The sequence below is a fragment of the Vibrio sp. B7 genome (assembly GCF_963888765.1).
Lineage (GTDB): Bacteria > Pseudomonadota > Gammaproteobacteria > Enterobacterales > Vibrionaceae > Vibrio > Vibrio anguillarum.
On the sequence record NZ_CAWPKR010000022.1, the window covers coordinates 173,015 to 230,685 of the forward strand.

General features: G+C 44.6%; 42 protein-coding genes, 1 pseudogene and 1 riboswitch (2 of these 44 running past the window's edge). Of the genes and pseudogenes, 11 read left to right on the forward strand and 32 right to left on the reverse strand.

Annotated elements, in window-relative coordinates; all coding sequences use genetic code 11:
* From glgB to AACV32_RS08720, 3 genes are all read right to left on the reverse strand, one after another.
* On the reverse strand, window positions 1-1,836 hold the 5' portion of the coding sequence (glgB, locus tag AACV32_RS08710) for a 1,4-alpha-glucan branching protein GlgB (RefSeq protein WP_170894918.1). 354 nt of this gene lie to the left of the window's left edge; 1,836 of the gene's 2,190 nt are visible here — the first part of the coding sequence; it begins with the start codon at window positions 1,834-1,836; its stop codon lies off the left edge, out of view.
* Window positions 1,837-2,017: 181 nt separating this feature from the next.
* Window positions 2,018-4,195, reverse strand: a complete 2,178-nt coding sequence (malQ, locus tag AACV32_RS08715) for a 4-alpha-glucanotransferase (RefSeq protein ID WP_170894919.1) — start codon at window positions 4,193-4,195, stop codon at window positions 2,018-2,020.
* Window positions 4,196-4,296: 101 nt separating this feature from the next.
* Window positions 4,297-6,750, reverse strand: coding sequence for a glycogen/starch/alpha-glucan phosphorylase (locus tag AACV32_RS08720; protein ID WP_170894920.1), 2,454 nt, complete (start codon window positions 6,748-6,750; stop codon window positions 4,297-4,299).
* A gap of 586 nt (window positions 6,751-7,336) precedes the next feature.
* Here AACV32_RS08720 and malT point away from each other — a divergent pair.
* A complete protein-coding gene (gene malT / locus AACV32_RS08725; protein ID WP_017049366.1) occupies window positions 7,337-10,045 on the forward strand; it encodes an HTH-type transcriptional regulator MalT in 2,709 nt (902 codons plus the stop codon).
* Between the two features lie 62 nt (window positions 10,046-10,107).
* Here malT and AACV32_RS08730 read toward each other — a convergent pair whose 3' ends face one another.
* Window positions 10,108-10,464, reverse strand: a complete 357-nt coding sequence (locus tag AACV32_RS08730; RefSeq protein ID WP_026027197.1) for a YibL family ribosome-associated protein — start codon at window positions 10,462-10,464, stop codon at window positions 10,108-10,110.
* Window positions 10,465-10,754: 290 nt separating this feature from the next.
* On the opposite strand from AACV32_RS08730, the gene AACV32_RS08735 reads away from it, so the two are divergent.
* Window positions 10,755-12,416 carry a methyl-accepting chemotaxis protein gene (locus AACV32_RS08735; protein WP_017049364.1) on the forward strand — a complete coding sequence of 554 codons (1,662 nt, stop codon included), beginning with the start codon at window positions 10,755-10,757 and terminating at the stop codon, window positions 12,414-12,416.
* 129 nt (window positions 12,417-12,545) lie between these two features.
* Here the strand turns inward: AACV32_RS08735 and AACV32_RS08740 are convergent, their stop codons facing one another.
* The 5 genes and pseudogenes from AACV32_RS08740 to AACV32_RS08755 all read right to left on the reverse strand — a co-directional run bounded on the left by AACV32_RS08740 (window position 12,546) and on the right by AACV32_RS08755 (window position 15,606).
* Complete coding sequence (locus AACV32_RS08740) at window positions 12,546-13,028, reverse strand: YehS family protein (RefSeq protein WP_038148283.1); 483 nt, start codon at window positions 13,026-13,028, stop codon at window positions 12,546-12,548.
* A gap of 120 nt (window positions 13,029-13,148) precedes the next feature.
* A complete protein-coding gene (locus AACV32_RS17805) occupies window positions 13,149-13,529 on the reverse strand; it encodes a CZB domain-containing protein (protein WP_410001445.1) in 381 nt (126 codons plus the stop codon).
* Between the two features lie 42 nt (window positions 13,530-13,571).
* Window positions 13,572-14,264 (reverse strand): annotated as a pseudogene (locus tag AACV32_RS17810) (methyl-accepting chemotaxis protein); the annotation flags it as partial.
* A 117-nt stretch (window positions 14,265-14,381) separates the two neighbouring features.
* Window positions 14,382-15,038, reverse strand: coding sequence for a 3,4-dihydroxy-2-butanone-4-phosphate synthase (ribB, locus tag AACV32_RS08750; protein WP_017049362.1), 657 nt, complete (start codon window positions 15,036-15,038; stop codon window positions 14,382-14,384).
* Window positions 15,039-15,130: 92 nt separating this feature from the next.
* Window positions 15,131-15,287: riboswitch (FMN riboswitch) on the reverse strand.
* A gap of 181 nt (window positions 15,288-15,468) precedes the next feature.
* The gene (locus AACV32_RS08755) at window positions 15,469-15,606 is read right to left on the reverse strand and encodes a hypothetical protein (protein ID WP_013868191.1); all 138 of its coding nucleotides are present in this window, start codon (window positions 15,604-15,606) and stop codon (window positions 15,469-15,471) included.
* A 145-nt stretch (window positions 15,607-15,751) separates the two neighbouring features.
* On the opposite strand from AACV32_RS08755, the gene AACV32_RS08760 reads away from it, so the two are divergent.
* Window positions 15,752-17,650, forward strand: coding sequence for an SgrR family transcriptional regulator (locus tag AACV32_RS08760; RefSeq protein WP_170894921.1), 1,899 nt, complete (start codon window positions 15,752-15,754; stop codon window positions 17,648-17,650).
* Here the strand turns inward: AACV32_RS08760 and AACV32_RS08765 are convergent.
* From AACV32_RS08765 to AACV32_RS08800, 8 genes are all read right to left on the reverse strand, one after another.
* Window positions 17,647-19,062: a coniferyl aldehyde dehydrogenase gene (locus AACV32_RS08765; protein ID WP_170894922.1), complete on the reverse strand. Its 1,416-nt coding sequence runs from the start codon at window positions 19,060-19,062 to the stop codon at window positions 17,647-17,649. The two genes, AACV32_RS08760 and AACV32_RS08765, sit on opposite strands and share 4 nt — an antisense overlap.
* Window positions 19,063-19,083: 21 nt before the next feature.
* A complete protein-coding gene (locus AACV32_RS08770; protein ID WP_170894923.1) occupies window positions 19,084-19,566 on the reverse strand; it encodes an Lrp/AsnC family transcriptional regulator in 483 nt (160 codons plus the stop codon).
* 221 nt (window positions 19,567-19,787) lie between these two features.
* Window positions 19,788-21,677: a methyl-accepting chemotaxis protein gene (locus tag AACV32_RS08775; RefSeq protein ID WP_013868194.1), complete on the reverse strand. Its 1,890-nt coding sequence runs from the start codon at window positions 21,675-21,677 to the stop codon at window positions 19,788-19,790.
* Between the two features lie 218 nt (window positions 21,678-21,895).
* Entirely contained in the window at window positions 21,896-22,123 is a 228-nt protein-coding gene (locus tag AACV32_RS08780) for a hypothetical protein (protein ID WP_013868195.1), read from the reverse strand.
* A 215-nt stretch (window positions 22,124-22,338) separates the two neighbouring features.
* On the reverse strand, window positions 22,339-23,829 hold the full coding sequence (gene putP, locus AACV32_RS08785; protein ID WP_170894924.1) for a sodium/proline symporter PutP: 1,491 nt from the start codon (window positions 23,827-23,829) through the stop codon (window positions 22,339-22,341).
* A 68-nt stretch (window positions 23,830-23,897) separates the two neighbouring features.
* On the reverse strand, window positions 23,898-24,596 hold the full coding sequence (locus tag AACV32_RS08790; protein ID WP_017042347.1) for a 1-pyrroline-5-carboxylate dehydrogenase: 699 nt from the start codon (window positions 24,594-24,596) through the stop codon (window positions 23,898-23,900).
* 21 nt (window positions 24,597-24,617) lie between these two features.
* Window positions 24,618-27,740 carry a bifunctional proline dehydrogenase/L-glutamate gamma-semialdehyde dehydrogenase PutA gene (putA, locus tag AACV32_RS08795; protein WP_170894925.1) on the reverse strand — a complete coding sequence of 1,041 codons (3,123 nt, stop codon included), beginning with the start codon at window positions 27,738-27,740 and terminating at the stop codon, window positions 24,618-24,620.
* A gap of 291 nt (window positions 27,741-28,031) precedes the next feature.
* Window positions 28,032-28,856, reverse strand: coding sequence for an AraC family transcriptional regulator (locus AACV32_RS08800; protein ID WP_017042345.1), 825 nt, complete (start codon window positions 28,854-28,856; stop codon window positions 28,032-28,034).
* Between the two features lie 426 nt (window positions 28,857-29,282).
* Between AACV32_RS08800 and AACV32_RS08805 the strand changes: the two genes are divergently transcribed.
* The 3 genes from AACV32_RS08805 to AACV32_RS08815 all read left to right on the forward strand — a co-directional run bounded on the left by AACV32_RS08805 (window position 29,283) and on the right by AACV32_RS08815 (window position 33,389).
* Window positions 29,283-30,386: a PEGA domain-containing protein gene (locus AACV32_RS08805; protein ID WP_026028446.1), complete on the forward strand. Its 1,104-nt coding sequence runs from the start codon at window positions 29,283-29,285 to the stop codon at window positions 30,384-30,386.
* Between the two features lie 156 nt (window positions 30,387-30,542).
* Window positions 30,543-32,363 (forward strand): SUMF1/EgtB/PvdO family nonheme iron enzyme, encoded by a 1,821-nt coding sequence (locus AACV32_RS08810; protein WP_013868201.1) that lies wholly within the window; start codon window positions 30,543-30,545, stop codon window positions 32,361-32,363.
* 309 nt (window positions 32,364-32,672) lie between these two features.
* Complete coding sequence (locus tag AACV32_RS08815) at window positions 32,673-33,389, forward strand: helix-turn-helix transcriptional regulator (RefSeq protein ID WP_170894926.1); 717 nt, start codon at window positions 32,673-32,675, stop codon at window positions 33,387-33,389.
* Window positions 33,390-33,428: 39 nt separating this feature from the next.
* Here the strand turns inward: AACV32_RS08815 and pdxH are convergent, their stop codons facing one another.
* On the reverse strand, window positions 33,429-34,064 hold the full coding sequence (pdxH, locus tag AACV32_RS08820) for a pyridoxamine 5'-phosphate oxidase (protein WP_013868203.1): 636 nt from the start codon (window positions 34,062-34,064) through the stop codon (window positions 33,429-33,431).
* A 297-nt stretch (window positions 34,065-34,361) separates the two neighbouring features.
* Between pdxH and AACV32_RS08825 the strand changes: the two genes are divergently transcribed.
* The 4 genes from AACV32_RS08825 to AACV32_RS08840 are packed head-to-tail and all read left to right on the forward strand — an operon-like array spanning window position 34,362 to window position 40,506.
* Window positions 34,362-35,753 carry an HlyD family type I secretion periplasmic adaptor subunit gene (locus tag AACV32_RS08825; protein ID WP_013868204.1) on the forward strand — a complete coding sequence of 464 codons (1,392 nt, stop codon included), beginning with the start codon at window positions 34,362-34,364 and terminating at the stop codon, window positions 35,751-35,753.
* Window positions 35,754-35,797: 44 nt separating this feature from the next.
* Window positions 35,798-36,460 (forward strand): transglutaminase-like cysteine peptidase, encoded by a 663-nt coding sequence (locus AACV32_RS08830; protein ID WP_026027195.1) that lies wholly within the window; start codon window positions 35,798-35,800, stop codon window positions 36,458-36,460.
* 5 nt (window positions 36,461-36,465) lie between these two features.
* Window positions 36,466-38,376 (forward strand): bifunctional diguanylate cyclase/phosphodiesterase, encoded by a 1,911-nt coding sequence (locus AACV32_RS08835; protein WP_170894927.1) that lies wholly within the window; start codon window positions 36,466-36,468, stop codon window positions 38,374-38,376.
* Window positions 38,377-38,391: 15 nt separating this feature from the next.
* A complete protein-coding gene (locus AACV32_RS08840) occupies window positions 38,392-40,506 on the forward strand; it encodes a type I secretion system permease/ATPase (RefSeq protein ID WP_013868207.1) in 2,115 nt (704 codons plus the stop codon).
* Between the two features lie 81 nt (window positions 40,507-40,587).
* On the opposite strand, the gene AACV32_RS08845 is transcribed toward AACV32_RS08840, so the two are convergent.
* The 14 genes from AACV32_RS08845 to AACV32_RS08910 form a co-directional block, all read right to left on the reverse strand.
* Window positions 40,588-42,264, reverse strand: coding sequence for a DUF342 domain-containing protein (locus AACV32_RS08845; protein ID WP_013868208.1), 1,677 nt, complete (start codon window positions 42,262-42,264; stop codon window positions 40,588-40,590).
* Between the two features lie 188 nt (window positions 42,265-42,452).
* On the reverse strand, window positions 42,453-44,147 hold the full coding sequence (locus AACV32_RS08850) for an ATP-binding SpoIIE family protein phosphatase (protein WP_170894928.1): 1,695 nt from the start codon (window positions 44,145-44,147) through the stop codon (window positions 42,453-42,455).
* 18 nt (window positions 44,148-44,165) lie between these two features.
* A complete protein-coding gene (locus AACV32_RS08855; RefSeq protein ID WP_017049352.1) occupies window positions 44,166-44,465 on the reverse strand; it encodes an STAS domain-containing protein in 300 nt (99 codons plus the stop codon).
* A gap of 9 nt (window positions 44,466-44,474) precedes the next feature.
* Window positions 44,475-45,653 (reverse strand): methyl-accepting chemotaxis protein, encoded by a 1,179-nt coding sequence (locus AACV32_RS08860; protein ID WP_017049351.1) that lies wholly within the window; start codon window positions 45,651-45,653, stop codon window positions 44,475-44,477.
* 44 nt (window positions 45,654-45,697) lie between these two features.
* Complete coding sequence (locus tag AACV32_RS08865; RefSeq protein ID WP_170894929.1) at window positions 45,698-46,741, reverse strand: protein-glutamate methylesterase/protein-glutamine glutaminase; 1,044 nt, start codon at window positions 46,739-46,741, stop codon at window positions 45,698-45,700.
* Window positions 46,738-47,379, reverse strand: a complete 642-nt coding sequence (locus tag AACV32_RS08870) for a chemotaxis protein CheD (protein ID WP_017049349.1) — start codon at window positions 47,377-47,379, stop codon at window positions 46,738-46,740. Before AACV32_RS08870 ends, AACV32_RS08865 begins: the two co-directional genes overlap by 4 nt.
* A gap of 10 nt (window positions 47,380-47,389) precedes the next feature.
* Window positions 47,390-48,250, reverse strand: a complete 861-nt coding sequence (locus AACV32_RS08875; RefSeq protein WP_170894930.1) for a CheR family methyltransferase — start codon at window positions 48,248-48,250, stop codon at window positions 47,390-47,392.
* Window positions 48,235-50,253 (reverse strand): methyl-accepting chemotaxis protein, encoded by a 2,019-nt coding sequence (locus AACV32_RS08880; RefSeq protein ID WP_017049347.1) that lies wholly within the window; start codon window positions 50,251-50,253, stop codon window positions 48,235-48,237. Before AACV32_RS08880 ends, AACV32_RS08875 begins: the two co-directional genes overlap by 16 nt.
* Window positions 50,254-50,263: 10 nt before the next feature.
* Window positions 50,264-50,728 (reverse strand): chemotaxis protein CheW, encoded by a 465-nt coding sequence (locus AACV32_RS08885; protein ID WP_017042330.1) that lies wholly within the window; start codon window positions 50,726-50,728, stop codon window positions 50,264-50,266.
* Window positions 50,728-51,258, reverse strand: a complete 531-nt coding sequence (locus tag AACV32_RS08890) for a chemotaxis protein CheW (protein ID WP_017044938.1) — start codon at window positions 51,256-51,258, stop codon at window positions 50,728-50,730. Before AACV32_RS08890 ends, AACV32_RS08885 begins: the two co-directional genes overlap by 1 nt.
* A gap of 21 nt (window positions 51,259-51,279) precedes the next feature.
* The gene (locus tag AACV32_RS08895; RefSeq protein WP_017049346.1) at window positions 51,280-53,436 is read right to left on the reverse strand and encodes a chemotaxis protein CheA; all 2,157 of its coding nucleotides are present in this window, start codon (window positions 53,434-53,436) and stop codon (window positions 51,280-51,282) included.
* 59 nt (window positions 53,437-53,495) lie between these two features.
* Window positions 53,496-53,855, reverse strand: a complete 360-nt coding sequence (locus tag AACV32_RS08900) for a response regulator (protein WP_026028445.1) — start codon at window positions 53,853-53,855, stop codon at window positions 53,496-53,498.
* Window positions 53,856-53,878: 23 nt separating this feature from the next.
* Window positions 53,879-54,142: an STAS domain-containing protein gene (locus AACV32_RS08905; protein WP_017044940.1), complete on the reverse strand. Its 264-nt coding sequence runs from the start codon at window positions 54,140-54,142 to the stop codon at window positions 53,879-53,881.
* A 308-nt stretch (window positions 54,143-54,450) separates the two neighbouring features.
* Window positions 54,451-56,514: a tRNA(Met) cytidine acetyltransferase TmcA gene (locus tag AACV32_RS08910; protein WP_170894931.1), complete on the reverse strand. Its 2,064-nt coding sequence runs from the start codon at window positions 56,512-56,514 to the stop codon at window positions 54,451-54,453.
* Window positions 56,515-56,687: 173 nt separating this feature from the next.
* Here AACV32_RS08910 and AACV32_RS08915 point away from each other — a divergent pair, with 173 nt between their 5' ends.
* Window positions 56,688-57,671, forward strand: the 5' portion of a protein-coding gene (locus AACV32_RS08915) for an ABC transporter substrate-binding protein (protein ID WP_170894932.1). 51 nt of this gene lie beyond the right edge of the window; 984 of the gene's 1,035 nt are visible here — the first part of the coding sequence; its start codon is at window positions 56,688-56,690; its stop codon lies off the right edge, out of view.

The window sequence follows — 57,671 nt, forward strand, 5'->3', positions numbered from 1 at the left end:
GGCTTGATACATCTTATTGAGATCTCGCGTTAAATTCTGCACTCCTTGATGGCGTTCAAACTGCAATAAGAACCACTGAAGTTGGTCATCATGATTCCATTCTGCCGTTTGACCAAATTCAGTGCCCATGAAGTTGAGTTTTTTACCCGGCTGGCCATACATGTAACCCATATAAGCACGCAAGTTTGCCGTTTGTTGCCACTCATCGCCGGGCATTTTGTTGTGGATCGAACCCTTGCCGTACACCACTTCATCGTGTGATAGCGACAACACATAGTTTTCACTGTGTGCATAGACTAACGGGAAGGTGATGACGTTGTGATGGTATTTACGATGGACGGGATCTTCTTTTATATAGGCCAAACTGTCGTGCATCCAGCCCATATTCCATTTGAAACCAAAACCTAAGCCGCCCATAAAGGTTGGCGCTGAAACGCCGGGAAAAGCTGTTGATTCTTCAGCAATGGTCATAGCATTCGGGAAGTGTTTGTACACTTCTTCGTTCATCCACTTTAAGGTGGCAATCGCATCGTAATTTTCTCTGCCGCCATCCACATTTGGGATCCACTGATCATGGCTGCGTGAGTAGTCGAGGTAGAGCATCGAAGCAACGGCGTCGACCCGAATGCCATCGATATGGAACTGTTCAAACCAATATAACGCATTCGAGACTAAGAAACGGCGCACATGTTCACGGCCAAGGTCGTAAATATACGAACTCCAATCTTGATGCCAACCACGGCGCGGATCAGGATCATGGAATAAAGGAGTGCCATCAAAATTGGCTAAACCATGACTATCGGCAGGAAAATGTGCGGGAACCCAATCGAGCACCACACCAAGGCCGGCTTGGTGACATTGATCAACGAAATATTTAAAATCATCGGGCGTACCAAAACGGCTCGTTGGCGCAAATAAGCCAACAGGTTGATAGCCCCAAGAACCATAAAATGGATGTTCAGAAACGGGCATAAGCTCTACATGGGTATAGCCTAAATCCACCAAATAAGGCACCAGTTGATCGGCCAACTCACGATAATTTAAAAATTCACCCGCCGAATTACGACGCCAAGAGCCCACGTGCAACTCATAGAAAGAGAGCGCTTGCTTGCGCTTTTCGGTGATGGGGCGAGCTTGCCACGAACGGTCTTGCCATTCATAGCGACGATGATCGTATGTTACCGAGGCAAATGAAGGGTACTGCTCGGCGTAGTAACCCCAAGGATCGGCTTTGTGCGGTAACCCTTCACCATGAGGCCCTTTCAATTCAAATTTGTATTGCGTACCTTCGGGTAAGTTGGGCATGAAAATCCCCCAAATACCGTAATCAAGGCGCTGCATTGGATTACGACGTCCATCCCATTGGTTAAATGCACCAATCAAACTGCACGCTTTGGCATGCGGTGCGTAGACTAAAAAACGGATACCTGAGATTTGTTTACCACCACGTTCCATGGTCACGAACTGCGAACCCATGTGGTGATACATCGATTTCGGCGTATGTAAATCATCATATTCAGCGTATAAACCATGGTACTGATATGGATCATCGATGAGCTGTTCGACACCTGCCCAATCGACCGCCAATTGGTAGTGGGTAAAACGTAAATCAATATTTGATTTTAGGATGAAACCCGACTCATCTTCACGCTCAAGCAGAATGCGGGGTTGATTTTCCACCACCAGCTCAACTTTTTCGGCACCCGGCATCCAAACGCGTAGCGCACCTTGATCGGGTGCGAGGTAAGGGCCTAAAAATGAGAATGGATCTGTAAATGATGCATGGGAAAGTTGGCTATATGCCTGCTTTAGCTTTGAAAGCTTTTTTGTTTTCATATCCCTACTCCTAACCTAACTTTCTTTAAACGTATAAAAATGCCCGCTAAAATGGCGGGCATACTAGCGAGGTTCAGTGTACCGAACTCTGCTGTTACATTGAGTGACCTAGACTAAAATTCTTCATGCCATGATTAAGAAAGATAACACTAAGTCAAATCAAGGTTTATTCAGTAAGTGATTATTTACTTACACTCGCTCGCACTTCCGTTAAACGTGCAGCAATGCGATTGACATTATCACGCGCAAATACTTCATCCAAATTCATTGAAAGTTTACGACGCCAGTTAGGGTACTCATTAACGGTACCCGGAATATTAACGGGTTTATCCATTTCCAACCAATCTTCTAACTGAATACTGAGCAAGGTCGATGCACCAGATGCAACGTGCAGTTGCAGCGCCTCACTTAAATATGAATCCATTGGAACAAGGCTTGCGTCGCGCCCCACCCCCTCAGGCAAATAACCATGCCATGCCACCGAATCCAAAATGCCTTGTTTACATTTCAAACGGTCCTCAAACAAGGCTTCGAGCTGGGCTTGATCGGGGTACAAACCAATTTCGCTCCCCATTTTGAGATCATCGCAATGCCAGAAACCACGCAACGTTGGCATATCATGTGTGCACAGTGCCGACATCGACTGAGCGGCGTAATGTTTCGGTGAGATAAAGCCGCCATCTTCTGCGGTTTCAAAGAAGAACACTTTATAAGAGTGAACACCCGCGTCGGCTAAAATATCGACGATCTCATCAGGTACTGTACCCAAATCTTCGCCAATCACGCTGCATTGATGGCGGTGAGATTCCAACGCTAAAATCGCGAGCATATCTTGTACTGGGTAGTAGATGTAAGCACCCTTAGTGGCATTTTCACCTTTTGGTACCCACCACAAGCGCAGTAAACCAAGTACATGGTCAATGCGCAGCGCACCACAATGTTTCATATTGGCGCGCAGCAGCTTGATATAAGCATCGTAAGCGGTTGCTTGTAATACTTGTGGATTAAGCGGTGGTAAGCCCCAATTTTGACCCAATGGTCCAAGAATATCGGGCGGTGCGCCAATGCTAGCATCTAAAATCAAGTTACCGACATCAGCCCAAGTTTCAGAGCCAGAATCAGCCACACCCACCGCAAGGTCGCGGTATAAGCCGACCGCCATGCCTTTTTCTTCCGCGAGTGCTTGGGCTTCATTAATTTGGCCATCAGCAATCCACTGCAAATACATGTATAGGTGAACTTTATCTTGATTGTCTTCAATAAATTTCTGTACTGCGCTGTTTTCAAACCGACGATATTTTTCAGGGAAAACTGGCCAGCCCCATACATTCGGATCTAGGGCATGTAAATCGACATGCAGCGCATCGAATGCCGCTTGGTGCACTAAGCTCTCACCACCTTCTTCAACGAAATTCAAAAAGGCTTGTGCGCGATCGCTATTTTTATCTAAATGGCGTTTTTTAAATTCGGTGAACAGGAGTGGCAAGACACTCATTTTTAATGTTGCAACTTCGGTGTAGTTTACCCAATGCGCTTCACGTACTTTCTGAAGACGTTGCTGAAACTCCGCACTGCCTACTTTTTGCTGCGCATCCGCACTCAAAGCAAATTCAGGCACTGAACTCACGTCAATGTATAAAATATTGAGCCAACGGCGTGACGATGGGCTGTAAGGACTCGCTCCTTCAGGGTTTGCAGGAAAGAGAGAATGAATCGGGTTAAGGCCGACAAAATCGCCGCCACGAGAGGCAATATCCGCCACTAACTGTTTTAAGTCGCCAAAATCACCAATACCCCAGTTGTGCTGAGTACGCAGCGTGTAAAGCTGCACACTCGGGCCCCACAATTTTTTACCTTCAGTAATAGGTGCTTGTTTGTAACAGGCTTTTGGCGTAACTATCAGCGTGAGCTCATACGGTGCTTTACGGCGTTTCCGTGTCACCAACAGTTTGTGATATCCCCATGCCAAATCGCTTGGCAATGCAAACACTAAAGGGCCACCCTCAGCGCGTTCATCACGAACGACTTGCGATTGAAGATAGCCTTCAAGTACCTCTCCTTGCTCGGTTTCTAAGCGCCAGTTAAATTCGCTTTCACGTGCGCTGGCACCTAGATAAAGTGGCACTTCCACCGCTTCACCTTCACGAATAACGAGAACAGGATCTAATACATCTTTCTTGTGTTTCTTTTCTGCTGATTTCAGCAGCGTTTCATCATTGGTTGTGTCATAGCCCAAAGACGCCAATAAGCGGATAATGGTTTCATCTTCCACTTTCGCTTCGTCGCCCCACGCGCTTATGTAGCTGTCGGCAATGTTCGCCATCGCCGCTACTTGTTTTAATGCGTTTAGTTGTTTCATCGCTTTCTCCGAAGGGACTTCTTTCCCCTTCAAATGGGTAGGGTTTTATTATAATGAGTCATCATAGAGCCAAGGCTCTAAGGCCTTGGCTTACTTGAAAATTAACGTTTAACGGTTTCTAATTTCCAGATGTTGTTAACGTAGTCACGGATACTGCGGTCAGAGCTGAACTTACCCACCAACGCGGTGTTAAGAATCGCTTTCTTCGCCCAGCCAGCCTGGTCACGGTACTGCTTGTCCATCGCCTGATGCGCTTGTACATACGAAGCGAAGTCAGCCAGCACTAGGTATGGATCACCACCATCAAGCAAGCTATCGAACGTGGCTTTCAATTTACCCGGAGCGCCTGGGGTAAATTCTTCACCCACCAACAAATCCAGTGAAGCCTTAAGCAGCGGATCCGCATTGTAGTACTCATATGGGTTATAACCACTGGCTTTTAACGCTTCGACTCCGTCCACTTCCAAACCGAAGATGTAGATGTTGTCATCGCCCACTTCCTCACGAATTTCCACGTTTGCACCATCCATCGTACCTATGGTTAAAGCACCATTTAGCGCCATTTTCATGTTACCGGTACCGGATGCTTCTTTACCTGCGGTAGAAATTTGCTCGGATACATCGGCAGCAGGAATGATGATTTCAGCTATGCTCACGCGGTAATCAGGAATGAAAACTACTTTTAGCTTGTTACCAATGCGCGGATCGTTATTCACTTTTTCCGCAATTTTATTGATGGCGTAGATGATCTCTTTAGCTAGGTGGTAACCCGGTGCCGCTTTAGCCGCGAAGAACACCACGCGCGGCGTCATATCGAACGTTGGGTCATTCACTAAACGATGATACAAAGAGAGAATATGTAACATATTCAAATGCTGACGTTTGTATTCATGCAAGCGTTTGATCTGCACATCAAAGATGGCATTGGTATCAAGCTCAATACCCATGTTCTCTGATACCCAATCAGCCAGACGCTGCTTGTTGTGTTTCTTAACCGCCATAAACTCTTTTTGGAATTTCGCATCGTCAGCGTATTGCGCAATCGCTTCTAGCTGGTCAAGGTGCGCTGGCCACTCAGTGCCAATTTTTTCCGAAATAAGCGCCGACAAACCTGGGTTACAAAATTTCAACCAGCGACGCGGCGTAATGCCGTTTGTTACGTTGTGCAAACGTGTTGGGTAAAGCTCGTGGAATTCTGGGAAAAGATCGCGTTTTACCAACTCCGAGTGCAGCGCTGCCACACCGTTCACAGCGTAAGAGCCAACCACACAAAGGTTTGCCATACGCACTACACGGTGGAAACCATCTTGAATGATGGAGAGTTTTTGCTGTTTCGACACATCACCCGGCCACTTGGCTCGTACTTCTTGCAGGAAGCGGTGGTTGATTTCGTAAATGATTTCCATATGGCGAGGAAGCAAACGCTGGATCAACGACTCGCTCCACGTTTCGAGTGCTTCAGGCAGTAGCGTATGGTTGGTATAGGCGAACGTTTTTGAGCTGATCGCCCATGCTTCATCCCAGCCCATGCCTTTCTCATCAATCAAGATACGCATCAATTCAGGAATGGAAATCGTTGGGTGAGTATCGTTTAGCTGAACGGTTTGATATTTAGGAAGATCAGCAATGTCATGACCCGCCGCCGCATGACGACGCAAAATGTCACGCATTGACGCCGCGCTATGGAAATATTGCTGCATCAAACGCAGTGTCTTGCCTTTTTCGTGGTTATCGTTTGGATAAAGTACTTTGGTAATGTTGCCTGCATCAATCAAGGCATGCTGTGCTTCAAAGTAGTTACCGTTGTTGAAATCAGCCAGTGAGAAAGGCGCAATTGCGCGACATTCCCATAAACGAAGCGGGTAAACCGTGTCGCTTTCATAGCCGACGATCGGTAAATCCCAAGGCATTGCTTGGACAAACATACTCGGAATCCAACGGCGTTTTTCCACACCATTGTCATTGATAACGTCAACATGGCCGTAAAAACCAATCTCTTGTGCTAGGTGTGGTCGTGCCACTTCCCACGGGTAGCCTTCAACACAACGCCACTCATCAGGAGCTTCTTGTTGGTGGCCCTCACTAAAAGATTGCTTAAACAAACCGTATTCATAATGTAAACCATAACCTACGGTTGGGTACTCTTGCGCAGCGCACGAATCCATGAAACATGCCGCAAGTCGCCCTAAACCACCATTACCTAAGGATGGATCACGTTCTTCTTCTAATAAATCCGTTAGGTTCTGACCTAAATCAGCCATCGCTTCCGTGATTTGCTCATACAGGCCCATGCTGATGAGGTTGTTGCCCGTTAAACGGCCAATCAAGAACTCAAGTGATAAGTAGTTCAGACCCTTAGCGTTAACAATGCGCTCGTCTTGCTCAGTTTCGAGTAGATCAAACATCGTTAATTCAGCCAGTGCGCGCCCCATTGCGAGATACCATGAACGGCTATCTGCATTTTCAATGGTGGTAGCGTAGGTGGCAGTCAGGTGTTTCTTTACGTTGTCTTGGAACGAAGCTTTATCAAACTTCTTCTGTTGCGTAGGTTTCATTAGCGAAATCTCACTTAGTCGTTTTAATTCATCTTCGGCATATCGTGCATCAGCTACGCAAGGTCGGCATCCTCCTAAAAATGACCTCGTTTAGGAGGAGGGCTCAGGGCGTAGAGGGCGAGCACCAGAGTCGCAGTGATCTATCTCTCATTCGTTGCACATAGCGGTTCATAAGCAGTGATTGTGATCACATCACCTTGCTCACTAGCCTAAATACCGCTCATGACGCTAAGGTTTCGATCGGGAATATCAATCTCTCAATATGAGAATTGGCTCTCAAAAAAATGAGCTTCATTTACAAATTACATGAGATTTTGTACATGCTCAGTTTTTATATAGCGCATAACAAAGAAGTTTTAGTGATTAAAGTCACAATTACAGGGCGTAGATGATGAGTAAATGTGAATCCTGCAAGAATCTCGGGATGGATCAATAAACGTGCGTCACGACATCAAGTAACATCCACACAAAATGAGTGATAGTTCACTTGTGTACTCCTAAATAATGATGCTCTTCTTACTAAGCACCTCCAAAGCTGCGATCAGCTTTTAAGTCAGTAACAAGAACAATAAATGGAATCTGGAAGATGTGGATACCTTCTAAGCTTACTCGTCCCGGCCGCCTACACAACGCCATCGTTCGCCCGCGTGTGTTAGAGCTGCTTGCCCAAGCACCTTGCTACAAACTCGTGCTATTCCGTTCGCCTGCTGGTTATGGAAAAACCACAATGGCAGCGCAATGGTTATCAGACAAGACCAATGTGGGTTGGTATAGCATCGATGAAAGCGACAATGATGCGTTCCGATTTATCAACTACTTACTGCAAGCGATTAATAAAGCGACTCAGCAAAGTTGTCCAAATGCCCAAAAACTGGCCGAGCGACGCCAGTTCTCTTCTTTACACTCGTTATTTAGTGAAGTGTTTTCGGAAATGTCTGGCTTTAACAAAGAGTGCTATGTGGTTCTCGATGATTACCATTTGATCGCCGATGACGATATCCACGAAGCGATGCGCTTTTTCCTCAAACACATGCCAGACAACCTAACGCTGGTCGTCACTAGCCGTGCCACACCACCATTAGGCACGGCCAACTTGCGCGTACGCGATTTGATGATAGAAATTGGTAATGAGCTACTCGCCTTTGATACAGAAGAAACAACACGCTTCTTTAATCAACGGGTCTCTGATGGCGTGGATGATGATACTGCCAACAACTTGTGCACCTATGTCGAAGGCTGGCCCTCTGCACTGCAATTGATTGCCTTACAAGCACAGCACCAAAAGCGCACGTTGGCGCAGACAGCGGAGTCGGTATCGCAGTTTAATCATGCACATTTATGGGATTACTTAGTTGAGGAAGTGTTTGATCTACTCGATAAAGAAACGCGCCAGTTTTTGATGCAATGCTCGGTGCTCGATCACTTTAATGACGTGTTAGTCTCTGCACTCACCAAACGTGACGACGCGCTGAGCATGATTGAGTCGCTCAACCGCTATGGTTTATTCATTTATCCACTGGAAGGTGAGCACAACTGGTACCGGTTCCACAACTTATTTGCGGAATTCCTCTCTCATGAACGCTTGGCGCGCATCCCGCAGCAGGAACAGGATCTACACCGTGCCGCCGCGCACGCTTGGTTGCAAGAAGCCACACCTCATCAAGCGTTGCGTCACGCCACGCTCGCCAACGATACTGACTTACTCGCTACTATCTTGACGCAATTTGGCTGGAAGATGTTCAACCAAGGCGAGCTTTTGGCTCTCGAAGAGGCCATTAACCAACTCTCTCCGGCCCAACTCTATCGCGAGCCTAAACTGTGTATGCTACAAGCTTGGCTGGCTCAAAGTCAGCACCGCTACTTTGACGTTGGGGATCTGCTAACCAAATCGACCAACGAGATGAAAGCGCTCAATGTTCAGCTAAGCACCAAAGAACAAGGCGAATTCAATGCCCTACGTGCTCAAGTCGCGATCAACCAAAATGAGCCAGAAAAAGCCTTAGAACTTGCGGAGTTAGCACTGAGCCAACTGGATCACACCGTTTACCGCAGTCGTATTGTCGCCACTTCAGTCGTCGGCGAAGTGAACCACGTGCTCGGTCAATTAAGCCGTGCACTCTCGATGATGCAACAAACCGAAAAGCTGGCACGCCAGTATCAGGTTTACCATCAAGCGCTATGGGCATTACTACAGCAAAGCGAGATCTTGATTGCCCAAGGTTATGTGCAAGCCGCTTTTGAAGTGCAGGATATTGCCTTCAAATTAATTGAAGAGCAGCAATTGCAGCAAGTGCCATTGCATGAGTTCTTACTACGGATACGTGCCCAAATCCTGTGGTGCTGGAACCGCTTGGATGAAGCGGAAGAATGCGCTTATAAAGGACTACGCGTATTGGGCAACCACTCTCCAAGCAAACATCTGCACAGTTATTCTATGCTGGCACGTATTGCTATTGGCCGCGGTGAACTCGATAAAGCGGGTAAGTTCATCGAACAAATACAGCACTTACTAAAACAATCGACTTATCACGTAGACTGGACGGCGAATGCTTCGCTCTCACTGATTCTATTTTGGCAAGCTCGTGGCAATGATGAAGCAATGTTGCAGTGGCTCAAGACCACCATTCGACCAGAAAAAGCATGCAATCACTTTTCACAGCTTCAATGGCGCAATATTGCTCGAGTTCAGATTCACTTAGGTCATTTGGAAGATGCGACTCAAACTTTGACGTTTATGCAGCACGAAGCGCAAACTTATCAGTTGATTACTGACCTAAACCGTAATTTGATCCTCGAAGCCGTTCTAGCCACCACAGTGCACAATGAAGAAGTGGCGAAAGAAAAACTCAAAGAGGCGCTACAGCTAACCAATCAGACGGGTATGGTGGGTAACTTTTTAATCGATGGTTCGCAGATCGGCCACTTGTTGGAAAAACTCTCTAGCCGATCCGAATTGGGAGATCTGGAACGCCACCGCGCACAACAGTTAATGAAAGAGATCTCTACCACTCAGCGCAGCCGATCAGTCCATTTCGACGAAGAGTTTGTTGAGAAGCTGGTTAATCACCCAAATATTCCTGAACTGGTTCGTACCAGCCCACTCACTCAACGTGAATGGCAAGTCTTGGGGCTTATCTACTCTGGGTTTAGCAATGAGCAAATTGCACAAGAGCTGGATGTCGCAGGAACCACCATCAAAACCCACATCCGCAACCTATACCAAAAACTGAATATTGCTAACCGCAAAGAGGCAATCCACACCGCCGAGAATTTATTGCAACTTATGGGCTATTGAGTCGCAGGTACGATCAAAAAGAGCCAGATAATCTGGCTCTTTTCTGTCGTAAAAAATGACGGTTAGAAGGTTTTTGGAGCGAAACCAGTCATCACTTCTAAACGCAGTTCTTTGCCCATTGTTGTCATCGGGTGTACCACGATTAAACCTTTAACTGACTTTTTCAATTGACCTAAATCCGCCTGTTCGGCTTTGGTCAACTCACGAGAAAATGGCATATCGAGCAAACTCTTACGCTCTTTGCTCACCGTATAATTTTGCTTGTGTTTTGCTTGAGCGAGCTTTTTCGTCAGTTGTTCTACTTCATCGGTAAATTTGCTGATCATTACTTGATCGCCACGACCTTTAGCCGCATCGAGCTTATGGCGACACGTATCTAAACGGTTATTGAGTTGTTGAATTTCATTTTTCAGGCTCATGGTCACTGGCTCTTCGAAAGTAAAGTGGGCGCGGAGTATATCACAGCCTATCTATACTCTATATAGAAATAAGCTTAAACCGGTGAAATGAAAGCCACTGGCAAGTCATAGAGGGCATAACAACTCTACTTAGCATTCCAATTTGACATAACACCCATTTTTCATATGAAAATATGCTCTTTGTAAGACGCGGTGCCGCAAACTTAGCTAAGCTATATTTATAACAACAACGAGCATGTCAACCGTCAGTTAAAGTACCAAGGCCAATAACATAACAACAGGAAATAACCATGAGCCTGACTATTCGCCAAAGACTCTACGTGCTATCCATTGTTCCGCTACTGATTATTTCGTTAAGTATGATGTATCTCAGTTTTTCAGAAACACAAAAACTGAATCACGAACAAATGGCTGCTACCCGCGCTAGCATGATGGAGATGAAACAAAATGAGCTGCGTTCATATCTGCAAATTGTCGATACAGCGCTCAAATCACTCAAACAAAAGAACGCTCCCCTCAGCGAAGCCATCACCATACTGCGTGACATCGCGTTTGAAAATAGTGGCTATATCTTTGGCTACAATAGCAAAGGGGATCGACTACTACTGGGCCAAAGTAATGCTGGTTTAGGCGATAACTTTTGGAACATGCAAGATACGCATGGCAACTATTTAATCCAAGATTTAATCAAAAATGCCAAAGTAGATAAGTTCACTACCTACTATTTCCCCAAGCCGGGAGAGACGACACCACTACCTAAATTGGCCTATTCTACCTATTTGCCACAATGGGATCTAACGATAGGCACTGGCTTTTACACCGATGACATTGATGCCGTAATCGCCAACATGGAAACACTCGCTGCGGAAAATATGCAAAGCAGTTTAGTCAATATCGGTTTGATGAGCTTGATCATTATCCTCATCGTCGGTTTTTTCGCCATCATTTTAAATCGCAGTATCATGCGTCCTCTCGAGCTATTTGATTTATCGATTCGTTCATTTGCAAGCGGTGACGCTGATTTAACTGCAAGAATGGAAAAATTCAACGCCCCTGAATTTGCAAGACTAAGTGATAACTTCAATGCCTTTGTCTCCAGCTTGCAAAGTATCATTGCGCGCGTACACCAAGTTGGGCAACAGGTTGTGGATGAAACCAATGACATGACACAACGAGCACAACAAGTTGACGCCATTGCATCAGGGCAACGTGAAGAGACCGATCAAGTAGCGACAGCGATGACAGAAATGACCACGACTGCAACAGAGATCTCGAACAACGCCCATCATGCCGCTCAATCAGCAAAAGATGCTGACGACAACGCCAAAGATGCCCATGAGATTGTTGATTCGGCCGCACAATCGGTACAGGATCTCGCCAAAGAGGTCGCTGAAGCGAGCCTTGTGATTTCAAAACTGGAAGGCGATGTGAAAAACATTTCGTCTCTACTTGCGGTTATCCAAGATATTGCGGAACAAACCAATCTACTGGCGTTAAACGCAGCGATTGAAGCGGCTCGCGCGGGCGAGCAAGGACGAGGATTTGCCGTAGTAGCAGATGAAGTCCGAAAATTAGCCAGCCGTACCCAAGACAGTACAGGACAAATTCATGCCATGATCGGGCAACTGAAAAATGCCTCTGATGCCGCAGTTAAAGCGATGGATTCAAGCCAAAGCCGTAGCTTAAGCACCGTAGAAAAAGCCAATGCCGCATCGACAGCATTACAAAAAATTCAAGACTCTATTGCCACGATTATGGATATGAACGCGCTGATCGCAACTGCAACAGAAGAGCAAAGTATTGTTGGGCAAGAGATATCAGAGCGCATTGTGGTGATATCTGATCAAAGTAGTCAATCGGCTGAACTGGCTAATCAGAACCAAGCGGGTAGCCAGCAGTTGAATAGCCGAGCCAACGAACTCTATGAGTTGGTGGACCGCTTTAAAGTTTAGCAAGAAGAGGTAAAACTGATATTCGTAAGCGTCAGAATGAAAATCGTTGATCACTAAGTAAAAAAGCCATGTCGACATGGCTTTTTTCAATGAAGAGATCCCTAATGACTTACAGGAGATTTCTTTGGTTTAATCGATTTTTTCTTGATATTCGCGTTTATCTTCTGGACGCAGTTGACGCTGAACACCCATTAAAAAGTTACGCAGGATCTGATCTTTACATTCACGGTAGTGTTTATTGTCAGGCTTGCGGAAAAATGCATTGAGCTCGTGCTTACTTAAACGAAAATCGATGAAAGCTAATGTGTCTAAAATATCTTCTGCTTTCATATCCAGCGCAATACGCAATTTCATGAAAATCATATTATTGGTTAAGCGTGTTTCAGGCTGAGGTTGTTCACCATCGCGTTTACCACGCTTTGTATTGATTAAACCATTGAGAAATATCGCTAGATCCACATCACTCAACACAGATTCCGTCTCTTTGTTTAGCCAAGTAGTCACTTGCTCTTGAGTAACGCAGCCGTCCGCCGCAGCAAAAATCTCAACCATAGCTGAGTCTTTAAAGTCAAAAGTGTAGCGAATACGGCGTAAAATATCGTTATTGGTCAAAATTGATCCTAGGGTTAGATTTCCAGTGCCATCAAGATGACAGACTGTGAAGAAATAGCGCGCCACTGTAGCAGAAGAGCGATCGGACACCTATCTATTTTACGTAATACCGGTCTGAGTTTAATGTGTGTTTACTACCTCTTTTAGTAATCGGTCTATCGAATCAACCACCGATTTACTGGCCAATTCCATAGTATCAACTTGCTTAATCAGTTGTGTCCAATCACCATTCTGACCAAACTTCAGTGCACTCTTTCCTGAATCATGCACCAATTTATGAGGAGCATTCAAACCAGCAAAGCTGGGAAGCTGGCTGTATTCACGCGCACCATCACCCTCAAAATACCATTTACCTAGACGGCACTCTTGATGAGTATTCATCCCATGTTCAAACCGACGATTGAGGATGTGATCGTACACTTCATTTTTCCAAACTGCGTGATCCAATTTCACCGTATCAAGGAAAGAACACGCCGTCGCAATACGAATAACTTCTTGCATTTGTTTTGATTTGTCTAAAACGATTGTTACCGTCTGTTTTAATTCATTTGAAGCATTTTCTACTTCGATTGCACATTCTTGACTCTGATTCACTGAACCTTTAATACTTTCCGTTTGGTTCTGAACTTGCCCAACTAAAGATTCAATCTTAGTGCTGGCATCATTGGCTTTGGAAGCTAATGCCCGTACTTCATCGGCCACGACCGCGAAACCTCGACCCGCTTCACCTGCGCGTGCCGCTTCAATAGCTGCATTCAGTGCCAATAAATTGGTCTGTTGCGAAATCTCTTGGATCGTGCCGACTAACTGGCCAATCGAAATGGTTGTTTTATCTAGAACAGTCACCGACTCCATACTGGCGTGAGCGTATTCTGCAATTTTTTCTGCTCGAGAAGATAAGTGATTAATTGCTGTGCTTGTCTGACCAAAAATACTATTCAGTTGCTTCAGTGATTCGTTCTCACGCAATAAATTCTCAGCATTGTGAGCCAGACCAGAACGGATGGCTTCTAGCATGTGGCTACCACTCAAATGGCTGGCCATCAAATCAGACTCTAATTGAGTTGATGTACGCAATAAGGCCAGCTGTTCTTTTAGCTGCTGAATTTCATCTTGCCACTTTTGTTGCTCAAGTCTTTGCTGTGCTTGTAATGCAGCTATCTGAGCCTTCAAATCATCATTTTCTTTTTGCATTTTCTTATTAAATAGCATGCTCAACCTCGGCAAAAATAACATCGTCAATCTACATAAGTTTAATCGAACGTTAATAATTTTATGCACTTCTCATTTCAAAATGAGAAGATTAAATCGGAGTAATGTGAAGGGACGCACCTAGCCTCCCTTCGACATTCATTAAACCTGTTTGAGTTCAAGTCTTGTTCGATACAGCACCATATCTTCAATCGTCAATACAGGCATATTGTGCTTTTGCCCGAACGCAACGATCTCGGGTGTTTTGGCCATGGAACCGTCAGGATTGGTGAGTTCACACAATACGCCCGCAGGCATTAAACCCGCCATTTGCATAAGATCAACCGTCCCTTCTGTATGCCCACGACGAGCCAAAACGCCCCCCGCCCGAGCGCGAAGTGGGAAGACATGGCCGGGGCGTGCAAGATCATCGGCTTTAGCATCAAAGCGGGCCGCGGTTTTTATTGTGGTCACTCGGTCTTGCGCTGAAACGCCCGTAGTTACACCTGTTTTTGCTTCAATCGAGACAGTAAAAGCGGTTTGGTTTGCGCTATTGTTATGCATTACCATCGGGGGCAGTTGTAGTTGATTAGCCTGTTCATCGGTCAAACATAGGCAGACGATGCCACTGCATTCACGGATCATCAGTGCCATTTGTTGTGTGGTCAGTGACTCAACCGCATAAATGATATCGCCTTCATTTTCACGATCTTCATCATCAAGCAACAACACGCCTCGCCCTTCTTTAAGCGCAGACAGTGCGTTTTCAACACGAGTAATAGGGTCGCCAAATTTGGCAAGTAGAGATAGCTGATTCATGGTTGTACTCCTAAAAAATCACCAGAATCAGGGCTGCTATGAGGGATCAAATCCAAAACAAATTGCACCAGCTAGCGAACTAACTGGCGTCTCTTCATTCTCTCTCATCCGGACTATAACCGTCGGCTCTGGTTTTTCACCAGATCTGCTGACCTCGATACATCGAGCGCTCGCGGGCTCATCTGCCTTCTCAACTGAAAAAACAAACACACCGCCGGTGGGGAATTTCACCCCGCCCTGAGAATTTAAAATATAAATTGGCTTTAAAAAAGCGATGTCATGGTAGTCGTTTACGATAAAGATGAAAAGTAGGACGAAGAAAAAGTGATGTGCATCGAAAAGGAAAGGCATCCTGCAATTATGCAGTTGGGGGTAACAGGAGCATAGCTAACTCAAGAGTTTAGGGTATGCAAGATGCCTTTATTCATGGTCACCAGTGACATAAATGAATCAGAGCTAAAATCGCCATTACCTCTATAGGGTTACGTGATTTTTCTAAACGCTGGCGGTAATAGATCGCCAGCGGTGTTGGCTGTTTGGTGTCAGTCGTTATGGGGTCGTTCATCATTCACCTCCTCAGCTATCGATGCGTTGATTGTGAATCAAAACAAGGAATACAAAAACTGAGAATTTTTTATTTTTTAATTCCTCATATCATCGAAATTAGCCTTAAAACGATATTTAAAAACTAAAAATCAATAAATGAGGAACAAATGATCATTAATATTTCTTATTTAGTTCTTCATAAATTCGCTACTATACCCAAACAACTTGACCATCAAGGAGGGCAAAGCGCAAGGCCGTGCGAAGAACTGAACTGCCTATCTCTTCCCTTTCATCCAGAGGATTTGCGAGTGTCTGATCTTACTTTATTACGTTATTACACACGCCTGACCGTGCTTGGTGTGGGTCAAGAGATTAAAGTGTCGTTAACACAGGTTGCAGAATGTTTATTCACCTCACCGCGTCATGCACGAAATCTGGTGGCTAAAATGCAGCAACAAGGTTGGCTCAAGTGGCAACCCAAAGTCGGACGTAACCAACGCTCGATACTGCGCCTGAACCTCGATTTAGACACAATCAAACAAATGCTCGCGAAAGAGCAAATTTTGGCTGGGAAATATGAAAAAGCCTTAACCATACTGGATAATGATGAGGTAGTGTTTGGGCGTTTGTTGCAAAGTACTTCCGGCGCATCTATTCGCGAAGGTCGCTTACACATTCAACTGACGTATAAACGACCATTTGAACGGCTAGTGCCCCATCAAATACAGCGTAGTAGTGAGCGATTTCTGCTCAGGCAAATCTATTGCTGCCTCATCCAGTGTGATGAACAAGGACGCTTTCATCCAGAATTAGCCCATCACTGGGAGTATGATGCACAACATTTTCAGTGGGTATTTTATCTTCGCCCCGGATTAGCGTTTCACGATGGCTCACCGATTGATGCTAATACGATCGTGAGTTTATTTGCCAAACTCTCTAGTTTGGAAGAGTACAAAAAAGAGCTCGCGCATTTGGTTGATGTAAGCGCACCACAACCACAAAAAGTAGTATTTTCTCTTAATCAATCTGATTTAGGATTTGCAGGGTTGCTCTCTGGCGTCAAATATTCCATTCAACCAGCCAGCCAAGTGAACAATGCATACTCCCCAATGGTGACAGGTTGTGGCCCATTTCAAGTTCAAGATCACTCACCTCACAAACTCATTTTAAGCGCATTTGACCAATTCTATGGCTGCCGAGCTTTAACGGATCACGTCACAATTTGGATTTTAAATGAAGACGAGCTGTACCCTCAAGGCATGCATATCAAACAAAAAAATCAGCAACAAAACATCTCTTGCCACCACGATGTAGAGCTGAGTAACGTTGAAGAACTGGCGACCATCACCTCTAATCAATCATCAAGAGTGGAAGATGGTTGCATGTTTATTTTGTTCAATCAAGGTGCTCATTCACCTCTTAATGAAAATCAGAAACGCTACCTAGCTACCGAGATATCTGGAGAAAAACTAGAGCACTATTTAGCACAACAACCAACTAAGTTTGACGCAGTCGTTGCCAGTAACCTACTGCCAGTATGGCAACCTGTGGTGCGACCACCAGCGCCCAAAGCAAGCCTGCCAAATCAAATCTCGATTGCCGTCTATGACTACACGGTACTGATTCATTGCGCCTTCGGTGTGAAACATATTTTAGAGGAGATGGGGCTGGCTGCTGCCGTCAACATTTACTCCTACCGAGAATTGAATTTTCTGGCCCAGCAAGGCAAATTGTACGAGACCATAGTTATCACCAATATTAATTTAGATGACAACCGGCATTTCAGTGCATTTAGTCACTTATTTGGCAACCCAATGTTGCACCATTGCATTGGCCCTGCAGAGAGCCAATGGCTGCTCAAAGCGTTAATCGACATTCGGTCAACGACACCATTGACACACTACCTTATCGCGTTGGAACCGCTAGCATCGAGTTTGATCAACGAATACTGCCTCGTCCCTTTGTTCCATCATAAGCAAACATTACGCTTTCAGGGGGTGCTCAAAGATGTTGCACTGACCAACTGGGGATGGCCTGATATTAAAAATGTGTGGTCCATTGATTAGCGAATAAATAGCCTGCGTAATATTGCCAGCATCACTAAACGATAACGCAGCATCCACTGGCTACGTGGCAACCAACGCTTAGAAAACAATACGGTTTTGGCGTGTGAAAAGGTCTTAAAACCTTCAATCCCGTGATAGTGCCCAACCCCAGAATCGCCAATACCGCCAAAGGGGGCATCATCGGCGGCCACATGCAACAGAGTATCGTTCACAGCTAGGCCACCACTATGCGTTTGTGTACTAACCTGTTTGATCAGCTCGTGATCATCACTCATTAAATATAAAGCTAACGGACGTGGGCGAGCGTTGATATAAGCTATCGCTTCATCCAAACTGTGATAGCTCAATATCGGCAATATGGGGCCAAATATCTCATGTTGGGATAACAACATATCAACCTTCACATTCGTCACTAAGCAAGGCAAAAATTGATACGTGCCCGCTTTTGCATCGCCTTCTACGGGATGCAATGTGGCCCCTTTTTGTTTAGCATCGTCTAAGTATTGCTGCAGCCTATCAAACTGGGTTTGATTAATAATATGTGACGTATCATAGCCATCTTTAGTGGAAAAATAGCGCTTAAAGCGTTGCAGATAGAGCTCCACAAAGGCTTGTTGTTTGCCTTCCGGCAGTAAAACATAATCAGGAGCAACACAGATCTGCCCTGCATTGATGGCTTTGCCAAGCATGATGTTATCAACGCTGCGCGCAAGGTCAGCATCAGGTGCAATGATCACGGGGGATTTTCCACCAAGCTCTAACGTTACTGGTGTTAGGTTTTTCGCAGCCGCTTGGGCAACCAATTTACCTACCGGTGTTGACCCCGTAAATAACAGATGATCAAAGGGTAACGCACTGAACTGTGCGGCAACGTCAGCCCCACCTTCTACAGTATCAACCGCTTCATCGACCGTCGCAAAAATACGCATCAACACTTGGTTGGTGCAAGGCGTATATTCGCTCAATTTGACCATAGCGCGATTACCTGCTGCCAATGCTGTGACTAATGGAGCCATACTGAGCACGATAGGAAAATTCCAAGGTACAATCACCCCCACAACGCCCAAGGGTTGATAGTGAACGCTCACTGTCGACGGCAATAATAGCCAACCTGCATGACGCGATTGCGATTTTGTCCACGATTTGAGGTGTTTTAGCGTGTAATTAATGTGTGAAACGGCCGGTAGCAGATCGCAAACCGTACTATCAAAGCGACTTCGATAACCATAATCCTGATTTAAGGCCTCAACGAGCGCGGCCTGTTCACTGAGTAACGCGGTTTTTAAACGCTGCAACCAAATACGTCTTTGCTCAAGGCTAGGATACGGCTCTGCTATTGTCTGCTGTTTTAACCTAGTAAAAAGTGTCGTAACGTCTTTAGTTAAGGGCTGTTGCTGTTCTGTTTCTTGCACCGTATTTCACCTCATTCGCAGCTAAGGCAGCGTCTTGGAAATGAGCTCAGGATTAATGCCAAAGCTGGCTTTATGTTCTTCAATCACAAATTCACTGCGCGTTTGAATCACTCCCGGCAATGTCCCCAACTTGCCAGACATAAAACTTTGGTAGGCTTTCATATCTTTCACTCTCACTTTGATCATGGTGTCAAAATCACCGGACAATGAATAACATGCTTCAATTTCTGGGATGTCCGCCACTGCTTGTGAAAAACGCTCAAAAATAGAGAAACTGGTTTGATCCAATCGAATATGAATGAACACTTGTACATCCAGACCTAACTTTTCTGGGCACAGTTCTGCATGGTAGCCTTTGATATACCCTTCCTTTTCTAAGCGTTTGACACGATCAGAACAAGGAGATGTGGTTAAATTCACCAACTTTGCTAGCTCAACAACGGGAAGCCGTCCTTTACTGTGCAAAATACGTAAGATCTTTTGGTCGATGCGGTCTAGGCTCATGGTTTTGCACGGCGCTCTAAAAAAAGTGATATGGCATACAATAATGGCTTACAGCGTTAAACCAACCTATCATCACAAGGCATTGTGATATAAATCACATAGAATAGGGGAACGTTATAATAAAAAGACTGAGGAGAAAAAAGGAAAAGAAAGTGAGCAAGCACCCACTTTCTGGGTTGTAATCTATTTATCGCCTCTTTACTTTGAGTATGTTGAGATGATTACAGTTTGAAGCGAGAAATTTCTTTATCTAACTCATTCGCTAAACGGTGCATTTCATGAGCTTGTTGCACTGCATTTTGCGCATCACTGGCGAGTTGGTCGCTGACTTCACGTACCGATTCGGTGTTACCATTAATATCCGCTGTCACCAAAGATTGCTCTTCTGCTGCTGATGCAATTTGTGTCGCCATATCACTGATCATCTGAATGGCTTCGCTGATTGCGTGTAAGCTTTCTCCTGTATGGTTCACATCTTGCACACTTGTTTCGACCAGTTTATGGCTTTCCGTCATGACAGAAACAGCATTGGTCGTTACCTTTTGCAAACCGGAAATTTTAGACTGGATCTCCTCGGTAGAGGCATGAGTACGCTGAGAAAGCACTCGGACTTCATCAGCTACAACGGCAAAGCCACGACCTTGCTCTCCGGCGCGCGCCGCTTCAATCGCCGCATTCAAGGCCAACAAATTTGTCTGCTCTGCAATCGAGCGAATGGTCGACAGAATGGTTGAAATCTCATTAGCGTGCACTTCTAATTCACCAATGATGCCCACAGCACTGCTAAGCTCTTGTGCTAACTGATTGATTGACTGTTTGCTTTGCTGCATCTGGCGATAGCCTTGTGCACCAAGCTCAACCGATTCATTGGCATTTTTAGCGGTATTATCAGCATTGCCCGCAATTTCAGCGGTCGCAGACGCCATTTCAGTTACCGCTGTTGCAACCATAGTAATTTCATCTTGTTGAGTACGAATCCGTTCACTACGTTGACTGGCTGAGCTCGCGGCCTGTGTCGCTCCTTGGTTAAGGGAGACGGAAACATCACGCACGCTTTGCACCATGACATGGATGCGATCGACAAATTTATTGAACTTATCCGCTAAGATACCGACTTCATCATCACTGCGAACGGCTAAACGACGGGTTAAATCGCCATCACCTTCGGCGATATCTGACAAAGCTTGAGCAATATTACTCAACTCATTCAACTGACGAGCGACGAACCATGAGGTCGCTAATGCCAAGATCACTAAAATCATCAAGCCAATCAAGCTCTGTTTCAATAGCATGTCATTGAGTGGCTGTTCAAGAACAGTTTTGTCCATCACCATAACCAACAGCCAGTCGGTATGTTCAATACTTTGCGCCATCAATACTTTGGCCTGACCATCAATATCAACAAAGAGTGGTAATTGAGAATTTGCCGCCTCTGATATGCTTTGAATGGTCAGTTGTGAGGCCATTTCTTGGGTAGGTTTTAAAATAAGCTCTTGATTGGGATGGGCAACAATTAGCCCCTTGGTATTCACCAAAATAGCATTGCCCTTCCCGGGAACCTCAATAGCTAAGACGTCCTTGATCAATTTACCCAAAGCTAAATTGGAAGCGGCGACGCCAATCAGTTGGCCATTTTGACGGACAGGTTCTGCCAATGTCACCACTAAGGTTTGCATGGTAACGCTGACGTAGGGGGCGGTTGTGATCGGTTTACCCGCGACTTTGGCTTCTTTATACCAACCACGCTCACGAGGATCATAACCATTTTGGTTACGCGATCCGTCATTGCGGATCATATCGCCCTGTTCATTACCGTAATAACTCAGCCCAAACTCACCAGACTCCAAGGTTTGGCGTAGGTGAGGAACAATGTCTAATTGTGGATTACGCTCGATTTCGTTTTTTAATCCTAGCAGCGTTTTTTGTTTGCCATTAAACCAGTCACCAATCCCTTTTGCATGAGCCTGTAATGTATTACGCGCTTCACTCTCAATCGCTCTCCAGCTGTCGGTTTTAAAGGTTTGATAGCCAACCATAACCAATGCAGCGGCTGTCAATGTAATAGCAGCAACCACAGAGAACACCATTTTTCTCTTTAAACTCAATTGCATTGCAATGCTCCTTGAAGCTTGTTCACCAAAGTAATGGGCTTGAGAGTATTACAACTATGGATTATTACTTTGCCTAAGTTCCCAATACTTGACACTCGTGCAATAGAACGGCACGTGAATGTGCGCTAAATCAAACTTAGTCAGCCGAATAAAAGCAAAATTATCTTTTGAGCGAGAGGCGCACTACGCCAAAAAACTTAGCGCAGTGCTGGAAGTATTTAGAGAACGCGGACGCGTGAGAAGTCGGTGTGGCTTAATGTTGATGGGTGATTACATACTCGGCAAAAACCTTGCTTTTCCATTTTGTAATGAGGTTCACCTTGTATAATGAGCGCAAAAAACTTTTGAACACCTTGCCACGTTGAACAAGGTTCTGACTGACAGCGCTTCATCACGACTTTATGTGGTGTCTCTTTACGACAACAGGTGCAATAAGCTTTTGACATGGTCCAATAATCCCTACAATTTGCATCATTATTGATAATTGACACATTTTGCGCCTACAGGTTCATTTTTCTCAAACTTTAGTGTGTGTTTCGTGAGCTATCTTCAAAAAACGTCCATCCCAATCTCCTTATTTTCTGCTAGGCACACTACACAATCTAACCTGTACAAAAAAGCCCCTCAGAAAGGGGCTAGTTATTGAACAACGGTATGAATGTCAATCTAGTTCAACCAGCTGCTTTTTAAAGGTCACGTGCTGTGCTCTCACGCTCTCTTCGGGTTCAGCTGTCGCTAAGCTCACCACAAGGATCGCAAGTACAGAGAAAATGATCCCAGGAACAATTTCATACACATCAAACCAACCGCCAGACAGTTGTTTCCAAACCACAATTGTCACGCCACCAACAATAATGCCGGCTAGTGCACCATTGCGGTTCATTCGAGACCAATAAAGGCTCAATACCACTGCTGGGCCAAATGCGGCGCCAAAGCCCGCCCATGCATACGAGACTAAGCCGAGTACGGAACTATCTGGTGTCATGGCCAGCACTAACGCAACGATAGAAATTAGAATCACAGCAAAGCGGCCAACACGAACGATCTCCTCCGACGTTGCATCTTGCTTGATGACTTGCTTGTAAAAATCTTCCGCTAGCGCCGAGGAAGAAACTAATAATTGCGAGTCAGCGGTACTCATAATTGCCGCAAGAATAGCCGCAAGCAAAATACCTGCAATAACTGGATGGAAAATCGCATTCACTAGCAGCATGAAGATTTTTTCACCATCTGCCAGCTCCAGCGAACTGGTGTTCGTCACATAAACAAGCCCAACTAAGCCAACCAACAAGGCTCCCGCCATGGATAAACCGGTCCAAATGACCGCAATACGACGTGCTGTGGTGAGATCTTTATTTGAGCGAGACGCTTTAAAGCGCGCCAAAATATGGGGTTGACCAAAATAACCAAGCCCCCATGCCATTAATGAGATAATGGCAACGCCCGTTAACGGCTCACCTTTCACATCATGCCACAGCGTCAGTAGCTCTGGGTTTATTGCGGATAGATCTTGACTCAGTTGACCCAAACCACCGTTGATTGCCGCGATGGGCACAATCATTAATGCCGCTGCCATCAATAGGCCTTGCACTAAGTCAGTCCAAGAAACGGCTAAAAATCCACCAAACAGTGTGTAGGAGACCACACAAATGGTGCCAATAATAACTGCGGTTGAATAATCTAAACCAAATACCGTTTCAAATAGTTTACCGCCAGCCACAAGGCCAGAACTGGTATAAAAGAGGAAGAACAGCAAAATAAAGAAGGCTGAAATGGTTTGAATCAGTTTAGATTTATCATTAAAACGGCGTGATAAAAATTCAGGTAATGTTAATGAATCTGTCGTGATGCTATAAGTGCGCAAGCGCTTAGCATTCACTAACCAGTTAGCCCATGTGCCCAATAATAAGCCACCCGCTAGCCAGAAAGCCTCAATACCAGCGGCGTACGCGTAACCAGGTAAACCGAGCAATAACCAACCGCTCATATCAGATGCACCCGCCGATAAAGCCGCAGGCCAAGGGCCCAATGATCGCCCTCCTAAGAAATAATCTGCGGAGTTCTTCGTTCGAAGGTATGCGACCACACCAATAGCCAGCATCAAAATAAGATACAGGATAAAGGTGGTTGTAATAGCAAAGCTATTTTCCATTGTGTTTGTCCTCTTTAAAAGATCGCCTTCCATGTCCTCTTCCGAAGAAGAGGATAAAACAGAAAGGATTAATGGGTTTCGCTACCAAGCTCAAGCAAGGTCGCATTACCACCCACTGCTGTTATATTTATTGTGCGAGTACGCTCGGTAATAAAGCGCAACGATAAGTGAGGATCATGAGCCACGGGGATCGCGCTCAAGTCCGTTTCAGAAACTAGGCTGACAATCGCACCATTACGATCAGCTAGCTGACGGTTGAGGCTACGCTCAACCGAAGTGTTCCCAACGTAACCTACACTTCGAACGTCCGACGCCATCAACGGATGATAAGCATCAAAAGACGTAAACTGAATGAGATTAGTAGGGAGTGTTGACTGCTCAAATGCCGCTTGCAGTGTTCGAATCAACATCGCATCGTCACTACATAAGACGACGCTATTGCCTGCCACAAGAGCGGCACAAAGCTGAGCTGCCACCGCCTGTTGCGCTTTATCACTGTGCTCACCTTGGATGATCACAGCCACGCCCCGACCTGCGGTGTATAGCTCATTGGTTTCTCCAGTAGGACCGATCAATTGATGCGAATGCGCCAACAGCGCCGATGCCTGATGAAGATGATAAGAAATCACTGTTGCCAGTTGTGGCATAGCGCTTTCTAGTAGATTTTTAAATGAAAGTAAGCACTCACATTTAGAATCAAAATCGGTGATATTCCAATTTTCCCATGCTGAAAAAGCGTCAGAAAAACGTGTTACTTGATGAACCATGCTAATTCTCCTGAGCCTTTATTACTGAGAAAATTCAGTTTGAGTAAAACGGTATAAGTAATGTGGGCCACCTGCCTTTGGTCCGGTACCAGAAAGCCCCTGCCCACCAAATGGTTGCACGCCCACCACCGCACCCACTTGATCACGGTTGATGTAACAGTTACCTACTCGGGCGTGTTTTTCTATCCAACGATACGTCGTTTCATTGCGGCTATGGATTCCCATGGTTAAACCAAAACCAGTTTGATTAATTTGCTGCACTACATCGGCCAGCTCACGCGCTTTAAAGCGCACGATATGCAAGATCGGCCCAAATTGTTCTTCGGTTAAGCAGTGAATATCTGAAATTTCAAAAGCCGCTGGCGGTACAAAATCGCCGTGTTGGCACTCCGAACCGAGTTCTAATTGCGCAACTTTGGTCTGTGTCTTGGTCATCTGTTCAATGTGAGAGAGCAACTTTTGTTTGGCTTTTTCATCAATAACAGGGCCGACATCTGTACTGTGGAGGTAAGGAAGACCAATCTTGAGCTCATTCATCGCACCATGAATCAAGCTGATGATGCGATCGGCAATATCCTGTTGAACAAATAGCACTCGTAATGCAGAGCAGCGCTGCCCGGCAGAAGCAAAGGCAGAACGAATCACATCTCTCACCACTTGCTCGGGTAAAGCCGTACTATCAACGATCATCGCGTTTTGCCCACCCGTCTCTGCAATCAACGGCACTGGCGCGGCGTCACGTTGAGCGAGAGCTTGATTGATACGTTGCGCGGTCGCCGTTGATCCAGTGAACGCGACACCTGCAATGGCAGGGTGAGAAGTCAGCGCACTACCAATTTCTGCACCACGTCCAGGTAACAATTGGATAACGCCAGCAGGAAAGCCAGCTTCCAACATCAGTTCCACGGCACGCGAAGCAATCAAACTGGTTTGTTCTGCGGGTTTGGCAACGACCGCATTACCCGCCACTAACGCTGCCGTGATTTGCCCAAGAAAAATCGCAAGAGGGAAGTTCCATGGGCTAATGCACACGAAAACACCGCGACCTTCACGGCTCACTTTACGCTTTTCATTATCAAAACTCGTCACTTCAAAGGGTGTTAACGCGGAAACTTGTTTGGCGTAATAGCGACAAAAATCTACCGCTTCGCGGACTTCATCAATGCTATCGTGAATGGTTTTCCCTGCTTCGTGATGACAAATGGCGACCAGTTCAGCCAAGTTCTCTTCGAGTAAATCAGCAAGTTTATCAAGTTTGCCCGCGCGAACGCTGTGCTCTTCTTGCTTCCAAGCAACAAAGGATTGCTCCGCTATTGAGATAGCTTCGGAAACATGATCAAGGTTGGCAAATACCACTTGTCCAACATGCTTCCTACGGTCATACGGTGCAGTCACAACTTCCGGCGATGCCCCTGCCTTGATCATGCTTTCGAACTGAGCAACACCATTGATGATAGGAGAAGCATGCCACTGTTTACTGAGCCAACATTCTACTTTCGCTTCAAAAGGCGTTGCCTCACTTTCAATATCAATATTGACACCATAGGAATTAACGCGCTCGGCAAAGATATGCGGTGGCAAAGGGATTTTGTTATTTGGTAAAGAATCAAACGAGAGCAACATATCGACGGGATGTTGCGTTAACGTATCAATAGGACAACGGGCATCGACTAAACGATGCACAAACGAACTGTTCGCACCATTTTCAAGCAATCTACGAACTAAATAAGGCAGTAAGTCTTTATGACTACCTACTGGAGCATAAATTCGCACCGATTGTTGATAGGCTTTCATTGCATGATGATAAAGAGCATCACCCATGCCATGCAGACGCTGGAACTCAAAATCTTTGTGTTGTGACATCACCGCAATCGCGGTCACGGTTTGTGCATTATGACTGGCAAATTGAGGGAAAATATGACCACGAACACCCTCGCTTAAAAGAAAACGAGCGCAAGCCAAATAGGCTACATCAGTAGCTTCTTTACGTGTGTATACCGGATAGTTGCTGTAGCCACTTTGCTGAGACCACTTCACTTCGCTATCCCAATACGCCCCTTTGACTAAACGCAGTGGGATCACATCACCTTGCTGTTTCGCCAACCCATTAAGCCAAACTAAAACGGGTAAAGCGCGCTTAGAGTAAGCTTGTACAACTAAACCAAATTTCCCCCACCCTTTCACGGGCTCACTGCGATATATCTTTTCAAATAGCTTTAATGACAGCTCTAAACGGTCTGCTTCTTCTGCATCAATAGTGATCGCCACATCCAGCTCAATTGCACGGGCTAAAAGCTGTAGCAGTGTGCTATAAAGCTCGCTCAGCACGCGCTCTTGATTAGCCACTTCATAACGCGGATGCAATGCAGAAAGCTTGATTGATACGGACGGTGCCGGGCTGGTTGATAAGCCATATTTCTCGCGGCCAACCGCCTCAATCGCCATCAAATAATCTTTGAAATATTTATTGGCATCGGCCGTGGTTAACGCCGCTTCGCCGAGCATATCAAATGAATATGTATAGCCTTTATCACGCATAGGACGGCCATTTTTTTGTGCTTCTTCAATGGTTCGGCCTAGCACAAATTGGTGGCCCATCACCTTCATCGCTTGGTGCATCGCCTTACGAATCACTGGCTCAGAAAGCTTATTCACTAGACGATTAACCGCCTGCGTTGGACTAGTCGTATCCACATCAGCAAGGCCAATCACTTTACCAGTCAGCATCAACCCCCACGTGGACGCATTGACAAAGACAGAGTCAGAATTTTTCAGATGAGATTTCCAATCCGCAACGCTGAGGCGATCTTTAATAAAAGCATCCGCGGTTTCCGCATCGGGAATGCGCATCAGAGCTTCAGCCAAACACATCAACAAAATACCTTCTTGCGTATCTAAACTGTACTCAAGTAATAAGGCATCGATCATTTGCACCGCTTTTTTGTCGGCTCGGATCGCTTCGATTAACTGGGTTGTTTTATTTAATATCGCCGATTTTTCTGATTCTGTAGCTGTTGCCAGCGGTAATAACTGCTTCAGCCATTGAGATTCGTCCACCATATAAAGTGGAGAGATCAGCGACCACAGCTTATCAAGCGGTTGCTCGATAAACTCTGCATTCAACACATCTGTTGCTGTAAACATGCGTTTTCCTCAATCTCACTCCCGAAAAAGGTCGGGTTTCCTGCAATGGCTGGCAGTGTATTTTGAGCGCGAGAAGAATACTTGTCAAAAACTCCGAGTTTTTTGCCAAAAACTCTGGCTATTAACAAAATAAAAACACAATCACATCAATTGACATCATGCACAAAGCATAAAATAGCAACATTGTTTCCAAAATTTAACCAAAGGTGCACGTGTTGCCGATAGGTCAAGGCAAGCAATATAAAAATGATGTGGGAATTACAAACAAAAAAGAGGCAGGGATATAAAGAATTAGCGACGACACAATTTTCGGTATTGCGATGGAGAAATACCTTGCAAGCGAGTAAATGAATGAGTGAAGGTACTTTGTCCAGAAAAGCCTGTTAATTCCGCAATTTGACCAAAACTCAAACAACCTTGCTCAATCAAATCTTTTGCCATATCAATTCGTTTACCTAACAAATATTGATGAGGCGTGATCCCCATTTGCTCTTTGAACAACATATGAAATTGGCTTTCACCTAAATAAACGCGGCCCGCTAATTGAGCGACTGAAATTTTACGACCAAGGTGCAGATCGATATAACGATCAATCGCTTCAAGATCAAAACGAGATTCTTTGCGATGCGTTTCAAATACAGAAATATGGCGTTGCAGTAATGCCATCACGGTGTCATTGCAGGCACGGCTCAACAGTAAATCATCAGGACTCGATTGCATCTCTTTAACTAGCAATTGGATCAGCTTTTGGATTTGCCCATCCAGCTGAAAGTAAATATCCGCATTCGACAACTCATTCATTTTTTGTAGAAGCAAAGGGTCATCTCCACAGGAGATTGGAAGGTTAAGCACTAAGATATCCGACTGCCCAACGACACCACCAAACGCATGACCAGTTCCAGAGGTAACGACACAACCCTGCCCCGGCCCCACCAAATTGCCTACACCTTGTACTTCAAACTCAGCTTGGCCTTTTAATCCGATAACGACTTGGGTATAACTATGATCATGACACTCCATGTACGAGGGTAATGTCACTAACTCTGCAGGCCTAGGCGACAAAACTTTGTCATTTTGTTGATAGTTAGATAGCTTAGCCGAAGAAAAGTCACTCATATTGCTGCATCATGGTTGAGGTTAGAAGCTGATGTTATAACAAAACTATCAGGAGCGAAAACAAAGCTGTATTTTTTTAAAAATTAAACATCAAAGTGCATATGAAGCTTAAGCTTAGGGGTGAAATGAGATCGATTTTTCAAAACGGAACAATGATCAAGTGCACATAAATTACGGTCAATGTGTGTTCAATCCCAAAACCCCTAAATAGATCGAAAATAGAGACTTGCATATTTCGCTATTAGGCTCAAAATGAAGATGCACAATTATAAAATTTACAAAATCAGTCACCTAGTAATAGATTTAAGTGAATTTTGCTATTGTTCGGAATAAATTTTGCATTATGAATACAGCTTATCCATTAAAGCTGTCAAAAGTTTGTCTTTCCCACTTTTGTGGTTAAACGTTAATTTGTTGCAGGGACCTATGATCACACGTCGCATCCCAGCGCTATTGCTTGCGCTAAGCCCTTTTTGGGTATCTGCATCGGTGTACGCGGAAGAAGTTATTCAGGTAGATCCTGTCACCGCTATCGATGAAAAAATGACTACTAAACAGACGGAAATCGACGCGATTTCTGCAGAATACGAAGCAGAGGGAGCCAAGCTTCAACAACTTAAAAATGAACATGTTCGTATTAAACGAGAAAGTGAAGAACTTGATGCTAAACGCAATCGAGCCAAGTCTGCTTTGGACAAACAATATAGCCGTCTTTTAGATGATCCAGACACAGATTTAGCCTCGTTTCAAAAGAAGTACCAAGAAACATGGGCATCAGTGAAGCAGAACCAAGCTGAAGGCCTTGAGAATAATCAAGCGATGACCGAAGTTGAAATGCGCTTGTCTCAAATCAAACAGAAGCAAGCTCGTCTCAGTAATGAGTATGCGAACCTCGAAGAGTCGCGCATTGAAGCTAGGGTCAAACGTCTCGAAGCCGAACTGCGTGAAAGTAGTGTTCTTGAAACTGGCTATAAAACCACCTGTTCAACGACAATGACACTCGGTGAGTGTTCAAATCAGGGACAGCACCTTACCAAACAAAAAGCGGTAAAAACGTTTCGGGCCAAGTTGCTTGATGACCTAACCGAATCGGTCATTGCCAAGCAAAACCTGAAAGGCGTGGAACTTAATATCCATGTACAAGATAGCCAAATTATTCGCAGTGGTTTTGAAGGCAACAACGAATACTTCACCCAAATGCAAGCTCAGCTTCAAGCGAAACCAGAAGCGGTGGCTGCGTGTAAACTGCTTAACGTGTCAACTCGATACTGTTTGAAAGGCGGCGTGTCTGAAGGTACGCAAAAAAATGACAAACAGTGGGCAAATGTGACCGTAAGGTCGGATCAATACAACGATGCCGTAACCATCAACGGTATTAACTACGGCAGTACACCTGTTGAGATTGTTTTGCCTAATGGCCGCCACCAAGTTACCGTCTCTAAAGATGGCTACGAAACCTACAACCGGGTATTAACAATTAACGGCAATGATACGGTTTGGATAAAGCTAAGACCGAATAAAGAGGGTTAATTACCTCAAAAAAACTCTGTTTTTCTGTCGTAATTCACAAAGATGCGGTTAAAACGCCATTTTGTCATTAAGTTATTGAAAGATGACTTCAGACAAAATGGTGTTTTCGTTTAGAATAGACACAATGAACTAATAACTTAACTGAAGTAGATAATAATGCGACAAGGTTTACCCGCTCTCTTATTAGCACTTTCGCCTTGCTTAGTGGCAACATCGACGATGGCAGAAGGAACGCCTTCCTCAGTAATTGCCATTGATGATGCGTTGTTTACTAAACAGTCCGAATTACAGGCAGCCCAGAAGGCCACCCATGAACAACAAGTGGTTGTGAACAACCACAACAGTGAGTTAGACAGGCTAACAAAGCAAGCCCAACTCTTTGATAAGGCACTTGCAAAAGCAAAAACTGACTTAGAACGCGATTACATGAAAATGATTGATGATCCTGAACTGGACATCATGCCTTCACAAAATGCCTACCAAGCAGCTTGGGCTAATGTAAAGCAGAATCAAAAAAACCGTTTAGAAGCTGAGCAAAAACGCCAAGAATCAGAAGCACTGCTGGCACAAAAAAGGGCCGAGCAGAACACGGTCAGCAAAAATATCAATGAGCTAGAACAGCATAAATTACGCGCGCGAGTTGAGCGCTTAAGAGATGAACTCAAACAGAGTAGCACCGAGAAAGTTAGCTTTACTAACGCTTGTAGTGCCGATATGACATTGGCTCAATGCTCGAAACAGACCACTGACTTAGCGCTCCAGAAAGCGGTAAACCAGTATCAAACCAAGTTAATAGAGGCCACAAGTGAGGCCAAGCTCGTCCAACAACATCTGGCCAATGTCTCTTTTAATATTCATGTACTGCGCCATAAAACCGTAGATTCAGGTTTCTACAATGGCAATAAGTACAAAGCCGTACTAGATGTTCAGCTTGATGCAAGACCGGATGAAAACACACCATGTCGGTTGCTGAATGTCGAATCACAATACTGTTTCGCCCCAGGCGAATACTCAGCCAATACAGAAAAACAGAAAGAAATTGCTTGGGTTACCCTATCGATTCGCTCGAACCAATACAGTGATAAAGTCTCTATCGACAATGTAAACTATGGTAGTACTCCCGTCGAAGTGATGCTTCCAGTGGGACCGCACATGATTACGATTGAGAAAGAAGGGTATTACTCATTTAATCAAGAGCTGAAAATCACCTCAGATCATACATTAAGAGCGAACCTACGAGAAAAAGACAACCTACTTAAACCTGGACATAAATTTGCTGATTCCCTCAAAGGGGATATTAAAGCTCCTGAGTTAGTCACTTTGATCTCAGGCGAATATTTGATTGGCGAGCACGCATCGAAACAAGTTTTCCTTGATCATGCTTTCGCAATTGGTTCAACCCCCGTAACTGTGGGTCAATTTGAAACCTTTGTGAATCAAACCACCTATCAAACTGATGCTGAGCTACAAAAACTGTGCACAGCAGTCGCCGAATCTGAAATTACCCCGATTGCAGGTAGCTATTGGCGCGACCCTGGTTTTAAGCAGTTGAGCAACTCACCAGTGGTGTGTATTAGCCAAAATGATGCGAAGGCCTATACTCGCTGGCTAAGTAAGGAAACTGGCTATAAATACCGTTTGCCGACTGAAGAAGAGTGGGAAATTGCCGCTCGCGCTGGTACACAAACAGACTATTGGTGGGGAGATGATTTCGGAACTGGGAAAGCGAATACTGGCTGGAGTGGTACACCTTGGTCAAATAAAAGCACCTCTCCTGTGAAGTCTTTCGCTCCCAATGGCCTAGGCCTTTATGATGTTGTCGGTAACGTGTGGGAATGGACAAATGACTCAAGAGGTCAAGCAAAAGGTGGAGCATGGAGCTTCTCCCCTGCAACGGCGGCGGCTTATGGTAATTTGTTTATTGCTCCTGCTACTTCTGCAAATTATGTTGGCTTCAGGGTCATTAGGGAACTTTAGGTAAGCTGAACTAGCTCAGCCATTTATATAACAAAGGGGGGAATTCCCCCCTTTGTTATTGCACTCTCGTCGTCTAAAGTGGTGTTAAATATCAAACACGTTTGATATTTTATATCCATGTGGTATCCCTATGAATTTGCAACACCCTCGCAGCATTCATAGAACCTCTTCTGCACGTCGACAAGAAGCAATTCTTGTATTTATGCCAGCCCTTCTTCAGGCTGGCTTTTTTATGTTCAAATGCCGCTATGGATTACAACCCGCCATGCCATTGGTATTATATCAATATCATTGTTAGGAGAACCCGCTATGGTCAACTTCCTCAGCGCAGAACAAATTTCATTGTTTCAACAGCTTCCGGGATATTGGGGTTGCAAAGATCTTAATTCGGTTTTTGTTTACGCAAACAATGCTTATGGCAAATTAATTGGTGTTAGTGATGCAAAACAGTGCATTGGATTAACTGACTTTGAAATGCCAAGCCCGACAACCGCTTGCGCCGCAGAATTCCAGCAACAAGATCGATGTGTAATCTCCACAAAAAAACCGTTAAAAGTGCTGGATATCCACCCCTATGCTGACGGTTCTTGGCGCGCTCATATTTTCACCAAAACCCCATGGTTCAACGCACAAGGTGAGGTTCAAGGTACAATTTTTTTCGGGCAAGAGCTAACTGATACCGCTATTTTGGAAGTAGGCCATTGGATATGCCGAGCAACAGGTTTAACGACCACACAGCATTCCTCGGGTGTTCTAGAGCCCATTTCCGGGCCCCTAACCACAAGAGAATCTGAAGTTCTTTTTCTTCTGCTTTACGGAAAAAAGCCCAAACACATTGCTCGGGTGATGAAGATTTCGATAAAAACAGTGGAAGGCTATGAAGCAAAATTGCGACATAAATTTGCAGCCCACAGTAAAGAGCAACTTATCGATATGGCTCTAGACCAAGGTTATGGCTCAAACATCCCCAAGACCTTGCTCAAAACGCAATTATCCGTGGTACTCAATAGTGAATGCCCCATATAAATGAGGCATTCATTGCGACTGACTTTTAACAAGTAGGCCTTATGGTGCTAAACGTTCAGCGTCCCACTGTTGATCATGTTGCGTAAACAAGAAGCGATCATGCAAACGATGCTCACCACCTTGCCAAAATTCTATCGATTCAACTTTAACGCGATATCCTCCCCAAAAACTCGGAACTGGGATCTCACCTTGTTCAAATTTCTTTTTTAACTCCAAGTATTTACCTTCCAAAATACCACGTGCTGAGATACGGCTGCTCTGGCGACTCGCTATCGCGGCAATTTGGCTATCTTTAGGACGAGAAGTAAAATATTTCATGTTTTCAAAAGCCGACAATTTTTCAGCCGTTCCTGTGATGTGCACTTGTCTCTCTAATGGGTGCCAAGGAAAGTGCAAGCTGACTTTATTGTTGTGTTCAATATGCTGCGCTTTGCGACTGCCTAAATTGGTGTAGAAAACAAAACTGTCTTTTTCGACATTTTTTAATAGCACTATACGTTGGAAAGGTTGTCCATTTTCATCAACCGTTGCCACTGTCATCGCCGTGGGATCGGTAAGACCGGCATCAATGGCCTGTTGCAGCCAAAGGTTAAACTGCTCAATGGGATTTGAAAGCAAATCTTTGCGTCTTAAACCGCCTTTTATGTATTCGCGGCGGATGTCTGAAAGTTCCATCTCTGCTCCTTATGAAATTTTTGACGATTGTGCGCCTATCATCGTCATAACTCAAGAGTGCTAAGGTTCAACAAAATCAGTAATTCACAGCTAAACTCTGTAGAACGTACGCAATAGGAAGTACAATCAATTCAAATGGTGAATAGTAATCTCATGATGAGTGGCAAATCCTTAACATTTTGCTAGACAAGTAATAAAATCAAGCAACTATACCCAAACAACTTACAGTTGTAGCCTCCCTCTACAGCTTTAAGTAGAAAAGGGAAATACACTACGATTAGGCGCAAAGGATAAGCAATGAGCAACAAGAGTTATAACAAACTCTCTTCGACAGAATTGGAGTACGTAGACGACAAAACGGCGGCTCTGCTACTGAACACGCCCAACAGTGCACGTGTGATGCTCTGGGTTATGGTCTGTTTTTTTCTCTTAGCCATCGTCTGGGCCTCATGGGCACAGGTCGACAAAGTGACAGTTGGACAAGGCAAAGTCGTTCCGTCATCGCAAGTTCAAGTGGTTCAAAACTTGGAAGGAGGCTTAGTCAAACAGATATTGGTTCGCGAAGGTGAACGAGTGCAAAAAGGCCAACAACTGTTATTGATTGATGACACTCGTTTCCGCTCAGACTACCGCGAACGTGAACAACAAGTCGCTAACCTTACCGCCAGTGTTCTACAGCTATCCGCTTCCATTACTAGCGTGATGATCAACGAAGAGATTGATGATGACAACTGGCAAAATAGCGTCAAAATTGACTATAACAAACTCGCCTTTCCACCGCTGTTAACAGACAACCAACCCGATTTAGTTAATAGACAAAGGGCCGCCTACCGGCAAGATCTTAATAACTTACGCAACCAACTTTCTCTTTTAGATCAACAAGTCAAACAGAAGCTACAAGAGTTGGTTGAAATACAAGCGCGCGTGAAAAATTTGCGCCAAAGTTATGATTTTGCGAATAAAGAGCTTGAGATAACCAAGCCTTTAGCAGACGAAGGTGTCGTGCCACGAATTGAGCTGCTGAAACTACAGCGCCAAGTAAACGATACTCGCCGTGAAATGACCACCAGCGAGCTTAACATCCCAGTATTAAAATCAGCGATTCGCGAAGCGGTGCTCAACCGTATTGATGCGGCTCAAAAGTTTCGCTCACAGCAGCAAGACAAACTGAACGAAGCCCAAGATAGACTTTCAGCAATCACAGAATCAGCCGTTGGGCTTGAAGATAAGGTAAATCGCACTGTTGTGCTATCGCCTGTGACAGGAACGATTAAGACGCTTTATGTCAACACCGTTGGCGGTGTTATCCAGCCCGGTATGGATATTGTTGAAGTAGTCCCAACAGAGGATACCTTGCTTGTTGAAGCGCAAATTGCCCCACAAGACATCGCCTTCTTAAGACCAGAGTTGCCTGCCATAGTAAAATTCAGCGCCTATGATTTCACCAAATATGGTGGCTTGGAAGGGACACTTGAGCATATCAGTGCCGACACAACTCAAGATGAAGAAGGCAAAAGCTATTATTTAGTCCGAGTAAGGACCAATCAAACCAGCTTAGGGCATGATGCTAACCTGCCTATCATCTCAGGAATGACGGCCTCTGTTGATATTATTACGGGTAAACGAACCGTGATGGATTATCTACTAAAGCCCATACTCAGTGCACAAAAAAATGCGCTAAGGGAGTAAGGTTCACTTATGCTTTTTAATATATTCATGATTGACGGTTTTTGATGAAGTTTTGGCTGCCACTGGTTTTATTGCTATTTATGCCCTCATCCCCCCAAGCGCTCAACACCAAAGAGCAGCAGTGGGTCGATGCGGTCGCGCTTACCTATGGCACAAGAGCGGGAAAACGCGTCGAAACATGGCGCAAAGAAATTGCCAAACACCAAAATGCTCCCGAACGTGACAAATTGACCGAAATAAATCGATTTTTCAATCAGCTGTACTTTGTTAATGATATCGATTTATGGGGAAAAAATGACTACTGGGCGACACCACTTGAGTTTCTAGGAAGCAACGCAGGGGATTGCGAAGATTTCACAATTGCGAAGTACTTCTCCCTGCTTGAACTGGGTATCGATGATAAAAAGTTGCGCCTCGTGTATGTTAAAGCTATTGAATTAAATCAGTTTCATATGGTTCTTGCGTACTATTCAACACCCAATGCCGAGCCCTTAATTTTAGACAATATAAACCCTGAGATTAAGCCAGCATCAACACGCCGTGATCTGTTACCGATCTACAGCTTTAACGGTAAAAATTTATGGCTAATGAAATCCAAAAATGGCCAGCTTGCAGGAGACTCTTCACGATTAAGTCTTTGGAATGACTTACGTGAACGAGAACGCTCGCTAAAATTGAATAAACCAATTGTAAGTTACGATGAGTAAGTAATATGACGCTATATAAACAACTTGTCGCGGGAATGATTGCCGTCTTCATTATGCTGATGACTTCAGTCTTTATTATTGAATTCAATACGACCCGCAACAACTTAGAGCAGCAGCAGCGCTCTGAAGTCAACAACACCATCAACACCGTCGGTTTGGCGCTGGCACCTTATTTGGAGAAGAAAGATAAGATTGCGGTTGAGTCGGTTATCAATGCCTTGTTTGATGGCAGCTCTTACTCAGTCGTACGATTGATTTTTCTAGACGATGACGAAGAGATTCTGCGATCTTACCCTGTAAAACCTAATAACGTTCCGCAATGGTTTACCAATTTACACCTGTTTGCACCGATCCATGATCAACGCGTTGTAACCAGTGGTTGGATGCAGCTTGCTGAAGTCGAAATTGTCAGCCACCCTGGCGAGGCCTATGCGCAATTATGGAAGGCGCTGATTCGGCTACTTATCGCGTTTAGCGCTATTTTTGTGATTGGCCTTGCCGCCATCGCTTTCATTCTGAAGCGCGCTTTACGCCCGCTGCAGATGATTGTCGAAAAAATGGAGCAAGTCGCACGCAACCATTTTGGTGAACCGCTACCGCGGCCAGCGACCAAAGATCTGATTTATGTAGTTGATGGTATCAATAGCATGTCAGCGCAGGTTGAAAAAGCGTTCAAAGCTCAGGCGCAAGAAGCGCAGCAACTGCGTGAGCGTGCTTATATTGACCCAGTTTCTCAACTTGGCAACCGCGCCTATTACATGAGTCAACTCAGTAGTTGGCTATCAGAAAGTGCCATAGGTGGCGCTGCTATTTTGCAAGCAGAGTTTATCAAAGAGCTTTACGAAGAAAAGGGTTATGAAGCAGGCGATGGTATGGTGCGCCATTTGGCTGAGCATCTAAAAGTGTCGATTACTTCACCTGATGTGACTCTGGCACGCATTTCTACCGAAGAGTTTGGCTTTATTTTGCCCAACATGGAAGAGAGTGAACTTAAAATCATCGCCGATAGTATTATGAATTTTGTGCAAGACACTCTAGCCGACCCGACTGGCATGGCATCAGCCAAAGTCTCTTTAGGTGTTGTTCATAATAAAGAACCAAAATCTTCAACGCAGTTACTTTCCTTGCTCGACAACGCGTTAGCCACTGCAACTGCAAATCCAGAGCTGATTTACGGCTTTGTCAGCAGTGAAACCAAACAAACTGTGATGGGTAAACAGCAATGGAAAGCATTGGTTGAAGAAGCTATCCATAACGATTGGTTCAGTTTCCGTTTGCAGTCAGCCAATAATAGCTGGGGACAAACTTTCCACCGCGAAGTTTTTTCAGCGATTGAGCACGATGGCAAACGCTACAGCGCTAACCAATACTTATTTGCACTCGACCAACTCAATGCCAGCCATATTTTTGATGAATATGTTATTGAAACGATGATTCGCAAGCTCGAAACGGGAGAGATAGCCGAACCATTAGCCATTAATATCGCTCAAAGCAGCCTTTCTCAACCCAGTTTTATTCGTTGGGTCACTCAGACTCTGGCGAAGCATCGCTCTATCTGTGAGAACCTACACTTTGAAATACCGGAAAACGCATTCCTCAACGCCCCTCACCAGACGGCGCTGTTTTGTAATGCTATAAGAGCAGCTGGCGCAGACTTTGGTGTCGATAACTATGGCCGGAATTTCCAATCATTAGACTACATCAACGAGTACCGTCCAAAATATGTGAAACTCGATTATCTATTTACTCACCATCTCGACGATGAAAAGCAAAAGTTCACCTTAACGTCGATTTCTCGCACAGCACACAATTTAGGAATCACCACAATTGCGTCAAGGGTAGAAACGCAAACTCAACTTGATTTCCTTTCCGAGCATTTTATAGAAGTCTTCCAAGGCTTTATTGTGGATAAATAAAAAAGGTCAGATGTAATGCAAGACACGCTACTCAATTCGCTTATCTATGTGAGTCGTTATTATGGATTGGCGAATTCCCCAGAAGCACTGATCAACGGCCTACCTTTATCAGATGGGAAACTGACGCCTTTTCTCTTTCCTCGAGCAGCCGAAAGAGCGGGATTAATCGCCAAGGAAAATCGCTCAGCATTGGATCAAATCCCAAAATTGGTTTTCCCCGTTATCTTAATTTTAAAAGGCGGTGAAGCCTGTGTGCTCAGCAGCATCAACGAAGCGAATCAAGAAGCTGAGGTCGTCACTGCGGAGTCTGGTCTAATCCCCGTAGCTATTCCCTTAGAGGAACTGACTGAACGCTATATTGGCCGCTACTTCATGGTGAAAAAACAGTTTCGCTATGACGAGCGATCACCAGAAATATTAAAGACCCGTGATGGCCACTGGTTTTGGGGTACGTTATGGCAGTCAAAACACATTTATCGCGATGTGTTGATCGCTTCCATTTTAATCAATTTGTTTGCCATTGCGGCACCAATGTTCAGCCGTTTAGTGTATGACAAAGTCGTGCCTAACCTTGCGTTTGAAACCTTGTGGGTATTAGCGAGCGGGATTTTTGTGATCTTCTTATTCGATCTGCTCCTCAAACTACTTCGCAGTTATTTTATTGATGTAGCGGGCAAAAAATCTGACATTCTGATCTCTTCCAAGCTCTTTAGTAAAGTGATGGGGATCAGAATGGAGTCTCGTCCTCCTTCTGTCGGTGCGTTTGCACGACATTTACAAGAGTTCGAATCCATACGCGAATTCTTTACCTCAGCAACCATCTCATCATTGATTGACCTGCCATTTGCATTGCTCTTTTTAGTGCTGATCTGGCTAATGGCGGGCAGCTTAGTGCTGGTACCTATCGCCGGTGTACTGATCATTGCTATCTATTCTCTGCTCATCCAAGCACCTCTACGACGGGCGATTGAAGAGGGCTCTCGACTGGCATCACAAAAATACGCCAACCTGATTGAAAGTTTAGCTGGGCTTGAAACAGTGAAACTCTTTGGCGCTCAAAGTCAGTTTCAATATCGCTGGGAAGAAGCGGTCGCGCACATGGCGAACTGGAACATTAAAAGCCGTCGAATTACTGATGGTATTCAAAATACTGCCGGCTTTGTTCAGCAAGCCGCGAACGTTGGCATGATCATCTTAGGCGTCTATCTGATATCCAACGGCGATTTAACCATGGGTGGGCTCATCGCCGCAACCATGCTCAGCGGCCGTGCGATTGGCCCAATGGTGCAACTATCATTACTTTCAACACGCTACAACCAAGCCAAATCGTCCTTAAAAATCATTGAGCAAGTGATGCAAATGCCCGATGAGCAAGAAGAAGGTAAACGCTATATTCATCGTCCGATTGTGCAAGGTAAAATTGAGCTAGACAAAATCACTTTTCACTACCCTAATGCGCCTGTTGCATCAATACGTGACTTAAGTATAACGATTCATCCGGGTGAAAAAGTAGCGATCATAGGCCGCATCGGCTCAGGGAAGACCACCTTAGAGCGCCTTATTATGGGGTTATATCAACCGACCGAGGGGAATGTTCGTATTGATGACACCGATATCGCGCAACTGCATCACATTGATGTGAGACGTAATATTGGTTGCGTACCTCAAGACAGCAACCTATTTTACGGTTCAATTCGCGATAACATCACGCTCGGGCGTCCCTTAGTTGATGATAGAGATGTGATGGATGCCGCCAACCGAGCGGGAGTTACCGCGTTCACACAGCAAGACCCTGCGGGGTTAGAACGACAAGTGGGTGAAGGCGGCTTGTTGTTGTCTGGTGGTCAGAGGCAAGCGGTAGCCATTGCTCGTGCACTGCTCGGACGCCCACCCGTTTTGCTACTTGATGAGCCTACTAGCGCCATGGACAATCGCTCTGAAATGCACATCAAACATCAACTGTCTCAATTGACACCAAGTGAGACGTTAATATTAATTACTCATAAAACGTCAATGCTCGATGTGGTTGATCGCGTCATTGTGATGGAGAAAGGCTGTGTCATTGCCGATGGTCCTAAATCGATGGTGTTAAACGATCTCAAACAGGGCAAAGTGAGATCAGTGCAATAGCTACCTTACTAGAAATAGCATAATCAGCAAAAAACGAGGCAAAATGCCTCGTTTTTTGCTTAGCACTCTGAGATAAGAATGTTAGATCCCTCCGACATCTTCATCTTCAAGCATCGAGGCACATTTAATCTCATACTGGTTAAATGAGAAAATACTAGCGCCATGAGCCCGCTTGGTGATGATACGCTCATCATCAAATTGCACCGAAACATGGGTATAAACTTTATTTTTGACTTCGATCGTATTCATTTCGAGCAATTGCTCAAACTCCTCTCCCAGCATATCCAACGCCAATTTTGCTTTTTCTAAACGATCATTAGTCTGTTTCTTAAATTCATCAATTTTTAGCAGTTCCTCTTCCAAGCGTTCCGCTTTAGGCTTTTTCTTAAATTCAATCTCACGGCGGATCACTTCCATCGTCGCTTCTTGCGCTTGTTTATAATGTTCTTTGTGTTTCGCGACCCGTTCTTTATACACAGCATAACGAGCAAAAGCCTGCACAGCCGTGGCGGTATCGCCTTCAACGCCTAGATTGAAGCAAACGATCTTACCACCAACTTTCGCGTGACCACCGCTGAGTGTGCCTTGCTTCTCTTTACTATCTAATACTTTTAGATCATTGCCACAGCGCAATTCATTGCTCATGCTGTGAACCGCTAAATTGATGTCATCTGCCGCTTGCAGTTCGCTAAATTGAGCATAGTTAGCCGTGATAGAGCCTCCTGATTTGATAATGCATGTTCTTGCTTCATCATCAAACACCGTATGGCCAATAATGCCTTTACCAACATCAATATTACCTTGGGCTTGAACATCAGCAGACTCAACAAACCCACCGATGGTGATTGAGCCAGTCGCTCTCACGATCATCCCAGGCTCGACATCGCCCGTAATGACAACACATCCTTTAAATTTCACGTGGCCAGTGGCTACACTGACGTTGTTTAAACATAAAGCGTTATCGACATCAACCGTTTTACTTTTCAGGATAGGCATGCCCGCTTGACTGGCCAGTAGCACATTCGGGTCATTGGGTGAGATGTAAGACCCCTTTCCTGCAACTAAGGCTGAGTCTTTACCTGGTTTAGGATCCAGCACTTTTCCCTGCACGGTATAGCCTGGCGTTCCTTTGGTTGCAGGAATTCGACGCATCACTTCATCATCTTGACCAACAGTGATGGTTTCACCTAAGTTGCGCATATCAATTTTGTTCTGTCCTTGCTTTTTGGTCGGTGCTAACACGCGCTTACTGACATCCTCAACCAAAGGAACAAATTGTGCGTCTTTACCTTGAATGGGTTCGCGCCCCTGCGCAACAGGCTGAGTGTATACTTCCCCTGGCTTCAAGGTATTACTTACCATTAACACTTTCTTTAAAGCCAGTTTGTTGATGCCTTTTGTCACGTGGGAATGAGCCAATGCATACACCAACTCACTACCGCGCAATGCTCTGCCACCATATGCACCCGTCACGACCATGCTGGCTAACATATCTCGATCACTAAATTCAATCTCAACCGAAGCGTTCTTTTTCTCTGCAATGGTGATTCCAGAGAATGCTTCACCCTTACCCTCTTTTGCACAGTTGATAAAGCGGGTAACTTCAGTTTCATTTAAGAAAAATGTCGATGCAGATAACTCAAACAATGCTTCTTTCAAGCCTGCTTGGTCAAAATTTTTGTCGATGGACTCCGTCCCAGGCAGCTGGGCAATGACTTGTTTTTTGTCCTCTGAAAGCGAAATTAAGCGTTTCCACATACTACTTAACCCATATGGTTAGATTCCGTTCGTATGGCAGTGTATACAATTTACAGTATGGACTAAATCTTTAGGCAACTAAATTAAGGGCTACATCACTTAGTCACGACGAAACGAACCGTACAACCTAAAAATAAACGAAAGAATGAGTTACGCAGAATTTTACAGTGTAAATAATCAGTTCAGTATTAAGACAATATCGGAAAATCATGTTTACTGTTAAAGGCGTAAGTCACCTTAACAGTGCAACCATTTTTTGAATATTCCAATGACTCACACAATTTAGAGACCAAAATAATCCCTCGACCATGTGTACAGTTGCCGTCTGCAACCGTATGTTGGTATTCAAAGCCTTCACCATTATGCTCGAGTGAAAAGCTCAATTGTCCCACCGTTGGGTCATAATCAATGTCTAGTTTAATCCATAACGATTCATCTAACTCATCCATACACTCTTCACGTCGTTGGTAAAAAGTGAGAAATCCATCTGGGTCATCTTTTAGTGAAGAGTTAAGTTTTAATAACCCATGCTCAATGGCATTAGCAAACAGTTCTGACAATACAGAGCAAACGAGATCAAGATGCTCACCACCACTGATAAAACCGCGAACAATGTTACGCATCTCGACCATAACTGAAATCTTTTTAAGAATTGAAGCAGGAAAAAAGAGATGGCTTTGCATTGGTATATGGCTAAGAAATCGGTTTTTTTGCGACGCTAATATTTCATTATTATTGGTAATTGGAAATGCCATTGAAAGAATTGAGAGGTCATCACCATGACCACGATTGGAAAACTGGCATACTTCATCATACAAATCTGAAATCTGAGTCTTAACGTTCCGTTGCAAAACTTGTTCGAGTCGCAACTGGCCAAATTGTTCCCCGTTTTCATTCATCGCTTCGGTAATACCGTCGGTATAACAGAGGATAGTTTGGTTAGGTTTTAATTTGAGATGAACTAAATTTACTTCAAATTCATCAGCATCCAGAACTCCCAGCGGCATATGTGTGGAAACGAGACGACGAACGATGTTGCTTTCTTCATCCAGTAGATAACCATCAGGCAAACCACCTCCCCACCACGAAACCTCGAAGCCATTGGCTCGTATCTCAAATACACTGGCCGCAAGCATCATGCCAACAGGCAAAAACTTTACTAGCGCACTATTAAGTTCAGCGACCATTTCGCCAAGCGACATCCCTTTTTCAGCCATTGAAAAAAACGTACGCGTGGCAGGGATCGTTGAAATCGCGGCGGGTAATCCATGCCCAGTGGCATCAGCGATCATGACGTACACACCACCATAGGGCCGGTTCGCCACAATGATGAGATCACCATTAAAAATGGTCGAAGGTGTGGATATATAACTGATGCCATAGATATTGTTGACTTTTGCACTCATCTCCTCCATTAAGTTGGTGAAAATGGATTCGGCAATGGCGTAGTCATATTGTACTTGTTCGTTGAAATAATTGAGTTTATCTCGCTGCTGAGTCACTTCATTATGCATTTTCACAATACGGTAATGAGCCTGCACTTTGGCCAGCAGTACGCTTCGCTCTACTGGTTTAAGAATAAAATCATCGCCCAGCGATAAACAGCGTTCAAATGAATCATGATCATCAAGCACAGTCAAAAATATAATTGGGATATGGTGATTTGGAAAAGAGTCTCGGATCTCTTTTGCGGTGGTGAAACCATCTTTAACTGGCATCATCACATCCAACAAAATAACGTCGGGTAAGACGTCCATGACGAGCATCGCCTCAACAGCATCAGCGCCATTTTCGAAGGTATCGATATGCTCGGCAATAGGCAATAAGATAAACCGACAGAGCTCTCTATTTGATTTATGGTCATCAACAATCGTTACGCGCATCGGCTTATTCCTTAAGCATTATTCGATACTAAATTTCTTATCAAATCGAGAAATCAGTAAGACTTTCCTTATTTGAGGTAAGGTGTTAGTAATTCGGATCATGCCATCACTTTGCTCAAGATATTTCTGCATATTGAGCAACATGCCAAGACCAGCACTGTCAATATAGTCCACCTTGCGTAAATCAATGGTGAATCTAAAGCCTCGGTAAGGTGAATAGCTATTACGAAATTCTTTAACTAGGTTAAAGCCAAAGGCCCCCTCAATTACGATCGTAATGTGCTTAGTAGTGCTATCTATTACCGTTTCTATACTCATCATATTCTCCTAAAACAGCTCGACTTCGCCTTCATCCATATTGGTTTGATTTGCAGCAGGAGCACTTCTATTGTGCAAGCGCTCTGTCAATTGGTGAAGTTGTTCTGCCCATGCTGCTTTAGTCATGCTTTGTGTTAGTAAAGCGTTCAATAGCTCATTTGCTTCCTGCAAATAATCAATAGACGCATGCGCATAATCACTTTGTTGAACCACAATGTCAGCAAATTGAAGGGCACGGATGCCATTACTCACTTGCTGGGTTAATTCTTGTCCTAATTCTTGAATTTTTTGCACTTCTTGCTCTATTTCTATATTCACTTGCTGAACGCCATGCAGCATGTGATCCACATTTCCTTTAGACTCAATTATGAGTGTCATGTCTATAGAGGCCATATCGCCAACGGTTTTGTTTGCTTGCAGCACCGTTTGTTGGGCAACATTAATTTCAGATTCAATTTGGGTATTCAGCGTTCTTGCTTTAACCGACAAATCGCGCACCTCTTGAGCCACGACCGCGAAGCCTCGCCCCGCCTCGCCTGCTCGAGCCGCTTCAATCGCCGCATTCAATGCCAATAAGTTGGTCTGTTCCGATAAGTTTCGGACTTGATTAAGTAATTTAAAGACCGCATCTAGCTGTTCTGACATATCGTGAATACTGTGTACCGCTGAAATACTTTTCTCCGAAATGTCTACTAGAATCTGAACAAAACCGTCAATAATTGCCTCAGTTCTTGGCAACACGGTGGTAAGATCATATTCACTACCTTGGTTAGCCAATAAGTTATTGACCAAGGTACTCGAAACTTGACTCTGCTTTTCACTGATGTCTTGCAAGCTAAAAAATGCGTTGTTTAATGTCTCTACTGAGCCTTCAATCACGGTGTGCTGCATGGTTAAAGGGCTACTCACTTTAGGTAGCGTCTCTTTGAACAGTTTTTCAATACTCTGTAGATGTTGCTGCGTTTCAAGAGTGGACTCTTCTTCAACCTTATTTTGGTTGGCTTTAGCTTTGTTTTGTTCACTAAAATTCATGGACAATACTAGCCAAGGTATTGCTGCCGCAAAAATCACCAGTCCTATGCTCCATAAATTAGGGGAGTGAAGCATGACGGCAAAAAGGGCCATTAGCTGCAAAACTAAAGCTAAAATATATTTTGCTTTTGGTGTCACTGTTTTATTTATCATCACCCATTCCTTGCTTATCTATGTTGAGCTTATTTAATGAGACAACACTAGCGATAGAGTTCATCACAAATCCATTGTGGTATGGCATTTAACGCTTTGATATTCTGTGTTGCGCCAATCTCTACTGCCGCTTTGGGCATTCCCCACACCACTGATGTTTTTTCGTCTTGAGCTAAAGTCAATGCGCCACACAACTTCATTTTGAGCATGCCTTGCGCTCCATCTTTACCCATCCCGGTTAAGAGGATACCGATGGCTTTGTCTCCCACATTTTCGGCGACCGCATCAAACATCACATCTACTGAGGGTTTATGACGATTGACCGCAGGTCTATCGTCAACTTGACAGTAAAGGTGAGTGCCTTTTTTTATCACCATCAGATGCTTATCTCCGGGAGCAACATAAGCACATCCATTCACTAAAGGCGCTTGATTAGCGGACAACTCTCTTACCTCTACGGCGCTACAAAGATTCAAACGCTCTGCAAAGGGGCGAGTAAACATCGCACTGATATGTTGAGTGATCACGATCGGTGGCAACCCTGCTGGTAAAACAGAGAATATGCTTTTTAATGCTTCTGTTCCGCCCGTTGAGGCTCCAATCGCGATCAACTGATAACGCGCCCCTTGGTGGCTAGCCGCTATCAGTTCGACCTGATTAACCGCAGCAGAATGATGCGCTTGAACGACATTGGCCCCTGCCGCCATTTTTATTTTGTCGTTCACCAGTTCCCTATAACTTGCCATTTCAGCCGTATTTTCGACCGACGGTTTAGGGAAGTAATCCACCGCACCAAGCTCCAATGCTTCTAACGTGGCTTGCGCGCCATGCTGGGTCAAGGTTGAAATCATCACCACCGGCATAGGGCGTAACCGCATGATATTTTTTAAAAATTGCACGCCATTCATCTTTGGCATTTCAATATCTAGCGTTAGCACATCAGGATTGTGCTGCTTGATAAGCTCTCGGGCTTGGTAAGGGTCTTGTGCCATTGCGACAACGTCTAACATGGGGTCAGAATTAATCAGCTCGCAGAGCAGTGCTCTAAAAACGGGAGAATCATCGACAATCAACACTTTGATTTTTTTCATTTAAATAACTCCACATCATCACTCTCTTTATGCGCTTTACGATCTAACTGCGTGGCATAAATCTTTTCTTGAAAACTTAACTGGTTCACTTCAGTTAATGGAATTCTTTTTAACCACACTTTACCTGTCAGAGGTTCGAAAATGACTTTTCTCGGTTCGTCACCCCCCAAGTCACTGGCTTCAACAATAAGCCTTTCTTGCTCAACATAGTTTTTGATAAAATCTATATTTTTCTGGCCAATCATGGCCTTAAAACCCAGCATTTGTGCGCCACCAAACAGCTTGACGCGTAAGCACCTACGCTCGGCACCCATTTTGATCAATTGGTTAATCAGTAACTCCATTGCGTAACAACCATAACGAGAAGCCGTGGACTCAATTTCATCTGGATGCCAGTGATCAATTTGCGAATGCTGATCAAAAGGTAATAAAAAATGGTTCATCCCCCCGACTTTGGCCTCTCGGTCCCACATACAAGCCGCTACGCAAGAACCGAGCCCAGTGTAAATTACCTCTTGTTGCATAGTGCTATACAACCCACCGGGTAGCACCTTAACCCAATCCACTTTCTGCTTGGGATGATGAAATCGACTGAAATTCCGATTATCTGTTGCCAAATACATCGCTAACGAGGCCATTAATTGTTCCTCATTTTTTCACGTAAATGGTGTGGCCGAGATGATGAAAAACATCAGCACAGCGCCCCACACTTTCTGAATGACCCAGAAATAAAATCCCATTCGGTTTCAACCATTCATAGAACCTTTCGAGCAAAGCCTCCTGAGTGGGTTTATCAAAGTAGATCATCACATTTCGGCACGAAATGAGGTCTAAATTCTTAGGTAACGTCCAAGGAGATAATAAATTCAGTTGCTGAAAATGGACAAAACGTTGCAATTGACTGGCGATTTTTATTTTTCCCTGTTTGATACCGCGCCCTTTTACAAAGCACTTTTTGAGATAGTGCTGTGGAATAGTAGCCACAGCCTCATCGGTATAAATGCCCGCTTGCGCATGTGCCAAAACCTGTGTGTCTAAATCTGTTGCGTAGATATCAATATTATCCGCGAAATCAAATAAACCGCTGCTGTATAGCGACGCAATAAAACTGTATGGCTCTTCACCGCTAGAGCATCCAGCAGACCAAATTTTAGGATGACGCACGCCCTGTAATCGCCACTCATCGAGCAGTACTTTTTCCAAAAACTCAAAGTGATGATACTCGCGAAAAAACTGGGTTTTGTTAGTCGTTAACGCATTGATGAAGTTGATCCGCTCTCGCTCATTATGCTCAATAAGCTCCTTGTAATCACAGAAACGCAGAATCCCCAGTCGACGCATCTGACGGCTCAAACGGCCGTAAACCATCGCGCGCTTCGCATCTGATAAGTAAATGCCGGCCGTTTTGTGCATAAACCACTGGATGAATTTGAAATCCTTTGCAGTAAGTTCAAACTCTTGATCATGGTTCACCGTGATTGGATGGCTATCCATTAAAACTCTTCCCATTCATCTCCATCCTCATTGAGATTGAGCCCAGAATTGGCAACGTTATTGGTGGCTCTAATGCCTGCCACTTTCTTGACCTTGGGTTTGGGTTGATGGGCGGAGATGGCTGTTCTTTTGGGCTCGAACGTTTTGATGTTGTCATCGGTGGTGAAATAGCTCATCAAGCTAATCAGCTCTTTCCCTTCATCTTTCAACGATTGGCTGGCCGCAGAGGTTTGTTCAACAAGAGAGGCATTTTGCTGCGTCATCTCATCCATGGCTGTAATTGCACGATTGATTTCGTCAATGCCCGTCGATTGTTCAATACTTGATGATGCAATTTGGGCGATGAGATCAGATACTTTTGCTACAGCGTCCACAATCTCATTCAATGTTGCTCCTGACTCATCAACTAAACGCGATCCCTCTTCTACTTTCTCAACACTATCTTTAATCAGCCCTTTAATCTCTTTCGCCGCTGCTGCGCTGCGCTGCGCAAGGTTCCGAACCTCTCCAGCAACAACAGCAAATCCACGCCCTTGTTCTCCGGCTCTTGCAGCTTCTACCGCTGCGTTCAAAGCCAATAAATTGGTTTGAAAGGCTATCTCGTCTATCACTCCAATAATATCGGCAATCTTCTTACTCGAACGATTAATTTCCGACATGGCCGAGATCGCTTGCCCCACCACTTCACCACCTTTACTGGCTTTTTTGGCAGCATCACTCGCTAGATCGTTCGCACCTTTGGCGTTATCTGCATTTTGGCGCACGGTCGCTGTCATCTCTTCCATACTCGCGGCCGTTTCTTCTAAATTGGATGCTTGAGCTTCCACCCGTTGGCTCAAATCATTATTGCCTTGCGCGATTTCTGTTGACGCCGTAGCCACTCTGGCAGAAGAAATGGTGATTTTTTCAACCATATCGCGCAGGTTAGCAATCGAGGTATTGACCGCATTTTGCAGTTGACCAAACTCACCTTGGCTGCCCTCTTCCATCTTGGTATTCAAATCACCATCCGCCACTTTGCTCATGACGTCAATACACTGAGCCAGCGGTGAAACTAAGGTATCAAGCAAGTTATTAATCCCCTCGCCCAACTCCCGCATAAATCCGCTGTACACGGTGGTATCAATTCGTTCATTCAACTGCCCTGCGATCGCTTTTTGAATGAGGCTCTCTACCTGGTATTGACCATCTTGTTGTTCGGTAATATCGATCCATTGCAATGCAGGGCCAATGTATTCCCCTTTGTGATTGTGCATCGCAATACAAGTTAAATTAAATTGCAGCGCCCCCACTTTGATGTTGGATGAAAATGGTAAACGATCAGGGTTGGCAATAATGCTACGTTGATGGCCCGGGTTTTTATGAAAGATATCGATATTTTGTCCGACCAGATTATTGACGTCAAAGCTTGTTAATACTGTCCTCAACTCACTTTCTCTTGTACGCATCAACTTGGTCAATGAAGGGTTTAAGTATTGAATAATACCCTCTTTATCGGCCATCATTAGGTTGGTTGTCATCCCCTCGACTGCCGAAGCTAAGCGGCCAATTTCTTGCTCTTTTGCAATCTCTTGAGTGACATCACGCCACTCTAATGTGTTCCCGATATAAATACCGTCTTCATCAATAATGGCGCCAACATTAAGCTCGATCTTCACTCCTTTAATCGTAATCATGGTAGTGAAAGGCAAGTTGGCTGGATTCGACAACATTTGGCGTTGATGCTGTGGATTGACGTGAAAACCATCGATGCAGTAGCCAATCAATGACGACTCTTCAGCTTTAAAATCAGGCCAGACACTTTGAAAAAGTACTTCATGCTGCTTGAGTAGAATCAATGACTGCTTATTGAGATAGGTGATTTGAAAATCTCGGTTAATCATCATCAATGCGGTTTTTGCTGCATTAAGAGCAGAAAGAAGCTGCTGATTGGAGAGCCCTTCATTCTCATCGACCAATGGATCTTCTATCTGCTCAACAAATTTTTTTGGTTCTGGTTTGCGGTTCCAAAATGCCATGAGTATTCCCTCACAAAATAGCGTCTTCTACGAATGTCTGATTTAACCCAGGTACATCAAAAAGGGTCTCGATATTAATTAGGATCAAATGACCGTTAGCCACACTAGCAATTCCCTTCATAAATTGTGGTTCAACCGTGGTGGATAAGGCTGGTACAGGTTTTATCTCTTCAGCGGCTAAGTCATACACTTCTGAAACACCATCGACAATAATGCCGAGCGGATTGCGTTGCGCGTCATTCAAAACGATAACAACTGTCGTGGCCCCAATCTGTGCAGGTGGCAGATGAAAACGAATTCGAAGATCAACAATCGGTACGTACTCACCACGAATATTGAGTAAGCCAACTAAGTAATCCGGTGCATTGGGTACAGAGCGCACATCACTCCAGCCGCGAACTTCTCGGACCTCAAGGATTGGCACAGCGTACTCATCGTTATCCAGCACGAAACTAAGAAACTCTTGTTTAGACATCAGGGTTCCTCACTCAGTATTCGGTGCATATCAAGGAGCCCTTGGGTATCGAGCAGTGACATGACCTCTTCGCCAACATTGAGCAAACCGAGCGAATACGCAGCGGCAGGTGTTTCCCCCACGGCTGGAAACAGCACATTATCTCCCTGGCCAATCACATCACTCACTGCATCAACGACTAAGCCCATAATACGAGGCCGCTCTTGTTGAAGGCTACGAAGTACCAACACCACAGTCGTGGGAAAGTAGCCACAAGCCTCCATACCAAATCGAAGGCGCAGATCGATAATAGGCACAATCATACCGCGTAAATTAATCACACCTTTCACAAAGCTAGGCGCGCGAGGAATAGGCGTAGGTGGCTCCCACACTCGAATCTCTTCAACATCTTGAATTGCCACCCCGTACAACTCGTTCGCTAACCGGAAACTCAGAAAATCGGCCTCACAGCTTCTTTCTTCATACACAGCATTCAAAACACTCTGTGTTTGATTCTCTTGTTGATGATTTGGTGAATAATCATATTCCATGGCTCTTCTCTGTCACCTTCACTAAGCGGCAATAATCTTGGGAGATAAACTTGAACGTCGATTCGAGTACGTGGAGATTAACCCTTGAATATCTAAAATGAGCGAAACGGAACCATCTCCCAAAATCGTAGCTCCTGATATGCCTGCCACTTTGCAATAATTTGACTCTAAGCTCTTTATAACCACTTGCTGCTGGTCTAGCAGCTCGTCAATCAATAAGCCAACGCGGCACCCTGCGGCTTCAACAAAGCAGAGTATTCTATCGGGCAAAGCACCACTTGGTCCCATTTCCAGTTCATCTTGCAGACGTAAGATAGGAATGTTTTCGTCACGAAGTCGGTACAGCTCAACCCCACCAGCGGCATACTTCACATTAGCTAAGTTGATTTGAATAGATTCGATAATGGTGAGCAGTGGGATGATATAAACCTCCCCTCCTACTTTGATCAATTGCCCATCGAGAATGGCTAAAGTGAGTGGTAAACAGATAGTGAAATGGCTGCCTTTACCTAATGTGGATTCGACATCAATATGCCCACCCAACTCTTCGATATTACGTTTTACAACATCCATACCGACGCCACGACCTGAAATATCAGACACTTGTTCTGCTGTTGAAAACCCTGCGGCAAAAATAAGGTTAAGGATCTGTTTGTCGGTGATCTCTTCACGCTGTGTATCTTTAGGTAATACACCTTTTTCTAGCGCCTTTTGAAATATTCTTTCACAGTTGATTCCCGCGCCATCATCTTTCACTTCGATCACTATCGAGCCACCTTGATGATAAGCATGTAGTTCAATGGTGCCGATTTCTGGTTTGCCTTGTTCAAGGCGAATGTGTGGCTGCTCAATTCCGTGGTCAATACCATTTCTGACTAAATGAACCAATGGATCAACAATACGTTCAAGGACGGTTTTATCGAGCTCGGTATGCTCGCCAATGATGTTCAGTTCTACTTTTTTTTCAAGTCGGCCGCACAAGTCTCGCACAAGGCGAGGAAAGCGGCTAAAAGCAAAGCTCATCGGCAGCATGCGAATATTGAGCACATTTTCTTGTAAATCTTTACTGTTTTGCAAAAGCTGAACTAGGCCTGCTTGCAACTTTTCTAATTTATCCATGGTGAAATCGTTGCCGATTTCGGTCAGCATTGATTGGGTGATAACAAGTTCCCCAACCAAATTAATCAGGCTGTCGACTTTCTCAATATCGACGCGAATAGAGCTTACGCTGGATTCTGCTTTAGCCACTTTGGGCGCAACAGCGGGCGTAGACTCTATTGATTTTATGAGATCGATGGGTTTTATGAGATCAACTTGCTCTGCCGATTCGGTAGGGGGAACAGCGTTCGCATGAAACGTAGGTGGCACCTCGGCCGAAGATTCCTCACTCTCGCTGATCATACCTTGGGTCGTCGATTCTTGTACTAAAGGTTCAACAATTAAGTCACATTCATCTTCAACCCATTCAAAAATTTCGCGAATATCACTCTCTTGCACTTGGCTACTGAGAAAAATAGTCCAGCTTAAATAACAAAGCTCAGCCTCTATTTCCACCAATTCGGGAAGGTGCTCAAGCTGAGCTTCCGCCCTGCACTGATCATCCAGTTCATAAAGCTCTCGCAGCAACCGAAGTGGATCATTACCACTGAAATAAAGTTCTCTATGCGGAGTAAAAACGACTTTCCAACCTAAGTTGTTCTCGTTGTCAGAAGCCTTTAAGAGCGATGACGTCTGTTCATCTTCGGCGTCAAGCGGGTGATGGTCTGCTAGCTCATGATCAACCGTTGAATTGTCAGCAAGTAAAGCATGCAGTGACTGGCTGACTCTCTGCTGAAGCTCACTATCAACCTCACCGTGGCTCTCATGCCCCGCGAGCATATTGCGAATGCAATCACCGCTTTTCAGTAAAATGTCCACACTTTGAGCGGTGAGAGTTGATTTTTCGTTACGGACGAGGTCAAGATACGCTTCGACAGAGTGGGTAAATTCACTGATATCCAGTAAACTAAAGGTCGCAGCGCCACCTTTAATCGAGTGGGCGGCCCGAAAAATGGTATTAATAGTCTCTTTCTCAACCTGATTAGGGTCAAGATTAAGCAGTACATTTTCAAGCACTTCAAGATTTTCACGACACTCTTCGTAAAACATCTTGCGCAACAGTTCCATGTCTAAAGCCATAGCTCTTCCTGCCAGTTAACGTCGTTTAACGAATGAAGCTTTTAATAAAATACGGTGTTCTATATGACCCGTTTTAGTGTTTTCAATAGCGTCTCAGGGTTGAACGGTTTAACCAACCATCCTGTAGCTCCCGCGAGTTTTCCTTCTTGTTTCTTTTCCATACTCGTTTCAGTGGTTAACATCAAAATAGGTATAAACTTATATTGAGCATGACCACGTATTGCTTTAACTAACTCAAAACCACCCATCACTGGCATGTTTACGTCCGAAATAACAACATCAAATTTGGTTTGTTGTGCCTTACGTAATGCATCACTTCCATCAGTAGCGGTTTCAACGTCATAGCCTGCATCTTTCAATGTATGGCTTAGCATTTGACGAATTGAAACCGAATCATCAACCGCGAGGATCTTTGTCATAGCCCCTTCCTTGCAAAATCTCATTACTCTGCGAACAAGCTTTCTAAAGCCAGTAGCGCAATACCTTCATTGAGCGTGTTTGTTGCGTTAACTAAAGTGATCTCAATTCCAGCTCGCTCTGCTGTCATAAACAAAGAAGCAAGCAGTTGCAGACCGGCAGCATCCACGCTATTAACTCGTGATGCATCTATCGTTAAAGGAGGAGTTAGGCTTAGCCATTGAAGATAATTTGCTTTGGAATCTAGTACCGTTGAAATTTCCAAAGACTCCGCCAACAAAAAATCCATATCTCATCCTTACGTACTATTTATATTCTATTTTTTAGGAGAACACCTGACTTTGAGTGTAGGAGGGAATACTCATTAAGCAAATGATTGAACACGTTAGGAACAAAAATAAAAACCTCACAATAAGGGGGACCGTATGGTTAACTCATTAATATAGTTTGGATTTTTTTATTCTGTGACTAGAACAAAAAATCCTACTCTTAAGACGTAAGTAGTAGGACTTTTTTGTCATATGACAAGCACAGTACACCTGGAGAAAGTGTCTGCTCTTACATTATTCACGCTTTACACTGTAAATTGGCTGCAGTTCATTGCGTTGAATGATCAACTTTACACTGTAAATCATCTAATAGTCGATTAAGGTCATGACGGAGGGTAGCCTCAATCATTTTCCGTCCAGTGAGGTTTAATTGACTGGCACACTCTTGCCAGCTTTTCCTTTGCAATACTTTGACAATAAGTACATCAGATAACAGTGATAGAGCAGCTTTATCCAATGAAGTAATTAGCCGATGAATCCATACACTCACACTCTCATAATCCGCACCGCCTTGTGCGTAACAACGTAGCAATGAATAAGGTAGGAAATTAACTTCATTTGAATCCGCGCATGCGACACGATCTCGGACTAATGACAAGATGGTCCGAACCAAAGCCGGCTCTAAACTTTGCAAAGAATCAGATAGCGAGAAAATGAAATGCTGCTCGAAAATTTGTTCAGCCCGAGTTAACCAATCCAATTTTTTCTCTTGGAGCATGATTAAGGAAAAACAGCCACTTGCGCTGTCTCTGTGGCTCCCTAGTTTTATCGGAACAAATTGGTTCTTAGCCCAAAAAGCCATTAAATCGCTCGTTACGCCAAAACTCGTCGCTAAATAGTCGGCATCATTTTCCAACATGCACGCTTCAATCAAGCGGCTGCCTAACCCTTGATTTTGTAATTCGGGATGAACTGCAATACGCATGATGCGCTGACAAACACTCTGCGCTGCCTGCGTAATACCTACTTGATTAGCTAAGCAAACAGGAACTAGATGACCTTTAGGACGTCGCTTTCCTCGTTGGATCTCTTCCACTAAAGCGTTACAAAGCCCACCTTCACGTACTGTCAGCAAACAACCGACACAAACCTCGTCTACCATTGCAGCAACTAGCTGAACTTTATCGTCCGCTAAAAAATGAAATAGATCGTTCGGTGATGTCTGGTAATGAGCATTCACTAATAACGAAAAAATAGCGGCTAAGCGTGTCGGGTTGGCAATGAGTTGAGCCTTATCCAGATGCTCAATGTTAAGTGTCGCTAACTGTTCTGATGTCATCGTCGGCAATGTAGCTAAATCATAACGAAGGAGGAAAGTATCGTAATGCCACGCTTCTAACGGATCACCCTGACGCCAACGGATCGGCTGATCTAAATGGAGAGTTCGAGTCCCAGCTCGATGGTGTGCTAACCAAGTTTGAAACTTAAGCGTGAACCCTCTCCCACACCCTTCGTAGCCATGAATGGTGGTAGAGAAGACCGCACGATGATAGTGTTCAACCCAGTTTTTTAACATTGATAAAGGCAGCGCGGCCGCTTCATCTACCAATAGGAGATCACATTGTGGCCGATGCAAAATCAGCTCATCCGGTGCCACAAACGTCAATGACGAGTTTTGCCAAGTAAGGGATTGTCTGGTGACGCGAGCGCCTGCTAAACCTTTAGCCGCATGTTCAAATATCGGCGCTACGGCATGGATTGAGGGTGCCGTGACCACAATATCTAATGAACGAGACGCCATCAATTTAGCCGCAGCAATACCAAGCGCACTACTTTTCCCTCGTCCCCGATCGGCAGTGAGAACCAATGGTCGCTTGCGATGCCCATCCATCACACGAAGAATTGCTGAAACCGCATCAACTTGCTGTTTATAAATCGGTGATTGAGAGCTGACTCGTGGATAAACGGGTAAAGGAGGGCAAGGTTGATTCTGTTCTATAACAACAAGCTGTTCGAACGCTCGCGTTAACCAGCGCTCAGCAAAAGAGTCGTTACGCTGAGGGGCTTCAATGATCAACAGTAACCCACCACCGACCAGTGAACCCAGCGCAGCACTGAAACTGTTCGCATCAAAACCATGGTGATTGTCACAAATAAGTAAATGGCATTCTTGACCAAGAAACTGCTGCCCTTTGTTGAAGGGGGCATAACGAACGCATGGTAACGGTTCTCCACCTAACTGAAATATGGCTTGCCCCTCATTTTTTGCGAGAAAATGCATAAGCACGTGTTGTTGCCATTGAGGCTCACCACGGATTAAGAGCCCCATACGCCATAGGCTATTCTCAGCCTGCACCATCAAATCATCTAAATAAGCCGCTATCATGTTCATATTTACGCCACCTCGCTGAAACGCAATGGTAGCACAGCCGCTATAATCACTGTGCGTCGTTAAAAATATTTTTCTTTACGACAAATTATATTTGCTTTAATCGTGACCATTTTTAACTAATTATTCACCTACACCCCAGTACACTTCTGGGCTATTTAAGGAATTCAAATGCAATGAAAACTTTCATCAAAGGATTGGTTTTGGCAGCAGCTCTAACTTCTTCACACGTAAGCGCAGACAACAAAACACTCAACGTTTATGCATGGGGAGGATATCTTCCAGAAAAATCCCTCAAGCAGTTTGAGCAGCAGGAAGGGGTAACGATTAACTATTCGACCTTTGAAAATAACGAGTCAATGTATACCAAGCTCAAGTTGCTCAAAGGTGGCGGTTATGATGTGGTTTTTGCCTCAGCGTATTTCATTGAAAAAATGGGACGTGAAGGGTTATTAACCGAGCTGGATCATGCACAAATCCCGAACATGAAAGATGCCATGCCTTCACTACTCGGCCAAGCACACGATCCCAAAAATAGTTATTCCCTGCCCTATATTTGGGGGATCACTGGCCTCAGCTATAACGAAGCATTAGTACCAGAAGGTGTCTCTCGCTGGGCTGATTTGTGGGATAAGAAATATAGCCAACAAGTGATGTTGATTGACGATATTCGCGATGTCTTTGGTATGGCGCTGATCTTAAATGGCTTCAGTATTAATACAAAAAATGAAAAAGAGATTGAAAAAGCCTACCAATCATTGGTCACGTTAAAAGATAATGTACTGTTGTATAACTCTGATGCACCACATGTGCCTTATGTCTCAGGTGAAGCAGCGTTAGGGATGCAATGGAACGGGAATGCCTACCAAGGCCAAGTTGAGATGCCAGAGCTAAAATTTGTAATGCCGGAAGAAGGCGCAGTCTTGTGGATGGATAACTTTACTATTCCATCAGGCAGCAACAACAAAGCGTTGGCGCATAAATTCATCAACTTCATGTATCAAGCAGAGAACCAAGCTGAGATTGTGAATAGCTTAGGTTATGCATCGGCAACAAAAAGCGGCCGAGCGTTGCTTCCAGCAGAACTTCGCGACAATCCAACGATTTTTCCAGCCGATGAAGATATGGCTAAAGGGGAATTCATTAATGATGTTGGGCCT

Bases quoted from the DNA above. Each gene is read 5' to 3' on its own strand.
- malQ (WP_170894919.1), bottom strand. From the start codon at position 4,195: ATGAAACAACTAAACGCATTAAAACAAGTAGCGGCGATGGCGAACATT.
- AACV32_RS08720 (WP_170894920.1), bottom strand. From the start codon at position 6,750: ATGAAACCTACGCAACAGAAGAAGTTTGATAAAGCTTCGTTCCAAGAC.
- malT (WP_017049366.1), top strand. From the start codon at position 7,337: ATGTGGATACCTTCTAAGCTTACTCGTCCCGGCCGCCTACACAACGCC.
- AACV32_RS08730 (WP_026027197.1), bottom strand. From the start codon at position 10,464: ATGAGCCTGAAAAATGAAATTCAACAACTCAATAACCGTTTAGATACG.
- AACV32_RS08735 (WP_017049364.1), top strand. From the start codon at position 10,755: ATGAGCCTGACTATTCGCCAAAGACTCTACGTGCTATCCATTGTTCCG.
- AACV32_RS17805 (WP_410001445.1), bottom strand. From the start codon at position 13,529: ATGCAAGAAGTTATTCGTATTGCGACGGCGTGTTCTTTCCTTGATACG.
- ribB (WP_017049362.1), bottom strand. From the start codon at position 15,038: ATGAATCAGCTATCTCTACTTGCCAAATTTGGCGACCCTATTACTCGT.
- AACV32_RS08755 (WP_013868191.1), bottom strand. From the start codon at position 15,606: ATGATGAACGACCCCATAACGACTGACACCAAACAGCCAACACCGCTG.
- AACV32_RS08760 (WP_170894921.1), top strand. From the start codon at position 15,752: ATGATCATTAATATTTCTTATTTAGTTCTTCATAAATTCGCTACTATA.
- AACV32_RS08770 (WP_170894923.1), bottom strand. From the start codon at position 19,566: ATGAGCCTAGACCGCATCGACCAAAAGATCTTACGTATTTTGCACAGT.
- AACV32_RS08775 (WP_013868194.1), bottom strand. From the start codon at position 21,677: ATGCAATTGAGTTTAAAGAGAAAAATGGTGTTCTCTGTGGTTGCTGCT.
- AACV32_RS08780 (WP_013868195.1), bottom strand. From the start codon at position 22,123: ATGTCAAAAGCTTATTGCACCTGTTGTCGTAAAGAGACACCACATAAA.
- putP (WP_170894924.1), bottom strand. From the start codon at position 23,829: ATGGAAAATAGCTTTGCTATTACAACCACCTTTATCCTGTATCTTATT.
- AACV32_RS08790 (WP_017042347.1), bottom strand. From the start codon at position 24,596: ATGGTTCATCAAGTAACACGTTTTTCTGACGCTTTTTCAGCATGGGAA.
- putA (WP_170894925.1), bottom strand. From the start codon at position 27,740: ATGTTTACAGCAACAGATGTGTTGAATGCAGAGTTTATCGAGCAACCG.
- AACV32_RS08800 (WP_017042345.1), bottom strand. From the start codon at position 28,856: ATGAGTGACTTTTCTTCGGCTAAGCTATCTAACTATCAACAAAATGAC.
- AACV32_RS08805 (WP_026028446.1), top strand. From the start codon at position 29,283: ATGATCACACGTCGCATCCCAGCGCTATTGCTTGCGCTAAGCCCTTTT.
- AACV32_RS08810 (WP_013868201.1), top strand. From the start codon at position 30,543: ATGCGACAAGGTTTACCCGCTCTCTTATTAGCACTTTCGCCTTGCTTA.
- AACV32_RS08815 (WP_170894926.1), top strand. From the start codon at position 32,673: ATGGTCAACTTCCTCAGCGCAGAACAAATTTCATTGTTTCAACAGCTT.
- pdxH (WP_013868203.1), bottom strand. From the start codon at position 34,064: ATGGAACTTTCAGACATCCGCCGCGAATACATAAAAGGCGGTTTAAGA.
- AACV32_RS08825 (WP_013868204.1), top strand. From the start codon at position 34,362: ATGAGCAACAAGAGTTATAACAAACTCTCTTCGACAGAATTGGAGTAC.
- AACV32_RS08830 (WP_026027195.1), top strand. From the start codon at position 35,798: ATGAAGTTTTGGCTGCCACTGGTTTTATTGCTATTTATGCCCTCATCC.
- AACV32_RS08835 (WP_170894927.1), top strand. From the start codon at position 36,466: ATGACGCTATATAAACAACTTGTCGCGGGAATGATTGCCGTCTTCATT.
- AACV32_RS08840 (WP_013868207.1), top strand. From the start codon at position 38,392: ATGCAAGACACGCTACTCAATTCGCTTATCTATGTGAGTCGTTATTAT.
- AACV32_RS08845 (WP_013868208.1), bottom strand. From the start codon at position 42,264: ATGTGGAAACGCTTAATTTCGCTTTCAGAGGACAAAAAACAAGTCATT.
- AACV32_RS08850 (WP_170894928.1), bottom strand. From the start codon at position 44,147: ATGCGCGTAACGATTGTTGATGACCATAAATCAAATAGAGAGCTCTGT.
- AACV32_RS08855 (WP_017049352.1), bottom strand. From the start codon at position 44,465: ATGAGTATAGAAACGGTAATAGATAGCACTACTAAGCACATTACGATC.
- AACV32_RS08865 (WP_170894929.1), bottom strand. From the start codon at position 46,741: ATGAAAAAAATCAAAGTGTTGATTGTCGATGATTCTCCCGTTTTTAGA.
- AACV32_RS08870 (WP_017049349.1), bottom strand. From the start codon at position 47,379: ATGGCCTCGTTAGCGATGTATTTGGCAACAGATAATCGGAATTTCAGT.
- AACV32_RS08875 (WP_170894930.1), bottom strand. From the start codon at position 48,250: ATGGGAAGAGTTTTAATGGATAGCCATCCAATCACGGTGAACCATGAT.
- AACV32_RS08880 (WP_017049347.1), bottom strand. From the start codon at position 50,253: ATGGCATTTTGGAACCGCAAACCAGAACCAAAAAAATTTGTTGAGCAG.
- AACV32_RS08885 (WP_017042330.1), bottom strand. From the start codon at position 50,728: ATGTCTAAACAAGAGTTTCTTAGTTTCGTGCTGGATAACGATGAGTAC.
- AACV32_RS08890 (WP_017044938.1), bottom strand. From the start codon at position 51,258: ATGGAATATGATTATTCACCAAATCATCAACAAGAGAATCAAACACAG.
- AACV32_RS08895 (WP_017049346.1), bottom strand. From the start codon at position 53,436: ATGGCTTTAGACATGGAACTGTTGCGCAAGATGTTTTACGAAGAGTGT.
- AACV32_RS08900 (WP_026028445.1), bottom strand. From the start codon at position 53,855: ATGACAAAGATCCTCGCGGTTGATGATTCGGTTTCAATTCGTCAAATG.
- AACV32_RS08905 (WP_017044940.1), bottom strand. From the start codon at position 54,142: ATGGATTTTTTGTTGGCGGAGTCTTTGGAAATTTCAACGGTACTAGAT.
- AACV32_RS08910 (WP_170894931.1), bottom strand. From the start codon at position 56,514: ATGAACATGATAGCGGCTTATTTAGATGATTTGATGGTGCAGGCTGAG.